The 57,671-nt window shown below is 64.8% G+C and carries 51 protein-coding genes and 1 pseudogene (2 of these 52 only partly in view); 31 read left to right on the forward strand and 21 right to left on the reverse strand.

The window, feature by feature from the left end; all coding sequences use genetic code 11:
- The 3 genes from rpoB to CH283_RS02635 form a co-directional block, all read left to right on the forward strand.
- Positions 1-1,400, forward strand: partial view of a DNA-directed RNA polymerase subunit beta gene (gene rpoB / locus CH283_RS02625; RefSeq protein ID WP_094641131.1) — the 3' portion only. Its footprint begins 2,107 nt before the window's first position; 1,400 of the gene's 3,507 nt are visible here — the last part of the coding sequence; its start codon lies beyond the left edge, outside the window; the stop codon is at positions 1,398-1,400.
- 131 nt (positions 1,401-1,531) lie between these two features.
- Positions 1,532-5,488 carry a DNA-directed RNA polymerase subunit beta' gene (locus tag CH283_RS02630; protein ID WP_094641132.1) on the forward strand — a complete coding sequence of 1,319 codons (3,957 nt, stop codon included), beginning with the start codon at positions 1,532-1,534 and terminating at the stop codon, positions 5,486-5,488.
- Between the two features lie 166 nt (positions 5,489-5,654).
- Positions 5,655-6,044: a VOC family protein gene (locus CH283_RS02635; protein WP_094641133.1), complete on the forward strand. Its 390-nt coding sequence runs from the start codon at positions 5,655-5,657 to the stop codon at positions 6,042-6,044.
- Between the two features lie 155 nt (positions 6,045-6,199).
- Here the strand turns inward: CH283_RS02635 and CH283_RS02640 are convergent, their stop codons facing one another.
- Complete coding sequence (locus CH283_RS02640) at positions 6,200-6,619, reverse strand: VOC family protein (RefSeq protein WP_094641502.1); 420 nt, start codon at positions 6,617-6,619, stop codon at positions 6,200-6,202.
- Positions 6,620-6,740: 121 nt separating this feature from the next.
- Here CH283_RS02640 and CH283_RS02645 point away from each other — a divergent pair.
- Positions 6,741-8,354 (forward strand): annotated as a pseudogene (locus CH283_RS02645) (alkaline phosphatase D family protein).
- A 9-nt stretch (positions 8,355-8,363) separates the two neighbouring features.
- Here CH283_RS02645 and CH283_RS02650 read toward each other — a convergent pair.
- Both CH283_RS02650 and CH283_RS02655 read right to left on the reverse strand, forming a co-directional pair.
- On the reverse strand, positions 8,364-8,705 hold the full coding sequence (locus CH283_RS02650) for a hypothetical protein (protein ID WP_094641134.1): 342 nt from the start codon (positions 8,703-8,705) through the stop codon (positions 8,364-8,366).
- A 45-nt stretch (positions 8,706-8,750) separates the two neighbouring features.
- Positions 8,751-10,391 carry a GMC oxidoreductase gene (locus tag CH283_RS02655; RefSeq protein WP_094641135.1) on the reverse strand — a complete coding sequence of 547 codons (1,641 nt, stop codon included), beginning with the start codon at positions 10,389-10,391 and terminating at the stop codon, positions 8,751-8,753.
- A 133-nt stretch (positions 10,392-10,524) separates the two neighbouring features.
- On the opposite strand from CH283_RS02655, the gene CH283_RS02660 reads away from it, so the two are divergent.
- Entirely contained in the window at positions 10,525-11,457 is a 933-nt protein-coding gene (locus CH283_RS02660; RefSeq protein ID WP_176460396.1) for an endonuclease/exonuclease/phosphatase family protein, read from the forward strand.
- 17 nt (positions 11,458-11,474) lie between these two features.
- Here the strand turns inward: CH283_RS02660 and CH283_RS02665 are convergent, their stop codons facing one another.
- Entirely contained in the window at positions 11,475-11,849 is a 375-nt protein-coding gene (locus CH283_RS02665; protein ID WP_094641137.1) for a VOC family protein, read from the reverse strand.
- Between the two features lie 63 nt (positions 11,850-11,912).
- Between CH283_RS02665 and CH283_RS02670 the strand changes: the two genes are divergently transcribed.
- On the forward strand, positions 11,913-12,905 hold the full coding sequence (locus tag CH283_RS02670; RefSeq protein WP_094641138.1) for an MsnO8 family LLM class oxidoreductase: 993 nt from the start codon (positions 11,913-11,915) through the stop codon (positions 12,903-12,905).
- Here the strand turns inward: CH283_RS02670 and CH283_RS02675 are convergent.
- A complete protein-coding gene (locus CH283_RS02675; RefSeq protein ID WP_094641139.1) occupies positions 12,881-13,780 on the reverse strand; it encodes a LysR family transcriptional regulator in 900 nt (299 codons plus the stop codon). The genes CH283_RS02670 and CH283_RS02675 overlap by 25 nt on opposite strands.
- 130 nt (positions 13,781-13,910) lie before the next feature.
- Between CH283_RS02675 and CH283_RS02680 the strand changes: the two genes are divergently transcribed.
- Positions 13,911-15,233: an NAD(P)/FAD-dependent oxidoreductase gene (locus CH283_RS02680; protein ID WP_094641140.1), complete on the forward strand. Its 1,323-nt coding sequence runs from the start codon at positions 13,911-13,913 to the stop codon at positions 15,231-15,233.
- On the opposite strand, the gene CH283_RS02685 is transcribed toward CH283_RS02680, so the two are convergent.
- The 3 genes from CH283_RS02685 to CH283_RS02695 form a co-directional block, all read right to left on the reverse strand.
- Positions 15,230-15,883, reverse strand: coding sequence for a response regulator transcription factor (locus tag CH283_RS02685; RefSeq protein WP_094641504.1), 654 nt, complete (start codon positions 15,881-15,883; stop codon positions 15,230-15,232). The genes CH283_RS02680 and CH283_RS02685 overlap by 4 nt on opposite strands.
- Positions 15,880-17,130 (reverse strand): sensor histidine kinase, encoded by a 1,251-nt coding sequence (locus CH283_RS02690; RefSeq protein ID WP_176460394.1) that lies wholly within the window; start codon positions 17,128-17,130, stop codon positions 15,880-15,882. The genes CH283_RS02685 and CH283_RS02690 overlap by 4 nt, the downstream gene beginning before the upstream one ends.
- 80 nt (positions 17,131-17,210) lie before the next feature.
- Positions 17,211-17,786, reverse strand: coding sequence for a hypothetical protein (locus CH283_RS02695; RefSeq protein ID WP_068053415.1), 576 nt, complete (start codon positions 17,784-17,786; stop codon positions 17,211-17,213).
- A gap of 281 nt (positions 17,787-18,067) precedes the next feature.
- Between CH283_RS02695 and CH283_RS02700 the strand changes: the two genes are divergently transcribed.
- From CH283_RS02700 to CH283_RS02710, 3 genes are all read left to right on the forward strand, one after another.
- Positions 18,068-19,300 carry a hypothetical protein gene (locus CH283_RS02700; protein WP_141215317.1) on the forward strand — a complete coding sequence of 411 codons (1,233 nt, stop codon included), beginning with the start codon at positions 18,068-18,070 and terminating at the stop codon, positions 19,298-19,300.
- Positions 19,297-20,700, forward strand: coding sequence for an outer membrane protein assembly factor BamB family protein (locus CH283_RS02705; protein WP_094641143.1), 1,404 nt, complete (start codon positions 19,297-19,299; stop codon positions 20,698-20,700). The genes CH283_RS02700 and CH283_RS02705 overlap by 4 nt, the downstream gene beginning before the upstream one ends.
- Positions 20,701-20,762: 62 nt before the next feature.
- Positions 20,763-20,963 (forward strand): hypothetical protein, encoded by a 201-nt coding sequence (locus CH283_RS02710; protein ID WP_068053408.1) that lies wholly within the window; start codon positions 20,763-20,765, stop codon positions 20,961-20,963.
- 34 nt (positions 20,964-20,997) lie between these two features.
- Here CH283_RS02710 and CH283_RS02715 read toward each other — a convergent pair whose 3' ends face one another.
- Together CH283_RS02715 and CH283_RS02720 are read right to left on the reverse strand one after the other, a co-directional pair.
- A complete protein-coding gene (locus CH283_RS02715) occupies positions 20,998-21,522 on the reverse strand; it encodes a SixA phosphatase family protein (RefSeq protein ID WP_094641506.1) in 525 nt (174 codons plus the stop codon).
- Positions 21,509-22,051, reverse strand: a complete 543-nt coding sequence (locus tag CH283_RS02720; protein ID WP_094641144.1) for a GtrA family protein — start codon at positions 22,049-22,051, stop codon at positions 21,509-21,511. The genes CH283_RS02715 and CH283_RS02720 overlap by 14 nt, the downstream gene beginning before the upstream one ends.
- Before the next feature lie 62 nt (positions 22,052-22,113).
- Between CH283_RS02720 and CH283_RS02725 the strand changes: the two genes are divergently transcribed.
- Positions 22,114-23,307 carry an MFS transporter gene (locus tag CH283_RS02725; protein WP_094641145.1) on the forward strand — a complete coding sequence of 398 codons (1,194 nt, stop codon included), beginning with the start codon at positions 22,114-22,116 and terminating at the stop codon, positions 23,305-23,307.
- On the opposite strand, the gene CH283_RS02730 is transcribed toward CH283_RS02725, so the two are convergent.
- Positions 23,286-23,891, reverse strand: coding sequence for a TetR/AcrR family transcriptional regulator (locus tag CH283_RS02730; RefSeq protein ID WP_094641146.1), 606 nt, complete (start codon positions 23,889-23,891; stop codon positions 23,286-23,288). The genes CH283_RS02725 and CH283_RS02730 overlap by 22 nt on opposite strands.
- Positions 23,892-23,957: 66 nt before the next feature.
- Between CH283_RS02730 and CH283_RS02735 the strand changes: the two genes are divergently transcribed.
- From CH283_RS02735 to CH283_RS02745, 3 genes are all read left to right on the forward strand, one after another.
- On the forward strand, positions 23,958-24,599 hold the full coding sequence (locus tag CH283_RS02735) for a GAP family protein (RefSeq protein WP_094641147.1): 642 nt from the start codon (positions 23,958-23,960) through the stop codon (positions 24,597-24,599).
- Between the two features lie 34 nt (positions 24,600-24,633).
- The gene (locus CH283_RS02740; protein WP_141215316.1) at positions 24,634-24,885 is read left to right on the forward strand and encodes a hypothetical protein; all 252 of its coding nucleotides are present in this window, start codon (positions 24,634-24,636) and stop codon (positions 24,883-24,885) included.
- Positions 24,886-24,989: 104 nt separating this feature from the next.
- A complete protein-coding gene (locus tag CH283_RS02745; protein ID WP_255183054.1) occupies positions 24,990-25,937 on the forward strand; it encodes a CPBP family intramembrane glutamic endopeptidase in 948 nt (315 codons plus the stop codon).
- Here CH283_RS02745 and CH283_RS02750 read toward each other — a convergent pair.
- Entirely contained in the window at positions 25,927-26,436 is a 510-nt protein-coding gene (locus CH283_RS02750) for a GNAT family N-acetyltransferase (protein WP_068053435.1), read from the reverse strand. The two genes, CH283_RS02745 and CH283_RS02750, sit on opposite strands and share 11 nt — an antisense overlap.
- A 74-nt stretch (positions 26,437-26,510) precedes the next feature.
- Between CH283_RS02750 and CH283_RS02755 the strand changes: the two genes are divergently transcribed.
- From CH283_RS02755 to CH283_RS02785, 7 genes are all read left to right on the forward strand, one after another.
- Complete coding sequence (locus CH283_RS02755) at positions 26,511-28,628, forward strand: HNH endonuclease signature motif containing protein (RefSeq protein WP_141215315.1); 2,118 nt, start codon at positions 26,511-26,513, stop codon at positions 28,626-28,628.
- Positions 28,629-28,779: 151 nt separating this feature from the next.
- Complete coding sequence (locus tag CH283_RS02760) at positions 28,780-29,331, forward strand: biotin transporter BioY (RefSeq protein WP_176460393.1); 552 nt, start codon at positions 28,780-28,782, stop codon at positions 29,329-29,331.
- Positions 29,328-30,470, forward strand: coding sequence for an AMP-binding protein (locus tag CH283_RS02765; protein WP_094641150.1), 1,143 nt, complete (start codon positions 29,328-29,330; stop codon positions 30,468-30,470). Before CH283_RS02760 ends, CH283_RS02765 begins: the two co-directional genes overlap by 4 nt.
- Positions 30,467-31,618, forward strand: coding sequence for a thiolase family protein (locus CH283_RS02770; protein ID WP_094641151.1), 1,152 nt, complete (start codon positions 30,467-30,469; stop codon positions 31,616-31,618). The genes CH283_RS02765 and CH283_RS02770 overlap by 4 nt, the downstream gene beginning before the upstream one ends.
- A gap of 10 nt (positions 31,619-31,628) precedes the next feature.
- Positions 31,629-32,309, forward strand: coding sequence for an energy-coupling factor ABC transporter ATP-binding protein (locus tag CH283_RS02775; RefSeq protein WP_094641152.1), 681 nt, complete (start codon positions 31,629-31,631; stop codon positions 32,307-32,309).
- Positions 32,306-32,932, forward strand: a complete 627-nt coding sequence (locus tag CH283_RS02780) for an energy-coupling factor transporter transmembrane component T family protein (RefSeq protein ID WP_094641153.1) — start codon at positions 32,306-32,308, stop codon at positions 32,930-32,932. The genes CH283_RS02775 and CH283_RS02780 overlap by 4 nt, the downstream gene beginning before the upstream one ends.
- Positions 32,913-34,370 (forward strand): AMP-binding protein, encoded by a 1,458-nt coding sequence (locus CH283_RS02785; RefSeq protein ID WP_255183055.1) that lies wholly within the window; start codon positions 32,913-32,915, stop codon positions 34,368-34,370. Before CH283_RS02780 ends, CH283_RS02785 begins: the two co-directional genes overlap by 20 nt.
- Here CH283_RS02785 and CH283_RS02790 read toward each other — a convergent pair.
- The 5 genes from CH283_RS02790 to aroQ form a co-directional block, all read right to left on the reverse strand.
- Positions 34,274-35,065 carry an acyl-[acyl-carrier-protein] thioesterase gene (locus CH283_RS02790; protein ID WP_373455133.1) on the reverse strand — a complete coding sequence of 264 codons (792 nt, stop codon included), beginning with the start codon at positions 35,063-35,065 and terminating at the stop codon, positions 34,274-34,276. The two genes, CH283_RS02785 and CH283_RS02790, sit on opposite strands and share 97 nt — an antisense overlap.
- 21 nt (positions 35,066-35,086) lie before the next feature.
- Complete coding sequence (locus CH283_RS02795; RefSeq protein WP_094641155.1) at positions 35,087-36,637, reverse strand: C40 family peptidase; 1,551 nt, start codon at positions 36,635-36,637, stop codon at positions 35,087-35,089.
- A gap of 145 nt (positions 36,638-36,782) precedes the next feature.
- A complete protein-coding gene (locus tag CH283_RS02800; RefSeq protein WP_068053468.1) occupies positions 36,783-37,355 on the reverse strand; it encodes a vitamin K epoxide reductase family protein in 573 nt (190 codons plus the stop codon).
- Between the two features lie 16 nt (positions 37,356-37,371).
- The gene (locus tag CH283_RS02805) at positions 37,372-38,124 is read right to left on the reverse strand and encodes a DsbA family protein (RefSeq protein WP_255183056.1); all 753 of its coding nucleotides are present in this window, start codon (positions 38,122-38,124) and stop codon (positions 37,372-37,374) included.
- A 63-nt stretch (positions 38,125-38,187) separates the two neighbouring features.
- On the reverse strand, positions 38,188-38,622 hold the full coding sequence (aroQ, locus tag CH283_RS02810; protein ID WP_082899543.1) for a type II 3-dehydroquinate dehydratase: 435 nt from the start codon (positions 38,620-38,622) through the stop codon (positions 38,188-38,190).
- A 92-nt stretch (positions 38,623-38,714) separates the two neighbouring features.
- On the opposite strand from aroQ, the gene CH283_RS02815 reads away from it, so the two are divergent.
- Positions 38,715-40,004, forward strand: coding sequence for an MFS transporter (locus CH283_RS02815; RefSeq protein ID WP_094641156.1), 1,290 nt, complete (start codon positions 38,715-38,717; stop codon positions 40,002-40,004).
- A 92-nt stretch (positions 40,005-40,096) separates the two neighbouring features.
- Positions 40,097-41,791 carry an MDR family MFS transporter gene (locus CH283_RS02820; protein WP_094641157.1) on the forward strand — a complete coding sequence of 565 codons (1,695 nt, stop codon included), beginning with the start codon at positions 40,097-40,099 and terminating at the stop codon, positions 41,789-41,791.
- Between the two features lie 77 nt (positions 41,792-41,868).
- Here CH283_RS02820 and CH283_RS02825 read toward each other — a convergent pair whose 3' ends face one another.
- Positions 41,869-42,549 (reverse strand): TetR/AcrR family transcriptional regulator C-terminal domain-containing protein, encoded by a 681-nt coding sequence (locus tag CH283_RS02825; protein WP_032393995.1) that lies wholly within the window; start codon positions 42,547-42,549, stop codon positions 41,869-41,871.
- A 390-nt stretch (positions 42,550-42,939) separates the two neighbouring features.
- On the opposite strand from CH283_RS02825, the gene CH283_RS02835 reads away from it, so the two are divergent.
- The 3 genes from CH283_RS02835 to CH283_RS02845 all read left to right on the forward strand — a co-directional run bounded on the left by CH283_RS02835 (position 42,940) and on the right by CH283_RS02845 (position 47,259).
- Complete coding sequence (locus CH283_RS02835; protein WP_255183057.1) at positions 42,940-44,370, forward strand: ice-binding family protein; 1,431 nt, start codon at positions 42,940-42,942, stop codon at positions 44,368-44,370.
- A 3-nt stretch (positions 44,371-44,373) separates the two neighbouring features.
- Complete coding sequence (locus tag CH283_RS02840; RefSeq protein WP_255183058.1) at positions 44,374-45,051, forward strand: class F sortase; 678 nt, start codon at positions 44,374-44,376, stop codon at positions 45,049-45,051.
- Between the two features lie 102 nt (positions 45,052-45,153).
- Positions 45,154-47,259, forward strand: a complete 2,106-nt coding sequence (locus CH283_RS02845) for an ArnT family glycosyltransferase (protein WP_176460392.1) — start codon at positions 45,154-45,156, stop codon at positions 47,257-47,259.
- A gap of 90 nt (positions 47,260-47,349) precedes the next feature.
- On the opposite strand, the gene CH283_RS02850 is transcribed toward CH283_RS02845, so the two are convergent.
- The 3 genes from CH283_RS02850 to CH283_RS02860 all read right to left on the reverse strand — a co-directional run bounded on the left by CH283_RS02850 (position 47,350) and on the right by CH283_RS02860 (position 51,079).
- A complete protein-coding gene (locus tag CH283_RS02850) occupies positions 47,350-49,203 on the reverse strand; it encodes an HNH endonuclease signature motif containing protein (RefSeq protein ID WP_094641160.1) in 1,854 nt (617 codons plus the stop codon).
- A 399-nt stretch (positions 49,204-49,602) separates the two neighbouring features.
- Positions 49,603-50,007, reverse strand: a complete 405-nt coding sequence (locus CH283_RS02855; RefSeq protein ID WP_217901084.1) for an ASCH domain-containing protein — start codon at positions 50,005-50,007, stop codon at positions 49,603-49,605.
- Between the two features lie 7 nt (positions 50,008-50,014).
- Positions 50,015-51,079 (reverse strand): endonuclease/exonuclease/phosphatase family protein, encoded by a 1,065-nt coding sequence (locus CH283_RS02860; protein WP_094641161.1) that lies wholly within the window; start codon positions 51,077-51,079, stop codon positions 50,015-50,017.
- Positions 51,080-51,179: 100 nt separating this feature from the next.
- Between CH283_RS02860 and CH283_RS02865 the strand changes: the two genes are divergently transcribed.
- The 5 genes in view from CH283_RS02865 to CH283_RS02885 are tightly spaced (at most 4 nt apart) and all read left to right on the forward strand, a layout consistent with a single transcriptional unit that may run on beyond the window.
- Positions 51,180-51,992 carry a TIGR03084 family metal-binding protein gene (locus CH283_RS02865; protein WP_068052745.1) on the forward strand — a complete coding sequence of 271 codons (813 nt, stop codon included), beginning with the start codon at positions 51,180-51,182 and terminating at the stop codon, positions 51,990-51,992.
- Positions 51,989-53,683 carry an acyclic terpene utilization AtuA family protein gene (locus tag CH283_RS02870; protein ID WP_094641162.1) on the forward strand — a complete coding sequence of 565 codons (1,695 nt, stop codon included), beginning with the start codon at positions 51,989-51,991 and terminating at the stop codon, positions 53,681-53,683. The genes CH283_RS02865 and CH283_RS02870 overlap by 4 nt, the downstream gene beginning before the upstream one ends.
- On the forward strand, positions 53,680-54,828 hold the full coding sequence (locus CH283_RS02875) for an acyl-CoA dehydrogenase family protein (RefSeq protein WP_094641163.1): 1,149 nt from the start codon (positions 53,680-53,682) through the stop codon (positions 54,826-54,828). The genes CH283_RS02870 and CH283_RS02875 overlap by 4 nt, the downstream gene beginning before the upstream one ends.
- On the forward strand, positions 54,825-56,423 hold the full coding sequence (locus tag CH283_RS02880) for an acyl-CoA carboxylase subunit beta (RefSeq protein ID WP_094641164.1): 1,599 nt from the start codon (positions 54,825-54,827) through the stop codon (positions 56,421-56,423). The genes CH283_RS02875 and CH283_RS02880 overlap by 4 nt, the downstream gene beginning before the upstream one ends.
- A 4-nt stretch (positions 56,424-56,427) precedes the next feature.
- Positions 56,428-57,671, forward strand: the 5' portion of a protein-coding gene (locus CH283_RS02885) for an ATP-binding protein (RefSeq protein WP_094641165.1). Its footprint extends 778 nt past the window's final position; the window shows 1,244 of its 2,022 coding nt (coding positions 1-1,244); the start codon lies at positions 56,428-56,430; its stop codon lies beyond the right edge, outside the window.

The following is a 57,671-nucleotide window of genomic DNA, read 5'->3' on the forward strand; positions in this document are numbered from 1 at the left end:
GCAAGAACCTGCTGCTGGCGATCATGCCGTGGGAGGGCCACAACTACGAGGACGCGATCATCCTGTCGCAGCGCCTCGTGGAAGAGGACGTTCTCACCTCGATCCACATCGAAGAGCACGAGATCGATGCCCGCGACACCAAGCTCGGTGCCGAGGAGATCACTCGCGACATCCCGAACGTCTCCGACGAGGTCCTCGCAGACCTCGACGAGCGCGGCATCATCCGTATCGGTGCCGAGGTTCGTGACGGCGACGTGTTGGTCGGAAAGGTCACGCCGAAGGGCGAGACCGAGCTGACCCCCGAAGAGCGCCTGCTGCGCGCCATCTTCGGTGAGAAGGCTCGTGAAGTTCGCGACACCTCGCTCAAGGTTCCGCACGGCGAGAACGGAAAGGTCATCGGCATCCGCGTCTTCTCGCGCGACGACGACGACGATCTGCCTCCCGGCGTCAACGAGCTGGTCCGCGTCTACGTGGCTCAGAAGCGCAAGATCCAGGACGGCGACAAGCTCGCCGGCCGTCACGGCAACAAGGGCGTCATCGGCAAGATCCTCCCGCAGGAGGACATGCCGTTCCTGCCCGACGGCACCCCGATCGACATCATCCTCAACACCCACGGTGTTCCGCGTCGTATGAACATCGGTCAGGTCCTCGAAACCCACCTGGGTTGGATCGGCAAGACCGGTTGGAACGTGCAGATCGCCGCGGACGGCACGAAGCCCGATTGGGCCGAGCGTCTGCCCGAGGAGATGTTGGCGGCTCCGGCCGACAGCAACATCGCCACCCCGGTGTTCGACGGTGCCAAGGAGAATCAGCTCGCCGGCCTGCTGGAGAGCACGATTCCCAACCGCGACGGCGAGCAGATGGTCGGATCCGACGGAAAGGCCACGTTGTTCGACGGCCGCTCCGGCGAGCCGTTCCCGTACCCGGTGTCGGTGGGCTACATGTACATCATCAAGCTGCACCACTTGGTCGACGACAAGATCCACGCTCGTTCGACCGGGCCGTACTCGATGATCACGCAGCAGCCCCTCGGTGGTAAGGCCCAGTTCGGTGGACAGCGCTTCGGTGAGATGGAGTGCTGGGCCATGCAGGCCTACGGTGCCGCGTACACGCTGCAGGAGCTTCTCACCATCAAGTCGGACGACGTTGTCGGCCGCGTGAAGGTGTACGAGGCGATCGTCAAGGGCGAGAACATCCCCGAGCCCGGTATCCCCGAGTCCTTCAAGGTGCTCCTCAAGGAGCTCCAGTCGCTGTGCCTCAACGTGGAGGTGCTGTCCTCGGACGGCGCAGCCATCACGATGGCCGACGGTGACGACGAAGACCTCGAGCGTGCCGCAGCCAACCTGGGAATCAATCTCTCCCGCAACGAAGCTGCCACGGTCGACGACCTCGCGCAGTGAACGCAGTGAACGCGGTCATGCAGCCAGCTCAGTAGTTCTGTGGTCTGCCGGATCCGCCCAGTGCGGATCCGGCAGGCGTTTCTCTCATTTGCTCTTCCAGCACAACACCCATAACGGGGAAAGGAAGTTACGTGCTCGACGTCAACTTCTTCGATGAACTTCGCATTGGCCTTGCCACTGCGGACGACATCCGTCAGTGGTCCTACGGCGAGGTCAAGAAGCCGGAGACCATCAACTACCGCACGCTCAAGCCCGAGAAGGACGGCCTCTTCTGCGAGAAGATCTTCGGCCCCACTCGGGACTGGGAGTGCTACTGCGGCAAGTACAAGCGCGTCCGCTTCAAGGGCATCATCTGTGAGCGTTGTGGCGTCGAGGTCACTCGCGCCAAGGTGCGTCGTGAGCGCATGGGCCACATCGAACTGGCTGCTCCGGTCACGCACATCTGGTACTTCAAGGGTGTGCCGTCGCGTCTGGGCTACCTGCTCGACCTGGCTCCGAAGGATCTCGAGAAGATCATCTACTTCGCTGCCTACGTCATCACCACGGTCGACGACGAGCTCCGTCACAACGAGCTCTCGACGCTCGAGGCCGAGATGGAGGTCGAGAAGAAGGCCGTCGCAGACCAGCGCGACGCCGACCTCGAGGCGCGTGCGCAGAAGCTCGAAGCCGACATCGCCGAGCTCGAAGCCGAGGGTGCCAAGTCCGACGTGCGCCGCAAGGTCAAGGACGGCGGCGAGCGCGAGATGCGTCAGCTCCGTGACCGCGCGCAGCGTGAGCTCGATCGTCTCGAAGAGATCTGGACCACGTTCACCAAGCTCGCTCCCAAGCAGCTCATCGTCGATGAGCTCATCTACCGCGAGCTCATCGACCGGTACGGCGAGTACTTCACCGGTGCCATGGGTGCCGAGTCGATCCAGAAGCTCATGCAGACCTTCGACATCGACGCCGAGGCGGAGTCTCTTCGCGAGACCATCCGCAGTGGCAAGGGTCAGAAGAAGCTGCGCGCGCTCAAGCGTCTGAAGGTCGTCGCTGCGTTCCAGGCCGGCCGTAACTCCCCGATGGGCATGGTCCTGGACGCTGTCCCGGTCATCCCGCCGGAGCTTCGTCCGATGGTGCAGCTCGACGGTGGACGTTTCGCGACGTCCGACCTCAACGATCTGTACCGCCGCGTCATCAACCGCAACAACCGCCTCAAGCGTCTGATCGATCTCGGTGCTCCCGAGATCATCGTCAACAACGAGAAGCGGATGCTGCAGGAGTCGGTCGACGCCCTGTTCGACAACGGCCGTCGTGGACGTCCGGTCACCGGACCGGGTAACCGTCCGCTCAAGTCGCTGTCCGACTTGCTCAAGGGCAAGCAGGGTCGTTTCCGTCAGAACCTCCTCGGCAAGCGCGTCGACTACTCGGGCCGTTCGGTCATCGTCGTCGGCCCGCAGCTCAAGCTGCACCAGTGTGGTCTGCCGAAGCTGATGGCTCTCGAGCTGTTCAAGCCGTTCGTGATGAAGCGTCTGGTGGATCTGAACCACGCGCAGAACATCAAGTCGGCCAAGCGCATGGTCGAGCGTCAGCGTCCGCAGGTGTGGGACGTTCTCGAAGAGGTCATCGCCGAGCACCCCGTGCTGCTGAACCGTGCACCCACCCTGCACCGGTTGGGCATCCAGGCGTTCGAGCCGCAGCTCGTCGAGGGCAAGGCCATCCAGCTGCACCCGCTCGTGTGTGAGGCGTTCAACGCCGACTTCGACGGTGACCAGATGGCTGTCCACCTCCCGCTGTCCGCCGAGGCTCAGGCCGAGGCGCGCGTGCTGATGCTGTCGTCGAACAACATCCTTTCGCCGGCATCGGGCCGTCCGCTCGCCATGCCGCGTCTGGACATGGTGACGGGTCTGTACCACCTGACGCGTCTGGATGCCGGCGCTGTCGGCGAGCGCGCCGACGCCAAGACCGACACGGCCGAGTTCGGGGCGTACTCCTCCCCGGCCGAGGCTCAGATGGCCGTCGATCGTGGATCGCTCACGGTGCAGTCGCAGATTCGGGTTCGTCTCACCACGCAGCGCCCGCCGCGTGACATCGAGAACGAGCTGTTCCCGAACGGCTGGAACCGCGGCGATGCATGGACCGCGCAGACCACTCTGGGACGCGTGCTCTTCAACGAGCTGCTTCCGGCGGACTACCCGTTCGTCAACGAGCAGATGCCGAAGAAGCGTCAGTCGACCATCATCAACGATCTCGCCGAGCGTTACCCGATGATCGTCGTCGCGCAGACCGTCGACAAGCTCAAGGACGCCGGCTTCTACTGGGCCACGCGTTCGGGTGTCACCATCTCGATCTCCGACGTCCTCGTGCCGCCGGAGAAGCCGCAGATCATGGAGACCTTCGAGGCTCAGGCCGATCAGATCGAGAAGAAGTACCAGCGCGGCGCACTCGACAAGGTCGAGCGCAACTCCGCACTGGTCAAGATCTGGCAGGACGCGACCGAGCAGGTCGGTAAGGCCATGGAGGCGCACTTCCCTGACGACAACCCGATCCCGATGATCGTGAAGTCCGGCGCAGCCGGAAACATGACTCAGGTTCGCTCGCTCGCCGGCATGAAGGGCTTGGTGACGAACCCGAAGGGTGAGTTCATCCCGCGTCCGATCAAGTCTTCCTTCAAGGAAGGCCTGACGGTTCTCGAGTACTTCATCAACACGCACGGCGCTCGTAAGGGTCTGGCCGACACGGCGCTTCGTACCGCCGACTCGGGCTACTTGACGCGTCGTCTGGTCGACGTCTCGCAGGATGTCATCGTTCGGGAAACCGACTGTGGCACCGAGCGCGGCATCGTCACGACGATCGCCGAGAAGACCGCCGACGGCAAGATGATCCGCGACGCTCACGTCGAGACCAGCACGTACGCCCGCACCTTGGCGAACGACGCTGTCGACGAGAACGGCACGGTCATCGTCGCTCGCGGACACGATCTCGGTGACCCGGCCATCGACGCGCTGCTCGCCGCGGGCATCACGTCGGTCAAGGTTCGCTCGGTGCTCACCTGCACCACCGGAACCGGCGTCTGCGCCACCTGCTACGGCCGCTCGATGGCCACCGGCAAGCTGGTCGACATCGGTGAGGCCGTCGGTATCGTTGCCGCACAGTCCATCGGTGAGCCCGGAACCCAGCTGACCATGCGTACCTTCCACCAGGGTGGTGTCGCCGGAGATGACATCACCGGTGGTCTGCCTCGCGTGCAGGAGTTGTTCGAGGCACGTGTGCCGAAGGGCAAGGCTCCGATCGCGGACGTGTCGGGACGCATCCAGCTCGAGGACGGCGATCGTTTCTACAAGATCACCATCGTCCCGGACGACGGCGGCGAAGAGGTTGTCTACGACAAGCTCTCCAAGCGTCAGCGTCTGCGCGTCTTCAAGCACGACGACGGCACCGAGCGCCTTCTGGCGGACGGTGACCACGTCGAGGTCGGCCAGCAGCTCATGGAAGGTGCTGCCGATCCGCACGAGGTCCTGCGCGTGATGGGTCCCCGTCAGGTGCAGATCCACCTCGTCAACGAGGTCCAGGAGGTGTACCGGTCGCAGGGTGTGTCGATTCACGACAAGCACATCGAGACGATCGTGCGCCAGATGCTCCGTCGCGTGACGATCATCGACAGCGGCTCCACCGAATTCCTGCCCGGTTCACTCACCGAGCGCAGCGAATTCGAGTCGAGCAACCGTCGCGTCGTCTCCGAGGGTGGCGAGCCCGCAGCCGGACGTCCGGTCCTGATGGGTATCACCAAGGCGTCGCTGGCCACCGATTCGTGGCTGTCGGCAGCGTCCTTCCAGGAGACCACTCGTGTGCTCACCGATGCGGCGATCAACTGCCGTAGCGACAAGCTCATAGGTCTCAAGGAGAACGTCATCATCGGTAAGCTCATCCCGGCTGGTACCGGCATCAACCGGTACCGGAACATCACGGTGCAGCCGACCGAAGAGGCGCGTGCCGCGGCATACGCGGTGCCGTCGTACGACGATCAGTACTACAGCCCGGACGGCTTCGGCCAGGGAACCGGCGCTGCAGTGCCGCTCGACGACTACGGTTTCTCCAACGAATACCGCTAGAGCGACTTCGTCGCACGTGAGCAGAAACTCGTAGCCCACTACGAGTTTCCGTGCACGACGACAGAGCCAGCAGACAAAGCCCCGCATCGACTTCGGTCGGTGCGGGGCTTTGTTGTATATCTGGGGTGCGCGGTGAGTTTTCGATGCGCCTCGAGTCGGTACCGGCATGACCAACCAAACCCCCAGCACCATCGTGAACATCGGCGTGGCCATGTTCACTGTCGCAGACCAGGACGCCGCTCTCGAGTTCTATTCACGCGTGCTCGGTTTCGAGCTGCGCGACGATACGCGTTTCGGACCCGAGGGCGAGTATCGGTGGGTCGAGGTGGCACCGCCCGGTTCGACGGCACGCCTGGCCCTGAATCCGCCGATGGGTGACTCGCCCGGCGGGTCCTCCATCGGTGTCGAAACTCCCGACGTCGAGGCGGAACATGCGCGACTGGCCGCGATCGGCGGTGTCGACATGGACGCAATGTCCGGGACGGAGGACGGTGCGCCGCCCATGTTCGTGCTGCGTGATCCCGACGGCAACATGGTGTGGGTGGTTCAGGCCTGAATCGCACACCGGGCGTGTGGACCACCACGATCTACGGCGGCTACTGCGACGGCACTGTTGTCATGGATGTTGCTGCATATCCTGTCTCACCGCTGCCCGTCCTGCCGCCGATGTTCGGCAGTAGCTGACCGACTGAGAACGCGTTCGTCGAATCATCAGTGATGGCAGACGGCTTCGAGGTCGATGCCGTTGAGATCGCGGACGAATGATCCGTAGTACGTGGCGTGGTATTCCGGCTGCAGCCCTGGAGGCCTGAGCTCGATCGCTCCTGCCGAGAGTGCCGCGGCGTGGAAGGCATCGACGGTGGCGCGATCCGGGGCGCTGAAGGCGAGATGGGTGTGCGGTCCGATGGCCGAACCCGGTGCGTCGACGATCCAGAAGAAGGGCTTCACCTGCGCCCAGCCGAACGCGATCATGGCGAGTTGGTTCGCCTCGGGGGTGTGCGGTACCCGCATGACCTCGCTGATCCCCAGTGGTTTCAATACAGCGCCGTAGAACTCGGCGCTGGCGGCAAGATCGGCGACGCCGATGTTGAGGTGGTCGATTTGGGAGCCTGTGCGGTCGGTGTTCGTCATGCGTTCGAGTTTTGCCGTGATTGCGGACGACTCAGGTCCTGAATCGAATGGAAATTTCGTGTTCATGTGCCCTTTCGATCGACGACGCGCACAGTTCGTTCGGGCGCGACAGCCTCGAAGGATGGTGAGACGGGGTAACGAGATACGGTTCGGTTCGGACATCTCCATGCGAGCGGGGGCCACACGTCGACAGTTTCTGACGTGGAGTGCGCTGGTGGGGGCGTTGGCGTTCACTCCGGGACTCGCGGGAACCACGGCGCAAGCCCAGTCCGTGGTGACGCCCGATTACCCGTTCCGCCTCGGCGTGGCATCCGGCGATCCACTGCCCGATTCGGTGGTGCTGTGGACCAGACTCGCTACCGATCCCTTTGCGCCACTGGGCGGAATGACGCCTGGCGTCGTGCCGGTGCGGTGGCAGATCGCCGCGGACGAACGATTCGTGAACATCACCCGCGAGGGCGTCGAGCTTGCCACCGAGTTCGACGGCTGGTCGATTCACGTCGACGTCCGAGGGCTGGAGCCTGCTCGCGAATACTTCTATCGGTTCCTTGTCGGACCGCACTCCAGCTCGGTCGGCCGCACCAAAACCGCACCGGCGCTGGGCCAACCGTTGAGCAGGCTCGATTTCGCGTGGGCGTCGTGCCAGAAATGGGAGGACGGCTACTTCGGCGCGTACCAGGACCTGGCGGCGTCGAATCTCGATGTGGTGTTCTTTCTGGGCGACTACATCTACGAGTACGCGATCAAGGACGAGGGTGCTCGCAAGGGTGAGCCGCGTACCGAGTCGGCTGCCCGAGAGACCATGGTACTCAACGACTATCGAGACCGGTATGCGTTGTACAAGGCGGACGAGAACCTCGCCGCGGCCCATGCGTCGGCACCGTTCGTCTCGACGTTCGACGATCACGAGGTGGACAACAACTGGGCCTCGCAGATCAGTCAGGACGACGACGATCCGCGAGAGTTCCTGTTGCGCAGAGCCGATGCGTTCAAGGCGTGGTAGGAGAACACTCCGGTTCGGTCGAACCTGAAGCCCGTCGGCCCGGACATGACGGTCTATCGCCGGTTCTCGTTCGGCGATCTGGTGGACTTCTCGGTACTGGACACGCGGCAGTACCGCAGCGATCAGGCGCACGGGGACGGCGAGCATGCGCAGGACGCGGAGACGGCCGATCCGTCGCGCACCATAACCGGTGCAGCGCAGGAGAAGTGGATTCTCGACGGGTTCGCATCGCCGTCGACGTGGAACTTCCTGGCGCATCAGACGGTCATCTCGGACTTGGCTCGTGGGCTCGGTAGCGACCGCAAGGTCGGGATGGATCCGTGGAGCGGATACGAGGCGTCTCGGCACCGAATTCTGGACGGAGCCAGGGATCGTGGCGCGAAGAACGTCGCGTCGATCGTCGGCGACATTCATCGCACGATCGTCTCCGAACTGCGACGCGACTACCAGGATCAGGTGTCGCCGATCCAAGGTGTGGAGATCGCGGCCACGTCGATCGCGTCGGGCAAGGACGGTGCCGATGTCGACGCCGCCGGGGCGGCCATCGCCGAGGCCTCACCGCACGTCAAGTACGGCAATGCTCGCCGCGGCTATCTCCGCAGCACGCTGACGAACACCGAATGGCATTCGGAAGTGAGGGTTCTCGATGCGGTGTCGACGCCGGGCAGGCCGGTTCGCACCGCCGCAACCGTCACCGTCCCCGAAGGCCGCCCCGAGATTCAGTTGGGTTGACGCCGACGGTCACTGACGAATGGCGAACATCGGCATCGCGAGTCCGAGCAGCATCACGGTGAACAGGAACCATGCCGCGCCCTGCCAGATCGGCCACGTGCCACCGGCTCGGTAGGACTTGTATCCCAACGTCAGAGCTCCGATCCCGCCGAGAAAGCACACCGCAGGCACCGACGCGGCCAACACAGGACTGGTGCGGTCGACGATCAGGAACACCGCGGTCAGGGCAGCCGCCACCGCCACGACGCCGGAGCAGTATCCCGCAGCCTTACGAAGGGCACCGGGGTCGTTCCAGCGCTTTTCGACGTCGCGGTCGGCCATGGTGCGTTCGGTCGGGTCGTTGACGGGCATACTTGTGGGCTACCCGTTCGGCGCGGGTCTACCCACTTCGGACGGTCAGCGACCGTCGGCGATGATCTGCGCGACGTTGCGTTCGGCCAACGCGGTGATGGTGAGCGACGGGTTGGCGGCTCCGGTGCTACCGGGGATCAGGGCACCGTCTACGACGTAGAGCCCGGGGTGACCCTTCACCCGCCCGTAGTTGTCGGTGGCGTCGCCCAGTACCGCGCCGCCGAGTGGGTGGGCGGTGAAGGTGTCGTCGACATCGCGGGTGAACGGTTCGGCTGCGACGACGGTACCGCCGGCCTGAGCCATCCGATTCTGCACTGCGCGCAGGGCTTCCACGGTGTCGCGGCTGCCCCCCTTCGGCCAGTTGAGGGTCAATGTGTCTGTGGCGGAATCGAATCCGAAGTTTCCACGCAGGGGGTCGATGGTCATGCCGAGGGAGCCGATGAAACCGAGATTCACCGGAACGCCCGGCACGTACCAGTTCTCGACGGTCAGTGGCAGTCCTGAGTCGTCGACGATGCGGGATGCGCACGGCGCACCCTGCGGCCCGGCCGACATCGGCCCCAGTGACCGCGTCATCGACGCGTCGCCGTTGGTGCCCCATCCGGTGCCGACGAATTCGTTGAGGTTCGCCAGCGCACCGGTGGTGCGGGCGCGCATCAGCAGCTCGGTGGTGCCGATGGACCCGGCTCCGAGGACGAGGGTGTCGCAGGTGAGTGTGCGTGTCTCGAGTACGGTGCCGAACGGGTCGAGGCGTTCGATCTCGACGCGGTAGCGCCCGCCGGATTCTGTGCCGATCGCCGCGACGCGATGGCTGTGACATACCGTCGCGTTGCCGGTGGCCTCGGCCTGGGGGATGTAGTTCTGGGTCAGGTCGTGCTTGGCACCGTTGGAGTTGCCGAAGGTGCTCGCGCCGACGGTCGCGGACGGCCTCGAGCGGCCGCCGATCTCGTCGCGGACGACGTTCCAGTTCCAGTTGCCGTCCACTGCCTGCGGGGTGAAGCCGGCCCGCCTGGCGTGGTCGTCCCAGGTGCGTGAGTGTGCGAAGTTCGGGCTGTTGTAGACGTCCTCGGGCATCGCCGACGGCCGGAGCATCGAGCGCGCCTTGGGGTACCAGGTGGCGGCCATCTCGTCGTAGTTCAGTCGTCGGCCGAAGGAGAGGTCGAAGAACTTCTTGTCGGGGGCGATGGTGACGCCGGTGTAGACGATCGAGCCGCCGCCGACGGCAGCGCCGCGCCAGACGGAGAGGTTCTCGTAGCGGGTGGTGTCGAGGACGCCGCCGAACAGGTCGACCGGCCCGACGGGCATGCCGGTGATGTTGGTGAACGAGCTCTGCTGCCACAGTCCGCGTCCGTCGGCGGTCATATCGGCGGTGAAGATCTCGCGCCACGGATCACGTGGCCAGCGCAGTCCGCGTTCGAGGACGGTGACCTGGGTGCCGGCCTGCGCCATGCGGAGGGCGGCGGCGCTGGCACCGAAGCCGGAGCCGATGACGATCACGGGTGAGTGGTCCGGTGGGCGCGGGGGGTCGGCGAACAGCTCGGGAACCAGTGCTCGGATGCCTTCGGCACCGATCGGCAGCGCGCCTGCTGTGGCGGAGCCCGGCATTGCGGCCGAGTTCAGGACCGGAGCGGCGGCAGCGCCGAGCATTCCGGCAGCGGCCAACCGCAGCAGTTGCCTTCGGTTCACGGAAAGTCCCCCTACTTGACTCACGGACAGCGTTGTCGATTCTGTCGTGTTTGCGGCGAGAAAGCGAACAGTTCGGTCGGTCTCGAGGATGCTTCCCAGCTCGGCCTCAGGTTTGCCTGTAAGACTTCCGCTCATGGTTTCGGCATCGTTGGCCCTGTTACTGCTCTTCGCAGCGGTACTCGGCATCGTGGCGCACCTCGTCGACGCGCGGGGGCAGGCGATGCTCGTTGCCGCGTCTTTGGCACATGTCCTCATGCTCGCCGCGGTGCCCGGCACTGCACTCGCGGCCGTGGCGTTCGGGTGGTGGGGGCTGGCTGCGGGGGCGGCTGTACTGACGGGTGCCATCGCAACGCAGCTGCCGCTGCAGAGGCGCAGATTCACAACGAACTCCGAGGCGCCGACTCTGACGGTCCTGCACGCCAACATCTGGCTGGGACAGGCCGATCTCGACGCGTTGGTTGCGCTGGTCGAGCAACACCGCCCGGACGTGCTCACCCTCGTAGAACTGACGCCCGAGGCCGAGGCCCGTCTTCGCCCGAGACTGTCCGGCTCGTTGCCGCACGCGTACGTCAGCGCCGCCCCCGGCGGCGAAGGTACCGGCATCTACAGCCGCTTCCCGCTCGTCGACGAGCAGCGGCACGACGGTTTTGTCACCGAATTGCTCTCTGCACGGGTGGAGATGCCGGGTCGGCCGCTGGTGTTCGCGGTTCACCCGGTGCCGCCGTGGCCGCGGGAGCCGTCCGAGTGGGTTCGCGAGCTCGCGCTGCTGCGTCAACTACTGGCCAAGATCCCCGTCGACGACGGTCCCGTGGTGGTGGCCGGCGACTTCAACGCGACGCAGGATCATCGGCGGTACCGAGATCTACAGGACGGCCGGTTCGTCGATGCCGCGGTGGCCACCGGGGCCGGGATGCTCAGGACGTATCCGGCGCACACCTGGTACCCACCCGTCATCGCCATCGACCATGTTCTGGTGGCGGACATGGCGGTTCGATCGGTCGAGCCGGTGACGATCACCGGTTCCGACCACCGCGGCATCCTGGCTCGGCTGCAGTTTCGGCACTAGGTTCAGGGCTGCGCGGTTCAAGGCTGTGCGGGCAACTGCTGCACCGACCACTTGTTTCCGTCGGGGTCGGCGAAGTAGACGAACGTGCCCCAGCCCTCGTCCTTGGGTGGATCGATGGTCAGACCCGCCGACGTGAGGTGCTCGTAGGCCTCCTGGACGTCGTTCACGACCATCAGAATCCCCGCTCCCTTGCCCGGTTCGGCGTCGGTGATGCCCTCACCGATCGCGATGGAGCACGCCGATCCCGGGGGAGTGAGCTGGACGTACCGGATCCCGTCCCAGGGGCGCGCATCGTGGTCGGCATTGAAGCCGATCGAGACGTAGAAGTCCTTGGCGCGATCGACGTCGGTGACTGCCAGGGTGACAAGTTCGAGCTTCATGGTGAGGTTCATGAACCGATGATGAGCGCTATTGCGGACATCATCGGTCCGCTATGAACGAACACTTCGAGAAATATGCCCGACGCCTCGTCGGTTGACATATCCGTGTTCCTCTCACTGCTCGACAGATCCCGCACTCGGTCCGGAATGGACGACGCCTCGGCGCTGCGGCATACCGTCGAACGAGCGGTGCATGCGGAGAAGATCGGGCTGCACCGGTTCTGGGTGGCCGAGCATCACGGCGTTCCCGGTATCGCGTCGGGCGCGCCCGCGGTACTTGCTGCGGGGGTGGCGTCGCGCACCTCGCGCATTCGCGTCGAATCCGGGGGAGTGATGCTGCCCAACCACCAGCCCATGATCGTGGCCGAGCAATTCCTGATGTTGGAGTCCCTCTTTCCCTGCCGGATCGATCTGGGTGTCGGCCGTTCCCTCGGTTTCACCGAACCGGTCCGGGCAGCATTGCGCAGTGAGCACGCCGACACCTTCGAGTCCGACATCGCCGAATTGCGTTCGTATCTGGACGGTTCGGCACCGGTGACGGCGCGCCCTGTCACCGCTGCTCCACCGGTGTTCGTCCTCGCCACCGGAGCCGGTCTCGAGGTGGCCGCTCGCGCCGGGCTTCCGGTGGTGGTCGGTGGACCGGTGCTGCAGAAGGACGATCCGTTGGCGTTGTATCGCAAGCACTTTAGGCCCACGCCCTCGAATCCCGAACCGTACGTGATCATCTCGCTAGACGTGACGATCGCAGCGGACGCCGAGGATGCACGTAGGTTGGCCGTCCCGGAGGCATGGGCGATGGCCAGGTCCAGGCGCGAGGGCGAGTTCCCAGCTCTGGAACGAGCGTCTGCGATCGACGAATCGCAGTGGACGCCGCAGACACGGAACCGAATCGAGGCGTCGTTGGCGTCGAGCATCCTCGGCACGATCGGGCAGGTCCGTTCTCGGTTGGAGGAGGTTGTCGAGCGCACCGGCGCGAACGAGATCATGGCCTCGACGTCGACGTACGATCGCGCCGAATTGTTCGACGCCGATGCCGCGTTCGCTCAGCTCGCAGGGGTGGCGGGCTGAACCGGTGCTGTCGCAGCCAGGGCCGCCACGAGGTCGCGCTGGATATCGGTGGCGGGCACGGTCGCGTCGACGACGGCCGAGACCGGGAGCCGCAGCCTGCGGTCGGCTTCGGTGCGGAAGACCAGGCCGGTCTTGGGGGTGCTGTCGGCGGTGCTGGCGTACAGGATGGACCAGCATTGCGGGTTCTTGAGGAGCTCGGCGCTGGCGGTGTGATCGGACGCCACGGGTGGGCCGAAGCTCAATGGCAGCCCGCTGCGCTTCATCTCGCGTTCGATCACCCGGTGCAACAGGATCTGCTCGCTCCGTTTGGGAAGTAGCAGGGGGTAGCCGGCGAGCTGGCTCAGGCTCGGGTTGTCCTCCCCCGCCAGAGGATGACCCTCGGGGAGTACGACGACGAGGTCCTCGGTCCACAGTTCGGTCACATGGAGACCGGAGCGTTCGACGCTGCCGCGGATCAGCGCCACCTGGCAGTCGCCGGATGTCACCGCTTCGATCTGTTCTGCGAATCGTTTCAGCACGAAGTCGATCTCGGCGTCGGGATGGCGCTCGCGGACCGCGACGATGGCGGAGATGGCGTTCGCTGCGAACGTCATGTTTCCGGTCAGGCGCAGCTGGTTCCGCTTGCGCGTCGTCAGTGCCAGGGCGGCCTGCTCGAGCTCCACCATGCGCCGGGCAATGGAGACCAATTGTGCTCCGACAACGGTCAATCGAACGGTACGAGAGGTCCGCTCGAACAGCGGCTCACCGATTTCTCGTTCGAGCTTGGAGATCTGCAGACTGATCGCCGATTGCGAGACGTAGCAGCGTTCGGCAGCGCGTGAGAAGTTCAGTTCCTCGCCGACCGCGAGGAAGTACTTCAGCTGCCGCAGTTCCATGTAGACATCCAATCATGAGTTCTGCTCATAGATGCTATTTCAACTTCCGCGTTGATAGTGCATCGCGGTCGGAGTTTCATGGAGGTAGTTCTTCGTAGAGGAAAAGACTCGAGCCGAAAAGGAAAGTGCTGTGCAAACGTACGACGTCGTCATCGTGGGATCGGGATTCGGAGCATTGGCTGCCGCCAAGTCTCTGGGCAAGGCCGGTGTGACGTTCTCGCTGATCTCCAGCACCACCGAACACCTCTTTCAGCCGCTGCTCTACCAGGCCGCCACCGGAATGCTCTCGACGGGTGAGATCGCCCCTCCGGTCAGGCGCATCCTCGCGCAGTACGACTCGGCCGACGTGCGTCTCGGACGCGTCGTCGATGTCGATCCAGATGCTCACCAGGTCACCTATATCGGTGCCGGGCAGAGCCACACCATCGGCTTCGGTCGTCTCATCGTCGCAACCGGTGCCACACAGGCGTACTTCGGCCGCGACGAGTTCAAGGACCGCACGTTCGCGCTCAAGACCGTGGACGACGCGATCGCTCTGCGTGAGCAGATTCTCAGCTGCTACGAGACTGCGCACCTGACAACCGATTCGGCTGCTCGCAAGGAATTGCTGAGCTTCGTCGTTGTCGGTGCAGGCGCGACGGGTGTCGAGCTGGCCGGTCAGATCAGGGATCTCGCGCACCGCTATTTCGCCGGATCGTTCCCGGATATCGAACCCGACGACGTCACGGTGACCCTCGTCGACGGAGTCAAGGAAGTTCTGCCCGCATTCGGCGGCAAGCTCAGCGCGTACGCCCGTACGAAGCTCGAGAAGTCCGGCGTCGACGTCGTCACCGGGGCCATGGTCACCGACATCGCCGACGACGTCGTCACGGTGCAGGATGTCGACACCAAGACCTCGCGTACCTACCCGGCCAAGACTGTCATCTGGTCGGCAGGCGTTCAGGCCAGCGACCTCGCGGCCACGATCGCCGAGCGCACCGGGTGCGAGACCGACCGTGCCGGACGCCTTCTCGTGCACGACGATCTGACGGTCGGCTCGGCGGAGGACATCTACGCGATCGGCGACGTGACGTCGCTGCACAAGCTCCCCGGACAGTCGCCGGTGGCGATGCAGCAGGGCAGGCACGTGGCGAAGATGATCATCGGAAAGGTCGACGCGGGAACACCGTTCGAGTACACCGACAAGGGCAGTATGTCGATCGTCGGCCGGTTCAGTGCGGTGGCGCGGCTGTTCGGCAAGGTCGACATGTCGGGCCCGATCGCCTGGCTCATGTGGCTCGCGGTGCACCTGATGTACCTGGTCGGCTTCCGGAACCGCTACGTCGCGGTGGTGTCGTGGATGACCTCGTACATCGGCGACAAGCGCCCGCACTTCCAGTACACCGACCACTCTGCCTCGCTGGTGGAGCGCGCCGATGAGACCGCGGATGACGAGGAGCAAAAGGCAGCCTAGCTGCTCACCAAACCGTTGCGGTAGGCCCAGATCACCACGTGCACTCGGGTTTTCACGTCGAGTTTGCGGCAGATGTTACCGATGTGGGTCTTCACCGTGCTCTGTTCGAGTTGCAGTTCCCGCGCGATCTCGTTGTTGCCCAGGCCCTGCGCCAGTAGTTGCACCACTTCCATTTCTCGCAGGCTCAGGTCGTGTTGCGGGGCAACGGGAGTGGTTCGACTCGGCGCGCCGCGGCGGGCGAACTCGGTCATCAGGCGCGGGGTCAGTCGAGGAGAGAGCACCGCTCCGCCGCAGGCGACGGTGACCACCGCGTCGGCGAGTTCGTCGGGATCGGTGTCCTTGAGCAGGAAGCCCGACGCCCCGGCATCGAGGGCAGCGAACACGTACTCGTCGAGGTCGAACGTGGTGACGACGATGACGCGAACGTTGTCGAACTGCGCCAGTATCTCGCGCGTTGCGGTCAGTCCGTCACCGTTCGGCATTCTGATGTCCATCAGTACGACGTCCGGTTTCAGGGTCGATACCTGTTGCACGGCATGCTTTCCCGAGCTCGCGTGGCCGACCACTTCGATGTCGGGATGGCCCGCCAGGAACAGCTCGAACCCCTGTCGAACCACGGGCTGATCGTCCGCGATCAGAACGGTGATCATGCCGGCACCTCCTGCGGCCGAGAGATCTTTCCGCCGACGGGCAGTCGAGCGTGCACGGTCCACGTCGTTCGGTCGTCGGAAAATCCGGCGTCGAGGGTCCCGCCGAGTAGAGCGGCCCGCTCCCGCATACCCGGAATGCCGAATCCCTGTCCTTTGGACTCGCGCTGCTCTGTCCCATCCGACGTCATCGTGTTGGTAACGGTCACCTCGACGGTCGACGAACCCGCGGTCACCTGCACGCACACAACGCAGTTCGGCGCATGGACTCGGGCATTGGACAACGCCTCCTGAACGACGCGGTAGCACGTCAGTTGCACGGCGCTGTCGGTATCAACGCTGTCTGCCACAATGCTCGTCTCGATGGACGCGAACGAGATTCGAGACTGTTCGATCAGCTCGGCGATGTCGGAGATCATCGGTTGCGGTGCAGTGTCGGTGTCGAAGCTGAGGTCGGTGTCGAAGCTGTAGGCCGCGTCGCTCGGTCGCAGGATGCCGACGATCTGGCGCAGGCTGTCGAGGGTGCGCTGGCCGTGTCCGATTGCGCCGGTGAGTAGTTCGCGTGCCTGCTGGGGGTTGCTCGGGATGAGGGTCTTCGATGCTTTGGCTTGGATGAGCATTCCGGTCAGGTGGTGAGCCGCGACGTCGTGGAGTTCGCGCGCCATGGCTTTTCTCTCGTTGTCCAGCGCGGCGTCGAGCTGCTGTCGGTGTTCGATCTCGGCTCGGCGGAGGGCAGCCTCGCTCTCGAGCTCCTGGGCTCTGTTCCGTGCGATGTACTTACCCAGAGCGATGAGCACCGTGTAGTTGACGGCGAGGTTCACGACCTGCTCGGCCACCACCCCGATCGTGCCACCGGGTCCGGCTGCGGCATCTGGAAAGGAAAGCCGTGTGTCGACGCTGACGACGATCTCGAGGATGAGGCCGACCGCAAGGGGAGCGAACAGGCGTGGCCCGGTCACTCGAATTGCCAACGCGGCGATCGCAAACCAGTACAGCGGGGTGAATCCGAGGGTGCGGTCCGGCAGAACCAGAATCAGCGCGACGCTGATCGCAACCACCGACAGGTACGACACGACGGGAAACGATCGGCGCACACACGTCGCGGCGGTCATCGCCAGCAGGGCAGCGATACCCACTGCGATCAGGGTCGGGCTGCGGACGAGTTCGTCTCTGGTGTCACCGACCATGCCGGTGGAGAGTTGGAATCCGGCGTAGACGAGCGTGGCCAGGAGCATTTCGAGCGGCAGCACCGCGGGATTTCGCGGTCGCCATGCCGGTCGAAACCTGCGCAGTGTCCTGGAACCAGCCAGTGTCCTGGAACCTCCCACCATCAGAGTCGACTCCGTTCTCCTGCCGCATCTTTCGAGCTCGAGTTGTGCTTGCCGGCCACCCACAGCGGTCCGGTGACGAACCAGAAGAACGTGATGACTCCGAGTGGCTGGATCACGGTCTTCAGTGCCGCTGCCTGCTCCGAGTCTGCCACGGTGTACGCCAGGCCGTAGGTGATCACCAGTGCGATGGTGGCGGCGACCAACCACTTCACGAACCCGCGGATCTCGTTGCGGTAGGCCTGCGGACCGGTCTTCGGGGCCTTGACCGGTGCGGGTCCACCGGCAAATCGGTGTGCGAAGCGTACGTCGAGCCAGGCGACAGTGGAGTGCGCAAACACGACGGTCCATCCGAGGTAGATGCCGGCGAGGCGGTGTGCGAATTCGACGTCTCCGCCGCGGTGCAGATCGAGCGCCACCGCCCCAATCAACACGAGGTCGAGGGCCGGGAGCAGGGCGAGCGTGATGGTGCTGGCGCGTCGCATGCGTGCCAGGTAGCGCAGGCACAGGCCGCCGATCACCAGAGCCCAGAAGCCGATCTCGCAGATCGCGATGGTGAGCAGAATCGGATTGTCCATGGACCCGATCTCACCGCAGCCGACGTGCACGCGATACCCCCGCGGAGGCGTCGTCGCTGGTGGTTCGGCCGAAGGTACGACGCTGCGCTCCACCGAAAGTCGTAGCTCGACCGAAGGCCGATAGCTCCACCTGAAGTCGTGGAGCGTCGAGTCTTGTGAACGGCAGGCTAGGCTTCTCGCCGTGATAGACCTCGACGCGTTGCATCTCGGAGCGCTCGGGCGTCAAACCGAAGATTTTCTGGGTCTTCGTCGCTGTCGCTGTGGTCGCGGCAGGAGTCATCGTGGTGGATTCACGCGCGTCCGGTCCTGCGGACGTCGCGTTGCCGGATACGCCTGCGTCGAGCGGGTTCAGCGCGTCGAACTACGACCAGGGTGAGTCGTCGACCACGATTCCGGGGTGTGATGCCGTCGTCGTTCCCGAGTCCGGGGAATTCTCAGGGGCGTACTTCCGCCTCGAGGGAGGACGCTACGACGACCCCCGTTATCCATGGTTCTCCGGGCGCAAAGCTACTGCGCTGTCCGATGCGCTTGTTTCTGCGTTGCCGGCCGAGACCGCCGTCGAGTTCGCAACACCCGGTACGTTCGCGTTCGGTGCCGAATCCGCGTTTCGATTCGGTCCTGTCCAAGGTCCCACGTCCGATAGCTCTGTCGGCGATGGTCCGACGGATGATCTGTCGATGTTCGCGAGCGCCACTGCCGCCGGGTTGCTGATTCGCAACGGCAGGGGTGCCGACGTGACGGTGACGATCTCGAAGTCGACTGCCGGTGTACCGCCCTGTGTCGGTGGCAGTCTCGATCGCAGGCAGGTCGCAGCCGACGGTACGGTCGTGGACACGAAAGAGTCCACCGGCGAAGACGGTGGTAGAACAGCGGTGGTCAGGACGGCGACTGCATACGCAACTGATGGAACGACGTTGCAGGCCAACGCAAGCCAGTTCGTGTCTTCGGACGAAGCAGTGTCCATGAACGACCTGATCTCCCTGGTGTCGTCGAGCGAGCTGCGAATCGGTGCAGCGGTGCCGGACGGAACCCGACCCCCTCCTCTGCCGTGTGACACGCGAGTTGGGTCGCAGGATGGACCAGCGGTGACTCGCGCCGACGCAGACCGTATCGGTCGCGCTCTGGACCAGGCTCGAATCCGCGCGCTTCGGGCCGTGATCGTGCTCGAGCAGCCGCTGGCACCGATGCAACGGAGTTCGTTGTCCCACGACTCGTTGTGTGCAGCCGGAACAATTCTGACGCCAGGAGCGGAAGGCGTTGTGACCGTGGCGATCACGGGTGGACAGCCGCTCCCGGAAATTCCCGACGCATATGACCCGACGGCTGATCGCTCGGTCGACACCGTGCGCCTGCCCGACGGATCGATGTCCGAGAGATCGAAGCGCGGCGTCAGGACCGTGACTGTGACCCGGCCGTCGGGCACTCGTGTCCGTATCTCGTCGACATCGGCGGGCGAGCTCGTCACGGTCGGCAATCTCGAGTCCATCGCGACGGCACCGGGCCTGGACCTGTGAGCACCCGATGGCCGGTGTGGACAGCGGGAGCCGTGGCGTTGGCGACTGTCGTTGCTGCGGTGATCGTTGTCGCGCAGGACGACGACCCAGCAATCGCGACTGCCCCCTCATGGACGACCACAGCTCCGCCGACGGTTCCGCGTGCGCCGGAAGTCCAGTGGTCCAGATCTGCAGAGGCCGTCTACGGCCGCGAATTCGCGCAGTTTCGTGATCCTGGTGCAGGCGGACGGCTCAATCCCAGCGCAGCGAGATTCATCGATGCGGGCGGGGTGTATGTCGCGTCGGTGGGTCTGCCGGATCCTGCTACCGGGAATTTCGACGCTCCCGCGATGGTGGGCCTCGACGCAACGGATGGATCCACACTATGGCGGCGAGACGATCTCCGGGTGGACTCCTGTGCCGACCGGCCGTTGTCGGGATACCTCGTCTGCCTCTCCAGCACCGAGTCGGAGAATCCGGAATCGACGATCGTCACGGTGGACACCACGACCGGTGCTGGTCGTTCTGTTCGTGTGCCGCAACGTGTGTTCGCTGTGGGAACCGACGGGGTCTCGCTCTACTCGATCAGTTCCACTGTCACGCAAGCAGGTTACGAGGGAACGCCGCAGCTCGCCAAGGGTTCTGTGGACGATGTCGGGCGCGATTGGGTCACCGAATTTCCCGGCGAGGCCATTTACGCGGGTATGCCGGGGCCGGTCATCACCATCGACGGAAACTACGGCCTGGGCCGGTTCGGTTCGACGGCAATAGGATTCGACTCGGTCACTGGAACGATCACGTGGTACCGGGGTTATCCCGACAGTTGCGTGTCGCAACCTTTTCGGGTGCAACCGGCACTGGTGATCATGACCGAGGCGGTGTGTACGCAGTCCCAGACGTACGCCGGTACCGTCGCGCTCGCCTCGGATGGTCGAACTGTCGCCAGAGCTCCGCTGCCGGTGTATCCCTTTCTCGAGATCGACGATCCAACGGACCTGTCGCTGCCGATGGTCGTCGGTGACAGTGCGTTCGATCGGACGACCGGAGAGTTTCTGTGGTCGAGCCCGCTGTTGGCGTCGACCAATGGCGTAGCTGTCGTCGGGGATGTGGTGATCGCACGTGCTCCCGGAACAGCTCATGTGACGGCATTGGATCTGAGAACCGGTTCGGTTCGGTGGGAGAACGATCCCGATGACTACTACCCGATCACGGCGTACGCCGACGGTCTCGCGTACTCCACCGTCGGCGGGACCGTGGAATCGATCGCGTTGGATGACGGTACGACACGTCGGCGGTTGGAGATCGAGCCGACGCCGTTCCCCTATGCAACGAATCGGTACCTGGCATCGTGGGTGATCGAATCCGGCGACCGTCTGGTGTATTCGTCCACAGACACGATTGCCGTCGTCGACCGCGGATAGCTGCTGTCGGTGCGCCTACAGTGGAAGTACGCAAACGGGACATACGAAACAGGGAGTCCGCCATGGCAGGCAAGAAGATCGACAGAGTGCATGCACAGTCCGCGCTGGAGACGGTTCGAGAGAATCCCGGCATCGCGTTGATCGCCGCGGCACCGGCGTTGGTGGTGCTGGCGCTGGTGTGGTGGCTGCTCGGGTTTCCCGCAGCGCTGATCCTGTTGATCGCAGCAGGCGGTGCCGGCTACCTGTACCTCAGGAACCGCTGATTACCGACAAGCACTGACTATCGGGAGGCACTGACTACTGATCGGCGCGGGGGATGCAGAACTCGGTGATCGTGGCCGAGCTTGCTGCGAGCTCTGCCCACGACTTCTCGGTGGTGAGCACGGCGATTGCCGAGGTGGGGAAGCGGTGACGAACCTCGCGGGCCACGTCGGTGTCGTCGTCTGCCGCCAATTCGAGTGCGGTCCAGGGAATTCCGGGTTCGTGTCCGACGACCAGCAGCGTCGAGACGGTCACGTCGTCGAAGTACGTGTCCGCAAGGCGGATTTCGTCGATGATCTCGTCCGCGGATCCGCCGTAGATGTCTCGCTCGAATCGGGTGGGAGCGCCGCCCATGCCGGTAGCGGCCAGCGTTTCGCGGGTTCGCAGGGCAGTCGAGCACAGCACTGCATCGACGCGGCCGACGTGTTCGGTGATCCAGGCTCCGGCGAGTGCCGCCTCGCGTTGGCCGCGCGGCGCCAAGGGTCGTTCGTGATCCGGTACTCCGTCGGGGTAGCCGGATTTTCCGTGCCGCATGAGCACGAGGGTCCTAGTGGTCGCCATGCCGTCCACCGTAAACGGTCAGGGCGGCGGGATCGGCCAGAACGTTCACCGGTTCCGGGAAGACGAACTTGCGCATCGCCCACCATCGGAATGCGGTTGCCAGCAACGTGCCGATGATGGAGCCGCTGACGAAGTCGGCGATGTTCTCGGTGAGGAAGGACACGTTCGGCGACCGCAGATCCAGCACGTAACTCGACACCCAGAGCGGTAGCTGGTTGATTGCCAGGCCGGTTCCGGCGACGGCGAAGAACAGCGCTGCCTCGTGGTGACGACGTCGTCCGCCACGCGCTGTGAACGACCATTCCCGGTTGAGGATGTACGACACGATCGTCGCGATCAGCACGGCCAGAACGTTCGCTGTCACCGGCTTGTCCTGCAGGATCGTCCACTTCAGGCCGAAGAACAGTACGACGGTGACGGCGAAGGTGATCGCTCCGACGATGAGGAACTTGAGGGCCTCGGCGTGCTTGACGAGGGGCTCGAGCCAGCGTTCGGGAACGCGGTCGGTGAGGCGGTCGGACACATGCATCCCATCGACGTTACCTCGAGTAACGGATCCGGCCCGACGACGAACGATAGGCTCGCATCGATATGACTGGTGCCAGGCTGTCCGTTCTCGTCGTCTTCTTCGTCAACGGCGCGGTGTTCGCGAACTGGGCTCCCCGCATTCCGGAGATTCAGAACTCACTGTCGATCGACGTCGCAACGCTCGGCCTCGCCTTGACCGGTGTCGGGCTCGGCGGGCTGGCGGCAGCCCCCGTCGCCGCTGCCTCGGTCCGACGGTTCGGCAGTCGATGGACCATTCTCGCCTCGGGGTTGCTGTTGTGCGCGGCCTTCGTCCTGCCCGCGGTCGCAGTGTCGTGGTGGACGCTGCTGGCGGCGCTCGTACTGCTCGGCGGGGCCGATGCTGTGATGGACATTTCGATGAACGCGCAGGGTGTCCTCGTGGAGGAACGAGCGGGGAAGTCGCTGCTGAGCGGCTTCCATGCCGCCTGGAGCGTCGGTGCCGTCGTCGGGGGAGTGACCGGCGCGGCCGCGGCCGGCATCCGGATGCCGGTGGCAGCGCACTTCGGTCTGATCGCGGTGGTGCTGATGCTCGTTCTCGTTGCCGTCGGACGGGGTCTGGTGGGTCCGGAATCGGTGGCACTCGACGATCGCGAGGACCCAGCATCCGGCCCCGTTCTCGTACGCCCGACCGCAGCACTGGCCCTGCTGGGGGCCGTGGTGCTGCTCGCCGGGCTGATGGAGGACTTTCCGCAGTCGTGGAGCGCGGTGTACATGACGACCGAAGAGGGCGCGGGCCCAGGTTCGGCCGGTATGGCGTTCGTTGCGTTCTCGGCCGCGATGCTGATCGGTCGGTTGGTAGGAGACCGGGTCGTGGACCGGTTCGGCCCGTCGACGGTGCTGAGCGGAGGCGCGTCACTGGTGGCCGTGGCGTTTCTCGTCATCCTGGGCCTGTCGGTTCTGGCTGCGGATCTACCGGTCCTGGTCATCGGGGCGTTCGCGGTTGCGGGCCTGGGCGCGAGCCCACTGTTTCCCATCGTCTTCAGCCTGGCCGGGCGGCTTCCCGGTGTGTCCTCGGCGGCGGCCATCTCGATCGTGTCGCTGGTGTCCCGGATCGGATTTCTCGTGGCGCCCTTGGCCGTCGGTCGCGTCGTGGATGCGTCGGGCTTCGGATCGGTGTTGGGTGCCATTGCCGCGGCGGGCGTCGTCGTCGCGGTGATCGGGTGGTACTACGGCCGCAGATTCCCTGTCGACTCGACTCAGGACCGCGGCTCCAGATAAGTGCGCAGCAACCGACGTACCTCCTCGGTCGCGAGTTGCTCGGGGTACGTCACCGCCTGCAGCGTCAGGCCGTCGATGTAGGTATGCAGTTCGGCCGCTGCGTGTTCGTCCGCTGCGCGGTCGAATGTGAATGCGGGAGAGTTCGGGCGGTCGAGATCGTGCAGGTGCGCCCACGCGAGCCGGCACAGGTACCGGCTGCCGAACCACCCGGCCGTCTTGAGGGCGGCAAGTCGCTCGTCGAATCTGGCACGCACGATCGCTTCCAGCCATACCGACGCCTCGGCGTGGCGGTCCTCGTCGAGGGGCAGCATCTCCTCGAGGACGCGGATCGCTCGCGTCGGTCCGTCCCCGTCGGTGGGGTGCGCCTCCAACCGCTGCACGACGCGTTGCGTCATGGCCTCGGCCGCGAAGAGGACGAGTTCTCCCTGATCGGAGAAGTAGTACCGAAGTGATCCGGGGGAGACGCCGGCTTCGGCGGCGACGCTACGTACCGTCGCCCCGTCCATTCCTGCTCGTTCGATGACGCGCCACACGGCGGCGACGATCTCCGCCCGGCGTGCGTCGTGGTCGACGATCTTCGGCATCGGTCTGTTCTAGCACGCAGGAATCTTTTTGACACAACTGTGTCGTAACCCTGTTACCGTACAGCTGTGTTAATTCAGCTGATCGGGCTCGCGCTGGTGGACAGCATCGGCGTCGGGACTCTTGCGGTTCCGCTGTGGATGATGCTGCGGCCGTCGTTTCGGGTGCGTGTCGTTCTGCTGCATCTGGGCGTGTTGGGGCTGGTCTACTTCGGGGTCGGTGTCGCCTTGTGGGCGGCCACCGATGGCCTGAGCGTCGCGATTCCTGGTGACGCGTGGACTCGATTGGCGGTGGGTCTTGTGGTTCTGGTCATGGGCCTGGTCTGTGACCGTCGGCGGCGAGTCCCGAGCAGTGCGTGGTGGGCGCGGCCCCCGAGAAGCGTCCGAGGGGTGGTCGTGCTCGCCGTCGCTGTGGCCGCGGTGGAGGTGACGACGATGCTGCCCTACTTCGCGGCGATCGACGCGGTCGTCGAGTCCGGTCTGGGGTGGGAGTTCTCGGTGTTACTGCTCGCGGGGTACGTGCTCGTGACGCTCTCACCCGCTCTCATTCTGCTCATCGCCAGAGTGTTTGCGCAGGAACGTGTTTCGTCACTCACGCCAACTCTGCTCCGGCGCGTGGATCGCTGGAGTGGGGACGTGTCGGCGACGGTGTTGCTCGTGGTGGGCGCGCTACTGGCCGCGGATGCGGCGATCGAACTGAATCTGGTCTGACCGGATTGTGGTCCGAAGCGATGAAAGGGAAGCGATGAACGCAAGAGATGTGCGCAGCATCGTCATGATTGTCGTCGGAGCTGTGCTGGCGCTGTTCTTCTGGGACCTGCAGTTCTTCTGGTTCCAGGGCGGGCCGATCGGCTGCCTTCTGGTGGTACTCGCGATGGTCGACGTATGGGAATTGCGCCGCGGCACCCCGAAGAAGGGATTGCTTGCAGAACTGCGAGACGACATCATCCGCGGTGCGGATTCAGGCGACACACCCGAGCGTGACCCTCGGCCGTGAGTGCTTCGCCGGCTCGTATCGCCAGGACGGTACTGAATTCTCGGCCCGGGCGTGATAGACAAGCTGTTCGGCGGTGCTGTATCGAGCGGAATGGTGGTGGCCTGGTGACGACCGGTGTCGACGCGGGGCTTGCTGAACGCCCGTCTCGGCGTGGTCTGACCGCTGCCGGTACCGCCGTGATCGTCCTGGGTTTGGTGGCCGGTTGGGTCGTCGTCTACTTGGTCGGCCTGATGGGTGCGCTGTGGCGTTTCCGTGAGCCCGACGCGCCGGCCCCGATTCTGTCGATAGGGGATCAGTGGGCCGATCTCGCTGTCGGCGCGGCGCAGGTGGTGGTGGGTGCCGTCGCGATCGCCATCGTCTGGTTCGTTCGGCGTCGGAAGCTGCCTGCGGTGTGGCCGGCCCGCAGTGGGACCGCGTTCGAAGCTGCGCTCACGTGGTGTGCCGCGATCGGTGCCGCTTCTGCTTCGCTGCTCGTGTTGTCGCGGCTGGACATCGTCCGATTCAGCTTCTCGATCCCGGCCTCGGTCGAGTCCGATTGGCTCGCAGTGGTTTCCGCTCTCGTCGTGGGTCTGCGGGAGGAACCGATCCTGGTCGCGTTGCCGGTGTTGTTGCTCATCGGCCGAGTCCCGATCTGGGCGATCATGGCGTTGTCGGGCACGATGCGGGGCCTCCTCTACATGTACTTCGGTGGAGGGGGTTTTCTGTGGGCACTGTGCTGGGGTGCCGCGGCGGTATGGGTGTTCTACCGCTACCGGCGACTGTGGGTGTTGATCGCCATCCACGGATTGGTGATGAACATCCAGGTGTTCGATCGCGTGATTCCGTCCGAGAATGCGGCGACGGTTCTGCAGTGGGTCAACATTCTGATTCTGTTCTCGGCGCTGCTGTGGTGGATCACTCCGCGTGCGCTGGAAGCTTTCCTGCCGAACACGGTGGCCGTTCGGTACGGCGATTCGACCGTCGAGACGACTCCGATGGTGGCCGAGGTGGTACTGAACCCCGAGAAGCTCGATCCCGACGAGTCCAGACGAGAACCGCCGGTCAAGCCCTGACCATGCGGGCTTCGAGGCACTCCCAGAGCGGGTCGAACTTCTCGGTGCCGTCCAGCTCGAACCGATGCTTGCGGTAGAACGCCACCGCACGATGGTTGGCCGCTGCCACCCACAGATAGGTGGATGCCTCCCGGTCGATCACGGTCGTCATGAGTTCTGTTGCGACGCCGGTGCCGTGGAGCTCGGGCACAACGTTCAGTGACCACAGTTCGGTCGGTGCCGGCGGATTGTCGTCGCGTGGTGGGCCGCCGGTGGCGAAACCGACGATGCGTGAATCACTGGTGTCGACGGCGCATCGGGTGCGCACACCGCGGCTCGACTGCTCGTCGAGGCGGGCGATGATCTGCTCCCAGCGTTCGATGCGATCGCGAGGGCGTAGAGCATCGAGCTTGGCGCTGTTCATCATTCCCGCGTACGTCGCCTTCCAGATTGCCACGTGCGCTGCGCCCAGTTGTTCCTCGTCGCCCGGGCGGATGTCGCGGATCGTGTAGCTGGCCACTGTTGCAGTTATACCGATACGACTCGAATTGTTCTCGGATTTTCTTGTCGTACCCCTCTCGTATCATCGAATTCATGTTCGATACCGGGGGGTGGGGAGCGGCGGAGACGCCGCCGGTCGATGACTGCGTCGCGGGGTTTCTCGACGTCATCGCGCTCAACCGTGTCAACGAGAATCTCGCTCGGGCAGCGACTGTGCTCGCGTACTGCGACGTGCTCGAGATGCGCCTCGAGGCAGCCGAAGCTGCCGGCGGAGATCCGGGTGAGACGGTCCGCGGTGCCCTGTGCGATCTGGCCGTGACGATGACGGGAACGCGCCGCGATGCGTCCGTGGTGCACGACGTCGCGGAGCGTTTGCATCGGATGCCGTTGACTGCCTTGCGTTTCGTCACCGGCAGCTTCGACTGGTCGACGGTGGTGACGATCACCTCGGTGCTGCATCGTGCCAGTGACGAGACGATCGCGAAGATCGAATACGAGGTGTGTGCGGCGGGTGGCCGGATGCGTCCGCAGGCGCTACGCAATCGGATCTGGCGGCTGTGGATGAAGGCCGATCCGGTCGGTGCCGCAGCTGCCCGCGAGACGGCGAAGTCCGAGGAGCTCGGCGTGCGGATCGACCGCACCGGTCCGGGCGGGATCGCGTCGCTCATTGCGAAGATCACCGATCTCGAAGCGGCAGAGGCGGATGCGCTCATCACCGAGATCGTCGGGACGGTCTGTAAGCGCGACCCACGATCGACGGGGACGCTGCGGGCCGCGGGTCTGATGGCGTTGCTGCACGGCGAGCATTCACTGGCGTGTCAGTGCGATCGCGGCGACGACTGCCCGGTGGCAGGTGCTGTCGACGACATTCCTCCTCGGCGCGGGCATCTCCTCCAGATCGTGGTGGCTGTGGAGACATTGCTGGGACTGTCCTCGGAGCCTGCGAGCCTCCCCGACGGGACGCCCATCGACCCCGAAGTGGCGCGCATCGTCGCCACGGATGCGAAGTGGCAGGCGCTGCTGACCGAGCTGGTCGAGATGCTGAAGCCCGAACAGGGAAACACGGGCGACGGCGGATCGAACGGTGACGGCCGGGACGTTGACGGCCCTGACAGTGGTGGGTTGGACGGTGGCCCCGAAGGCGGCCCTGACGACGGCGGTGCTGACGGTGGCGGTCCGGATGGCGATGGCCCTGACGACGGTGGTCCGGATAGCGGTGGTCCAGACGACAGCGGCCCCGATGGCGGTGGTCCGCACGACGGTGGTTCAGTCGGTGGCGGTCCTTCGCACTCCGGCCGCGGGCAGTCGCCCCGTGACTCCGGCCCAAGTTCCGGGCACTCCGACCCCGGCCAAACCGGCTCCCACAGCGGCGGTGGGTCGGGTATGCAGTCGAGTTCGTTCGGACCGTTCTCTACGGCGGTGCCGTCGTTGTTGCGTCGGGTGGTCGGCATGGGTCGGGTACGAGGTGCCGCCCAGCTTCCGTCTGTGCGCCTCGAGGGTGCCCACTGCCTCCCACCTGCACTCCCGCTACCGGGGGAGGAGTCTGTCCGCGATGGGCTCGTCGCACGGTGGCTTGCATGGATTACCGAACGGCCCGAGCGTGCTCGCGGAATCTTTCCCGACGGTCATGGCGGCGAGTCCGCTCCGTCGCGGTCTGCGGTGACGTATCGGCCCGGTGCCCGCGTCGCGGCATTCGTTCGGGCTGCCTATCGCACGTGCACTTTCCCGAACTGCGACGTGCCGGCGGCCCGGTGTCAGATCGATCATCTGGTTCCGTTCGACCACGACGATCCCGGTCGGGGCGGCTGGACGATCGTGACCAATCTTCAGCCGGTGTGCGTGTTTCATCATCAGGCCAAGACCTCGGGGGCGTGGTCGGCGGTGATGCTCGCAGGCGGCGCGATTCTGTGGTCGAACTCGCTCGGTCTGCGCAGAGTCACGTTGCCGGAGTTGTCGATCGCGACTCCCCGCGCATCCCGCCGACGGCGAAGGTCCTCGTCCAGGCCGGGAGCGAGCCCTATCGAACCCACCCGCTGGGAGCTCGAATACAGCGGAAGTGCACCGCCGACTCTCGACGACTGTCGCTCTGCAACAACGGATATCGACCGAAGAAAGTTGGCGAAGAAGCGGCGGGCCTACCTGGAACACTGTCGCGTCGTCCATGCACGCGTCCGATACGACCGCACCCGATACGACCCTCCGCCCTTCTGAACCACACCCGTGCCGGTGTGGCACAGGCCGCTGGCCTGCTACCTTGAACGCCGTTCAAGTTTCTGGGGCAGGTCACCGCCCCACTCCACGAGGAGCCACCGTGTCAGATGTCGACAGCAGTACCCGCCAGCCGAGCCGTAAGGTCAGCCGAATGAACGTCTCCGCCCGCGACATGGCGCAGATCGCAGTGTTCGCAGCACTCATCGCCGCGCTCGGCCTGCCGGGATCGATCACGGTCGGGTTCTCGGGCGTCCCCATCACCCTGCAGACCCTCGGCATCATCCTGTCGGGCGCGATCCTCGGACCCCGCAAGGGCACGGCCGCGGTCCTGGTGTTCCTCGCCCTGACGATGATCGGCCTGCCGCTGCTGGCGGGCGGGCGCACCGGTCTCGCCGCCATGGCCGGGCCTACCGTCGGCTACCTCATCGGCTGGATACCGGCAGCGTTGCTGATCGGCTGGCTCACCGCCCGCATTCTCCCCAAGTACTCGATCGCGCTCGGCCTGGCGATCAACGCGGTCGGTGGCATCCTCGTCGTCTATGTATTCGGCATCGCCGGTCTGATCCTGCGCACCGACGTCGGAGTCTGGGCCGCGATCACCTCCAACGGACCGTTCCTGCCCGGCGACATCGCGAAGGTCGTCGTCGCCACCGTCGTCGCCAAGAGCGTCCACCGCGCGTACCCGGGCCTGATCAAGGCGTGACTCTCACGCTGGGAGGTCGAGGCCGCGACAACGACACCGCCATCTCCTGGGCGGGTCGCACACTCACCTACGCCGAACTCGACGGAGCCGTCGAGCAGTGGCCTCACCGCCCGGTGCACGACGCTCGATTTCACAGCGCTCGATTTCACGACGCATCAGCACTGGAGCTGCCGGACGCGTTGATCTGTGTTTTCGCGGCAGCCAGGCAGGGCAGTGCGGTCCGAGTGGAGGATCCGGCCGCCCGTCCCGAGCGCCCTGCGCACATCGATCCCGACGCGTTCCTGCTGGTGGCAACCTCGGGCTCCACCGGCCGGCCGAAACCGCTCGCTCGCACGGCCGCGTCGTGGGTAGACAGCTTCCCCGAGTTCACCGACATATCCGGTATCCGCCCGACCGACACCGTGCTCATCACCGGACCGCTGCACGCCACGATGCACCTGTTCGCCGCGGTGCACGCACTGTGGTTGGGGGCGTGCGTCACCGACGATCCCGCGCATGCCACGGCTGTCCATGCGGTGCCTGCGGTACTCCGTGACGTCCTCCGCCGGATGCCTCGTGCGCGGATTGCCGTCGCTGCCGGCGCCGGCCTCGATGACGGTGCCGCGAAAGCGATCTCGGCGCAGGGCGTCAGGCTGGTCGAGTACTACGGCTCGGCGGAGTTGTCGCTGGTGGCGGCGAGAGTGGTGGGCGAACAATCGTCTCTGAGGCTGCTCCGGGATGTCGACGCACGCACCGAGGACGGGTACCTGTTCGTTCGATCGCCGTACGCCGCGCTGGGTGCGCGCGATTGGTTCGGCGTCGGCGATCTGGCAGAACTGAACGGCTTCGAAGTCCTCGTCCACGGCCGCGGAGATGCAGCGATCAACGTGGGCGGAACCACCGTGATCGCCGAGGACGTGGAAAGCATCCTGACCGGGCTCGACGGCGTCCGAGCTGCGGCAGCGATCGGCACACCGCACGCGGTTCTCGGCGAAACGGTCTCAGCCGTCATCGAACTCGACGGAACCCGCGACCTCGACCTGGTGCGCGCCGACGCTCGCGCAATCATGGCGAAGGAGGCGATGCCGCGACGCTGGACGGTGGTGCAGCAGTTGCCCCGCACCGCGAGCGGCAAGATCGCCCGAAGGGCCCTGCTGTGAATGTGTCTGCTTCGTACAGCCCAGTCATCGTTGCGGCCAAACGTTCTGCGATCGGTATCGCCGGGCACGGCTTCGCCGATGTCACCGCCCCGAACCTCGCCGCGCCGGTGCTGAAAGCTGTTGCAGCAGAGATCAGTCCGCTCGATACCCCGATCGACGACGTGATTCTCGGCAACTGCCTCGGTCCCGGCGGTGATGTTGCACGAGTCTCGGCGCTGCTCGCGGGCCTCGGTGTCGGCGTTCCCGGAGTCACCGTCGATCGGCAGTGCGGATCCGGGCTCGACGCCGTGGCGCAGGCCGCGTCGCGCATCCGCAGCGGCGACGAGACGCTGATACTGGCCGGTGGCGTCGAATCTGCCAGCACCAGCCCGTGGAGGTTCTGGCCACCGGTCGACGGCGAAGAACCCGTCCGCTACACCCGAGCGCCGTTCGCTCCGCCTGGCTTCGAGGACCCGGACATGGGTGTGGCAGCGGACGACCTCGCGCGAATCCGCGGTATCGGGCGCGAACGCCAAGATGCCTACGCTGCACGGTCGTTCGCACGCGCGGCGGCCTGCGACTTCTCAGCCGAGATCGTCACCGTGAGCGATGTCGCAACCGACGAGCGCATCCGCCCCAACATGACCGCCCAGCGGCTCGGCAGACTGCGCCCCACGTTCACCCCAGCCGGCACGTTCACCCCAGCCGGCACGGTGACCGCGGGCAATTCGTGCGGAATATCCGACGGCGCAGCGGTTCTGGCCATCACCACCGCCGAGCGAGCAGCCGGGATGCCGGCGTTGCGCGTCCTCGGCAGTGCCGTCGCCGGGTCCGACCCGGCTCTTCCCGGGCTGGGTCCGGTGCCGGCGATCGAGAAGCTGCTCGCCCGCACCGGGGTGGGCCTCTCCGACATCGAAACCATCGAAATCACCGAGGCTTTTGCGTCGGTCGTGCTCGCGGTCTCGGATGAATTGGGTCTCGACGAGGACCGCATCTGCCCACAAGGTGGAGCCATCGCGATGGGCCATCCGTGGGGAGCTTCGGGCGCAATTCTGCTGGTACGGTTGGCCTCTCGAATGTTGCAACCCGGGGGTCCGGCGCTGGGACTGGCGGCCTGCGCCATCGGCGGCGGGCAGGGAATAGCGATGCTGGTGGAACGAGCGACATGAGCAGGGTCATATGAGCACAATCAAGTTCGAGGACATTTCGCACTCGTTCGGAGAACGGAAGGTGCTGCACGGCATCGACCTCGAGTTCGACGAGCGCCGTATCGGCATCATCGGCTCCAACGGTTCCGGCAAGTCGACGCTCGCGCGGATGATCAACGGTCTGATCAAACCCGATACGGGCCGCGTCACGGTCGACGGTATCGACGCCGCCAAGAAGGGTGCGCAGGTACGCAAGAAGGTCGGGTTCGTGTTCACCGATCCCGATTCGCAGATCGTGATGCCCACTGTCGCCGAGGATCTCGCGTTCTCGCTGCGCAGGTCCGGGCTGACCAAACAGCAGGTGGCCGAGCGGGTGGAGGAGATTCTCGTCCGCTTCCGTCTCGATCAGCACCGCGACCATCCGGCGCATCTGCTCTCCGGTGGACAGAAGCAACTGCTGGCGATCGGTGCCGTCCTCATCCGACGACCGGAGGTGGTCGTTGCGGACGAACCGACCACGCTGCTGGATCTGCGCAACGGACGCGTCGTCGCGCAGGCTCTGGATTCGATGGATCAGCAGGTCATCGTCGTGACCCACCAACTGGCCCTGCTGGACAGCTTCGAGCGCGTCATCGTCATCGACGACGGCCGCATCGCGTTCGACGGAACCCCCGCCGCCGCGGTCCCGGCCTATCGGGAGCTGATCGGATGATCGGTCTCTACCGCCCCGGCACCTCGCTGCTGCACCGGATGAGCCCGGGATCGAAGCTGCTGGCGTTGATCTTCGCGATCCTGGGAACGGTGATCTTCGCGCGCACTCCGCTCGAGGTCGCAGCGGTGGCGCTGCTGGTCGCGGCGTTGTTCGCGGTGGCTCGCATTCCAGCGAAAGTCGCACTGGCGCAACTGCGTCCGGTGCTGTGGATGCTGCTGATCATCGGTGTCTTCCAGGTGATCATCACCACCTGGCAGCGCGCCGTCGTGGTGTGTGGGGTACTGGTGATCTCCGTTGCTCTGGCAGCTCTCGTCACCCTCACCACCCGCGTGACCGACATGCTCGATACCGTCACCCGAGCGCTCGGCCCCGTCCGCCGCTTCGGCGTCGACCCGGATCGCATCGGACTGCTCCTGGCTCTGGCCATCCGCTGCATCCCGCTGCTCGCCTCCATCGTCCAAGAGGTGTCGCAGGCCCGTAAGGCACGCGGACTGCAGTGGTCGATGACGGCGCTGGCGACGCCGGTCCTGGTGCGGGCCCTGCGCACCGCCGACGCCATGGGAGACGCCCTCGTCGCGCGCGGTGTAGATGACGATGGTGTCGATGACGATGACCACGAGTGAACTCCTCGCCGCCCGGATAGCGCGGCATTCCGACCGCCCCGAGGCAGCCGTGGTCGATGCGACCGGGGAGGTCACCTACCGCGAATTCTGGGACCGGGTGACACGCACGGCGACCGCAGTGGCAGGGATGCGTCGCATCGCGGTACTGCCGACGTCGGACATCGGGTCGTTGGTGGTCGTCGTCGCGGCGATGCATGCCGGCGTGAGTGTCGTTCTGCTGCATCGGCATTTGTTGGCTCAGGAATTCGCCGATGTCGTGGCGGTCTGCGAGCCCTCGCTGATTGTCGCGCACCCGCGTCAGCACGCGAGAGTGCACGGTTGGGGTGCAGTCGACGTGTTCGCACCCGAGGACATACCAGCCAGCCCGCCCGCCGCCGTCCCCACCCCCACACCGAATTCCGAGTTGCTCGTGGGCGTCACCTCGGGAACCACCGGTCCGCCCAAGCTGTTCGTGCGCAATCAAGCGTCGTGGGCGGCGACGCTGGATCGCTCCGATGCCTTGTTCGATCTCGGTCCGGGAGATCGGGTGTCCGCACCGGGCACTCTCGATCACACGCACTTTCTCTACGGCGCACTGCACGGGCTCACCCGCGGGGCGACGGTCGACCTACGGGAGCCCACGGTGGCCCTCGAAGATGCTGCAACACATCTGTATTCGGTCCCGACCATTGCTTGGGACATCGCTCGCTCGGGAGTGCGATCGGACAGTGTCCGTGAAGTGCTCTCGTCCGCGGCGCGATGGGCGGAACCGGGGAGGGCCGCTCTGGCGGCGGTACTTCCGAACGCGGCGCTGACGCATTTCTACGGGGCGTCGGAGCTGAGTTTCGTTTCCTACGACCGAAGCGAAATCGAAGGCACCGAGGTCAGCGGGCAGCTGTTCGACGGAGTCGAGGTCGAGATCCGGGACGAGCTGCTTCATGTCCGCAGCGACATGCTGTTCGACGGCTACCTGAGCCGATTGGGAGGCCACACCACTCTGACGAACGGGCCGGTCGACGGGTGGATGACCGTCGGCGATCGCGGCAGTGTCGAAGACGGCCGACTGACCTTGTACGGCCGCGGCAGCGAGACGATCGTCCGGGCCGGTCTCACGGTGGAGTTGACCCCGATCGAGGCGGCCCTGCTCGCAGTTCCCGGTGTGCTCGAGGCCGGGGTGGTCGGGTTGCCCAACGACAGAACCGGTGAGGAACCTGCTGCCGGAGTTGTTGTGGGGCAGACCGATTCGATATCCGTGGCTCGGATTCGCCGCCACCTGCGCACCGTGCTGCCGGGGCCGAGCCTGCCCGTGGTGATCGCCGTCGTGGACGCTCTTCCGCGTACGCCGCGCGGCAAGCTCGACCGTCAGGCTCTGGCGGCAACCTTGGCCACAGTGCGGACCGTGGGCTCGCCCGATGCTCCGGTGACGACGAACCAGACGGTCAACGCGCCGCCGTCGTAGCGATGGCGCAGAGTGACGCGTTCACCCGCCAGTACCGGGCTCAGGTATTCGATGACGGCGCGGTGCGGCGACGCGGCCAGCTCGGGCACGTCGACCAGCAACTCCTCGATCGCGTGCCAGTAGACCGCATTGTTGAGGTGGTCGAACGGATCGATATCGGTTGCGCGCAAGGGGAACTGCACATCCGTGGGCGATTCGGCCGGCACCGGCTCGGTCAGCCATGCCTTCCATCGCAACCGGTGTTGATCGGTGGTTCGCGCCAGCATTTCCAGGGCACCGTCGCTGATGCGGGTCGGCATTCCGGTGTCCTTGCTGATGTTGATCCAGAAGCCCTCGGTCTCGATGCGTCCACCCTTCGGTGTCGTCAGTGCCACGCGCATGTTCGACCACCGCGTCGACATCGACGAACACCAGCGCCGCATGTGCACTCGGTCCGGGAAATGGATCGGCTCGAAGACGTCGATGACGGTGCGCCGCACGATCCACATGGGATCCGTCTTGCCCAGGGGAGTGGCGTCGAGGTTGTCGGTACCGATGTCCTGCAGGTAGCGGGCAACGCCGTCGAACCGTAGTCGGTTGTTCGGATCGATGTCGCCGGTTCGCACCGGCCAGTCGGTCTCGAAGCCCTCACCGGGCGGCGGCTCCGGTGCCAGTTCGTCGTCGAATCCTGCCGGTTCCACACGTGCATTGGTCACGTCCGCACTGTACGCGCGCACCTACACGATGTGACGGGCGCGCATACCGTCGAACACCGGTGCCACGCGCACCACGTCGCCGGTGGTGGGAGCGTGGACCATCTGGCCGTTGCCCATGTAGATCGCCACGTGGCCCGGCCCGGCCGGCCCGAAGTTACCGAACAGCAGATCGCCCGGTTGCGCCATTGCCATCGGAATCTCGGTGCCCACGTTCCACTGAGTCTCCGAGGTTCGGGGCAGCGTCACCTTTCCGCCCGAGGCCTTGTAGAGGGCATACGACGTCAGGCCCGAGCAGTCGAATCCGCCGCCGGACGGTCCGTTGATGTTGCCGCCGCCCCACACGTACGGCAGCCCCAGGTAGTCCATCGCCAACTGCACCGATCGTCCGCCGATTCCGGTGAGGTCGAGTCCGGCGAACGGGGTCAGGATGGCGGCGAACTGCGTTTCGGTCGCCCGGATACGAGAGACGTACGGCTTGGTCTGCGTCTCGTAATCGAATGTGCCAGAGGGCATACCGCCCGATCGCAGCACCGCTCCCGCGCCGGCGTTGTATCCGGCCAGGGTCAGATCCAAGGTGTCACCGGACACCTTGCCCTCGCGCTTCCACCCGTCGACCTGCCCGTAGATATCGCACAGCAGTGTGCCCGACGCCATCACCGAATCACCGATGCTGTTGACGTCGGTGACACCGTTGCCGTCGTAGTCCTTGCCGTACGTCGCCCAGGTTCCTGGCATGAACTGCCCTGGCCCCTGCGCGCCGGTGCTCGAGACCGGAGCAGTGGGGCCGTGCCGAAAACCGTTCTCGGCGGCATACAGTGCCGCGATGGTCGTCGCTTTGACGCCGCCGCAGATGTTGCCCGCCTTCTGCAGCCACGGCACGAAGGCGGTGATGGCTCCCACGGCACCCAAACCGATCGCGCCCACATTGATGCCGGTGAACGTAGCGGGTTGACCGGGAAACAGTGCACGTCTGATGGCCTCGGCCGACGCCATGAACGCGGTCTGGGTGGCGATGTCGGCGGCGGTGTACGTACGGCCGGCGAATTGAACGGCACCGGCTCCGAGCGCCGCTGCAGTGGTGGCCACCGCATTCGACGACCCAGCACCCGAGGAGAACACACTGAACGGCAGTGGCGCGCTGGGTACTGCCGCAGCGAGAGCGGCAGGAGCGGCGCTAACAACATCTGTCGCCGCCGCAGCAGGATCGGTGGCAGTGGCAGGATCGGTAGCACTGGCAGGGTCAGCGATATCGGCTGCTTCTGTGTCCACTGCTTCGATGTCTTCGACCGTCGGCAGGTCGGGGAGCATCGGTTCGGCGGCGGTGTGCAGGCCCTCGGCGGCGTCGGAGAGGGTGCGGTCGGCGATGTCGGCGGCCGGTTCGGGCATGGTGCCCAGGAGTTCGGTCCACTGATCGCTCATCGTCTTCGCCTGATCTTCGGCGTTGGCGGCAATGTCTGCCGCCTGGTCCTGCACCGCCTGATCGGGAATCGGAGCCGGGGCGTCGGTTCCGGCGACTACACCGGCGGCGGACACGATGACGGCAACGATGACTGCGAATGGATCGCCTGCCATGTATCGACTCCTGCTACTCGAACGATCTTCCCCGAGCCAGGAGCTGTGATCAGTCTCACTCGGGTGCTGCACCCATCATGCACGGTGCAGACGTTCGACTCATGAGATTCGCAAAAGGAAATGCAGGGTTGTCAGAGCAGTATTTTCAAACCAAAGTTGCCCAGTAGTCCGAGAACTGGATTCCGATGAGCGCGACGACGATTGCGTACCACACCGCGAGCAGCGTCCAGCGCCATTCGAGGAAGAGGCGTCCGACGGTGCCGCCGCTGTTCGGGCCGGAGCCGACCAATCGGCTCAGAGCCAGCAAGAACAACGGCATCGTCACCGCCCACACCACCATGCAGTAGGGGCACAGGGCGTTGATCTCGTACAGACTCTCGAAGATCAGCCAGTGCACGAAGACCTCGCCGAGCAGCAGGCCTGCACTCAGTCCGAGCCAGAACCAGTGCGGTAGTTCGACGCGGCCGAGCCAGAGCACTCCGGCGACGAGGGCAATGGAGAAGGCGACGATGCCGAGGATGGGGTTCGGAAAACCGAACAGCGCAGCCTGTTTCGTCACCATCACCGAGCCGCACGAGAGCACCGGGTTCAGGCTGCACGACGGGACGTACGACGCGTCCTCGAGCAGTTTGAATCGCTCGATCGTCAGCGTCATCGCGGCGAGTAACCCGAGCGCGCTGAAGACGGTGAATACAGCAGCGCCTGCGCGTGTCCTCATGGCGACCGGTTGCCGCTCAGTTACCGGCAGCGGCGGCGAGGATGTTCTCCGGCGTCGGGTTGGAGATGTCGGTGCCGTTGACGCGCACGTTCGGCGTTCCGTTGATGCCTTCGCCGAGGACCGACTGTGTCTGGGTGGTGACCCAATCGGTGTAGCTGCCGTCGGTGATGCACGACGCGACGGCGGGGGAGTCGGCCCCTGCAGAGGCGGCGATCGCGACGAGCTCGTCGTTGGTCAGTCCGGTTCCGCCCTCGGCCGGCTGCTGCTCGAACATTGCGGTGTGCCAGTTCATCCAGTTGTCGCGGTCGTTCTCGGCGACGCAGATCGCGGCGCTTGCCGCGCGGGTGGAGTACATGGTTCCGTTCGAGAACCGGTCGAGAATGGAGATGGGGCGGTAGTCGACGGCGACATTTCCCGCGTCGGCCAGCTGCTGCAACGTCGATCCGCTGATGGACTCGAAGTTCTTGCACGCCGGGCACTGGAAGTCCTCGACGACGCTGACGACGGTGGTGGCATCGGGGTTGCCGAAGCGGATGGCACCGTCGTCCGTCACCGACGTGGGAGTGAGCTGGGCCCCGGTCGATTCGCCGGAGCCTGCGGCGGAAGATGCATCCCCCGACGTCGAATCCTTGTTGACGATGAAGAGGGCAATCGCCGCCACGAGCGCGATCAGAACGACTGCGACGACGATCTGGATCAGAGTCCGACGATTCTTGTCGCCGTTCTGCATGGCCTTGATGTCTTTCGAGACGTTCTTGCTCGTGTTCACGGCGACCAGTTTATGCAGTACAACCTGAGTGTCAGATGAGAGCTGGGTTGAACGAGTGCTGTGTCAGATAAGCGCAGCCAGTCGTTCGATGGCGAAGCGGTATCCGTCGATCCCGAGTCCGGCGATGACGCCACTGGCGATGGGGGAGACGAAGGAGTGGTGCCGGAACTCCTCACGGGCGTGCACGTTGGAGATGTGCACCTCGATGATCGGCACCTCGGGGATGACGAGGGCGTCGCGCAGCGCCACCGAGGTGTGCGTCAGTCCGCCCGGGTTGATGACGATGCCCGACGCCACCCCGCGGGCCTCGTGGATCCAGTCGATGAGTTGGCCCTCGTGGTTGGACTGCTCCGCCTTGACGGTGAGTCCGTGCTCGGCGGCGGTCTTCTCGCACAGGGCGACGACGTCGGCGAGAGTGGCGTGGCCGTACACCTCCGGCTGCCTGGTGCCGAGCATGTTCAGATTCGGACCGTTGAGCACCAACAGCTGCTTGGCCACGACGTCGCTCCATTTCTTGCTTCGGGTACTACTGCCCGCTCCGAGTACTACCGGCTACGACTATTCCACAGCGTGGTTGACACAATCGTCCGGTGAGTACTGGCAAGGCAGTCTGGGTGGTGTGGGGCGTCGGCGTCTTCGCCTACATCGTCGGAGTGCTGCATCGAACGTCGTTCGGCGTCGCCGGGCTGAGTGCGGCGGATCGATTCTCGGTGTCGCCGTCGCTGCTGTCGTCGTTCGTGGTGCTGCAGGTGATCGTCTACGCGGGGATGCAGATCCCGGCCGGGGTGCTGTTGGATCGCATCGGTTCGCGCAAGATGATCGCCGCAGGCGCGCTGATCATGGCGTCGGCACAGATCACGTTGGCGCTCACGGAGTCGCTTCCGGTCGCGGTGGTCGCGCGCGCGTTCGTCGGCGTGGGCGACGCTCTCACCTTCATCTCGGTGCTGCGGTTGGTGCCGGTGTGGTTCACGCCGCGGCGAGTGCCGATCGTCTCGCAGCTGACCGGTCTGCTCGGCCAGCTCGGCCAGGTGCTCTCGGCGGTCCCGTTCCTGATTCTGTTGAACGGACCCGGTTGGACGTTCGCATTCGGTAGCGCAGCGGCACTCGGTCTCCTTGCGCTCGTACTGGTTCTCGCGCTCGTCAGGGATCGCCCCGACGACGGAGCTGCCCCCGTGTTCGAGCCGACGACGCTGAAACAGACCCTCGCTTCCATCGCCGAGGTGTGGCGACGGCCCGGCACCCGGCTCGGCTTCTTCTCGCACATGGGTACTCAGTTCTCCATCACGGTGTTCGCGTTGCTGTGGGGTGTTCCGTATCTGACGTCGGCACAGGGCCTGTCGGCGTCGACGGCCGGAGCGTTGTTGACGGTGTCGGTGGCATCGGCGGTGGCGTCGGGCATCGTGGTGGGTGTTCTCACCGGGCGCTATCCGATGCGACGGTCGTGGCTGGTGCTGGCGATCATGATCAGCAACGCGACCATGTGGGCCATCGTGTTGGCGTTGCCCGGGCCCGCTCCGGTGTGGTTGCTGGTGTTGCTCGTGGTGGTGATCTCTGTGGGTGGCCCCGGTTCGGTGATCGGGTTCGACCTCGCGCGAACGTTCAATCCGAGCGCCAATCTGGGCACAGCGCAGGGGATGGTGAACATCGGTGGTTTCCTGGCGTCGCTGTTGGTGATCGCGGCGATCGGCTGGATTCTCGACGCGATGGGCGGCTACACCTTCGACGGATTCCGGGTGGCGTTGCTCGCGCAGTTCCCGGTGTGGATCGTCGCGATCATCGGTGTCCTGTCGACGCGTCGCAAGACCCGTCGAGTGCTCGCTGCCGAAGGTATTCACCCGCACACGATGCGTGAGGTGCGGGACCGGATTCGCCGCAAATAAACCTTTGCGCAGACGGCCTTCTGCGCGCATGCTGGTGTCCCGAATATCGTTGTAAGACACAAGTAAATGCTACGTAAAGGTGAATCCAAGAGATGGTTACCGAGCCTGAAGTGAAGCCCGCGACCGGCGAGTATTCGCATCGCGAGATCATGACGATTCTGTCGGGCCTGATGATGGGCATGTTCCTCGCCGCCCTCGACCAGACCATCGTCTCGACGTCCGTTCGGACCATCGCCGACGACCTCAACGGGTTCTCGGTTCTGGCCTGGGTGACGACGGCCTACCTCATCACCTCGACGGTCTCGACCCCGTTGTACGGCAAGCTGTCCGACCTGTACGGGCGCAAGCCGTTCTTCATGACGGCCATCTCGATCTTCGTCGTCGGGTCCATGCTGTGCGGTATCGCGACGTCGATGTACGAACTCGCCGCCTTCCGTGCCATTCAAGGTCTCGGTGCGGGCGGTCTGATGTCGATGGCGTTGGCCATCATCGGCGATATCGTCCCGCCGCGTGAACGGGCCAAGTACCAGGGTTACTTTCTGGCCGTGTTCGGTACCTCCAGCGTGCTCGGGCCGGTCATCGGTGGACTGCTCGCCGGGCAGTCGTCGATCCTCGGAATCACCGGCTGGCGTTGGGTTTTCTACATCAACGTCCCGCTGGGAATCATCGCGCTCGTCGTCGTGTGGCGGGTGCTGAACCTGCCGGTCTATCGCCGCGAGGCGCGCGTCGACTGGTGGGGCGCAGTGCTTCTCAGCGTCGGCCTCGTGCCGCTGCTCATCATCGCCGAGCAGGGGCGCGTGTGGGGATGGAGTTCGCCGCGGGCCCTGCTGTGCTTCGGAATCGGCATCGTCGGCGTCATCGCGTTCGTGCTCGCCGAGATCAAGATGGGCGACGACGCCCTGATCCCCATGCGGTTCTTCCGAAACCCGTTGTTCTCGTTGTGTATTGCTGTCAGCGTCATCGCCGGCGCAGCGATGTTCGGTGGCATCTCGCTACTGCCGCAGTACCTGCAGGTGGTCAAGGGATCCTCGCCGACGCTGGCCGGTTACCAGACTCTGCCCCTCGTCGGTGCCTTGATGGTCGCGTCGATCGTCTCGGGTCGCATGATCTCGAAGACGGGGCGGTACAAGATCTTTCCGATCGTCGGCACTGCACTGATGGCCATCGCGATGTTCGTCTTCCATTACGTGCACGCCGATACCCCGCTGTGGCAGACGATGGTCGTCATGGGGGTCTTCGGTCTCGGTCTCGGTTCGATGATGCAGCCGTTGACCCTGGCCATCCAGAATGCGATGCCGCCCAAGGACATGGGTGTATCCACCTCTGCCGCAACGTTCTTCCGGCAGATCGGTGCGACGGTCGGTGTGGCGGTGTTTCTGTCGATGCTGTTCACACAGCTGACCCCCAAGACGGGTGACGCGCTGATTGCCGCGAGTTCGACGCCGGCATTCCAGCAGGCAGTACAGAGCGCCGCCACCAGTTCCGATCCGCTCGAATCGGGTTTCGCTCGAGCCATCGCCTCGGGTGACGCCTCCGTCGCAGGCAGTGCACTGCAGGACAGCTCGTTCATTCAGAAGCTCGAACCGGCTCTGGCCGAGCCGTTCCGCATCGGGTTCTCCGACGCCATGGATTACGTGTTCCTGGCCGTGTCGATTCTGATGGTCCTCGGATTCGTACTGGTGCTCTTCCTCAAGGAGGTTCCGCTGCGCACGATGTCCGGCCTGGCCGCTGCGCAGCAGGAACGAGACGAAGAACGAGCGAACGAGGCAGGCACCGGACTGCTCTGATGGCGTGAAGGCCGATGCCGTGATCCTGGGACAAGGTACGGCTCGGTCCGGTGCGGGCCCCGGGAGCGTCGATCCGCTCAGGTCGAAGGTGCGGTGATGCCTCGGAACAGCACGTCGAGACCCAACTCGAGTTCGAGGGCACCGTCGTACTCGGTGATCAGAGGTGGCAGCGTCGACAGCAGGGGAAATGTGTCGATGGGGAGTCGGCGCAGAGCGAGGCTGAGGCGGTCGCCGGTCTCGTCCGGGTTGGCGGTCGTTTCCTGGGTCTCGCTCAGTAGATGGCCGCGTAGGAAGGAGATCATCAGCCGATAGCTCGTCAGGGCCTCGGGCAGCGTGAATCCCGCGGTGGTCAGCAGAATCAGAATGTTCTCGAGTGAGGCCAGTGACCGGGGCGTGCCCAATCCCAGTGGAGTCGCCTGAGGGCAGGTGGTCAGCAGCACCGCCGCGTGTGGGTGTTGGAGGGCGAGCTCACGGTAGTGCCGCGCAAAAATTCTGAGCTGACGCTGCCAATCGGGGTCTGCGCCGTCGACGCAGACGAGTGTGCCCAGTACCGAATCTGCGATGGCGTCGAGCAACGCCTGTTTGGTGGGCAGGTATCGGTAGACGGTCATCGGATCGCGATCGATCGATGCCGCGAGGCTCCGGATCGTCAGGCTGTCGAGGCCGGTTCGATCGACGATGCTCAGGGCGGCGGACACCACGTACTCGCGGTCGATCTTGATATTGGAGTGTGGGCCCGGTCGGTTCGTCGTGGACATCGGTAGGCAACCTCTCGAAAGCAGTGAACCGACCGGTAAGTAGGGGGCAAACAAACTTGTTGTTCGACAACACTTTTCGCTTGACTCATTATCCTACACATGGTGTGCTGTAGCTCTACACCGTAGAGATACGGGGAAACTCTTAGTTGCGGAGTGGGCACGAGCCTCCGCTGATCGCATAGTTGTGTCACCTTGCCGAACTCCGTCGGCCGGTGACGTCATCGAATACGGAACCGCGATACCTCCACGCACTCGGATCGGTCCGGGGCGGCCGTTGAGCGTCGCGACATCAATTGCTGCGCAATCGAACTCGTCGGGGGATCGATTGCGCGGTTCACGAAGTCCGGCAACAAGTCCGATTCGCCCAACCAGCAGAACGGTATGCAATCCATGCCCGCTTCACAGCACACGTGCACGTCGACCCCCATCAGGCGCAGGGGCAGAACCCTCGTTCCGCTTGCCGGTTCGGTCGCTTTGGCCACCAGCGCACTCATGCTGATCAACGTCCCCGCAGCCGAGGCTCAACCCACCACCGTCGAACTCGGCACCGCGGAGAGTTATGCCGTTCTGGCCGGCTCCAAGATCACGAACACCGGCCCGTCGAGGATCGGCGGCAACGTCGGAGTGAGCCCAGGCGTCGGTGTCGAACCGTTCATCACCGGATTCCCACCGGGAGAGCTCACCAGTGGAGTTATCAACGACCGCAATTCGGTTGCAGCGCAGGCGAAAGCGGATCTGAGTACCGGATACGACGACGCCGCCGGTCGACCGGGAGCAACCTCGACCGGAGTCGAACTCGGCGGACAGACATTGTTGGCCGGGTTGTACGGTTCGGGCACGTTCGGCCTGACCGGAACCCTCACACTCGACGCGCAGGGCAACTCCAACGCCGTGTTCATCTTCCAGGCGGCATCGACGCTGATCACGGCATCCGACAGCAGTGTCTCGCTGATCAACGGGGCCAACCCGTGCAACGTGTTCTGGCAGGTCGGAAGCTCGGCCACACTCGGCACCGGTACCGATTTCGTGGGCACGATCATGGCACGGGCGTCGATCACGGCGACCACGAATGCCGATGTGCAGGGACGGCTACTGGCTCTGGACGGAGCTGTCACCCTCGACTCGAACACGATCACCAACCCGGGTTGCGGAACCACCGAGCCGCCCGTGACCACCACACCTCCGATAACGACCACGCCTCCGGTGACCACAACGCCTCCGGTGACCACGACATCTCCGGAGACCACCACGCCGCCCGTGACCACGACATCTCCGGAGACCACCACGCCGCCCGTGACCACGACATCTCCGGGTGATGGTGGCGGTACGCCGGGTGATGGTGGCGGTACGCCGCCGATCGTCATCGAGGTGCCCCCGATTCCGGGTGTGCCGCCGGTGATCACCATCCCGCCGATCCCGGGTGTCCCGAACGTGCCGAACCAGCCGAACGTGCCGAACCAGCCGAACGTGCCGAACCAGCCGAACGTGCCGAATCAGCCGAACGTCCCCAATCAGCCGAACGTGCCGAACCAGCCGAACGTGCCCAATCAGCCGAACGTGCCGAACACGCCTGATCAGCCGACCACCCCCAACACACCCGGTGTTCCGAATCAGCCGAACACGCCGAGTGGCCCGAATCAGCCGGGCACGTACAACCCGGGTGGGCAGATCACACAGATCCCGAACGGTGGCGTCGACACCGGTGACGGCAGCACTGTGTCATCCTCTGACGCAACGCCGTTCGCCGTGATCTGGAGTCTGCTGGCCGCGCTCGCGGTCGGCGCAGTCTCTGCCTTGACTCTGACTCATCGTCGGCACTGATCGGTGAACCCCACCGTCGAGGTATCGGTACCTCTCGCTGAATCCGCCCGCACCACGATCCGTCATCGGGTCGTGGTGCGGGCGGTGGCAGCGGCGTTCCTCATGCTGCTGTTCCTGGTTACCGGGTGTGCAACGCCGTCGGATACCGTTCCCCTGCAGACTGATTCGACGTCCTCGGCTTCTTCTGCTCCTGCAGCCGTCGCCCCGACAGACGAGGTTGTCGCCGAATCGTCGGTCGCCGGGTCACCGCCTGCGCGCCTCGAGATAGGTGCGATCGGCGTCGACTCCGATGTGATGGGTCTGGGTCTGCGTCCGGACGGCACGATGGAAGTTCCCCCGGGCGGTTTCCCGGCCGGTTGGTACACCGGGTCGCCGGTTCCGGGGCAACTGGGACCGTCGATCGTTGCGGGGCATGTGGATTGGGACGGCAGCCCCGGCGTTTTCTACCGGCTCCGCGATCTCCGACAGGGCGACGATGTCACCGTCGTCAGCCAGGACGGAAACACTGTCCGGTTCGTCGTCAGCGCGGTGGAGCAGTACCCGAAGGATGCGTTCCCCACCGACAAGGTGTACGGAGACATCGATCACTCAGGCCTGCGTTTGATCACCTGTGGTGGCCAATTCGATTCGGACATATCGAGTTACGACGACAACATCGTCGTGTACGCAGATCGCGTCTGAACCAGCTCTTTCGCTCACAGCAAGTTCGCAGGCTGCTCCCAGCCGGGCCGACGGTCCATCGCACACTCTCGTAGTCGACAACTTCGACGAACAGGATGTGCGATGACTGCCCAACTCGACCGACCGGCCGCGATGCCTCCGTCGCACGCCCGCCAGCCGTCCTGGCAGACCACGTGGTGGTATCGCCGCCGGCACCTGCTCGGTCTGCTGATACTGCTCGCGGCCACGGCAACGCTGTACCTGTGGAACCTGACGGCAAGTGGATACGCGAACACGTTCTACGCCGCCGCGGTGCAGGCCGGTACCAAGGACTGGACGGCGTGGTTCTTCGGATCCCTCGACTCCGAGAACTTCATCACCGTGGACAAGCCGCCGGCCTCGCTGTGGGTCATGGGTCTGTCGGCTCGACTGTTCGGGTTCTCGAGCTTCAGTTTGCTTCTGCCGCAGGCATTGATGGGTGTCGCCTCGGTGGCGACGGTGTATGCCGCGGTCAAGCGTGTCGCGAACCCCACGGCCGGGTTGCTCGCCGGCTTCACCCTGGCATCGGTGCCGGCGGCGGCCTTGATGTTCAACTTCGACAATCCCGACGCGCTGCTGGTGTTGCTCATGACACTCGGCGGCTACTTCGTCGTGCGGTCTCTGCAGACTTCGGCCGGGCGCCGGGCTGCGATGTGGCTCGCGTTGGCCGGTGTGGCGCTCGGGTTCGCGTTCCTCACCAAGATGTTGCAGGGATTGTTGGTGCTGCCCGCGTTCGGATTCACGTATCTCGTTGCGGGACAGGCGCAGTTGCGGGCCCGGTTGCTGCATCTCGTCGGCGCGTTCGCAGCGCTGATCGTCGCTGCGGGGTGGTGGGTGTTGACGGTTCAGTTGTGGCCGGAGAGTGCCCGACCGTACATCGGTGGATCCACCGACAACACCGTGATGGATCTGGTGCTCGGGTACAACGGGCTGGGCCGAATTTTCGGTAACACCGGTGGTGGTGGGATGGAGGCTCCGGCCGGAATGAGTGCCGGGGCAGCCGGGTCCAGCTTCGGAGGCTCGACCGGTCTGGACCGACTGTTCGGCAGCGAGATGGGAATCCAGATCTCCTGGCTCATCCCGGCGGCCCTGGTGGCGCTGGTCTTCGGGTTGATCGCTCGTGGCCGAGCGCCACGTACCGACCTTCTCCGTTCCTCGCTGATTCTGTGGGGCGGCTGGTTCCTGGTGACAGCGCTGATCTTCAGCTACATGTCCGGAACGATCCACCCGTACTACACCGTCGCGCTCGCCCCTGCACTCGCGGGCATGATCGGAACCGGAGGCTACGCGCTGTGGCTTCGACGCGAATCGATGTGGGGCAGAGCCGGTATGGCCACCATGATGGTTGCGGCCGGTGCTTGGAGCTGGGTGTTGTTGCACCGCAACGCGGACTGGCTGCCGGCACTGAAATGGATCCTGTTGGTGGGAACAATCGTCGCTGCTGTGATGATTCTGTTCGCGGGGCGGTACCGAAAGCTCACCGCCGCTGCGTTGATCCTCGGAGCCGTAGCAGGTCTCGGCGGCGGCGCGTCGTATGCCATCGCTACGACGACGAACGCGCACAGTGGTTCCATCCCCACTGCAGGTCCGACCGGTGCAGTCAGCGACGGCGGTCCCGGCGGAATGCCCAGCGGTGGAATGCCGAGTGGTGGAATGCCGAGTGGTGGAATGCCGACGGGCGCGATGCCAAGCGATGCTGTGTCGGGTGGTGCCGTGCCGGGCGATGCTGTGCCGGGCGGTGACGCGGGCATGCCTGCTGATGCTGCCGATCTTCCGGCCGGTTTTGCCGGCGGCAACGTGGGCGGCGGGATGGCCATGGGCGGAATGGGCGGTGAGTCCAACGAGGAGTTGGCTGCGCTGCTCGAGTCGACGACCACGAAATGGTCCGCTGCTGTGAACGGTTCGATGTCTGCAGCCGGATACGAGTTGGCGTCGGATACGGCAGTGATGGCGATCGGCGGATGGAGCGGCGATCCCACCCCGACTCTCGACGAGTTCATCGAGTACGTCTCCAACCACGAGGTGACGTACTACGTCTCGGGCGGAATGGGCGGGGGCATGGCGCGCGGGGGCATGGGTGGCGACTCTGCGAGTACGTCCTCACAGATCCAGGAATGGGTCGAGGCCAACTTCACCGCCACGACGGTCGGCAGTGCGACGGTGTACGACCTCAGCACTTACACAGGCTGACACCGAACACATCGACACCCAGAAGTCACAGTTGTTCCACCGCAGACACTTCGACTGCGGTGGGACTTCTCTGTACTGACCCAAGATTCGTCAGAAGGGCGGAGGGTCATCGTCCGGTGCTGACGTAGGTACCGGCGCGGGCAGCGGCTGGATGATCTCCAGGCTCGACGTATCCGACTGTGTCGCGTGACCTTTTGGCCTGCGATAGACGGCGGGCAGGTGGCTCAGGTCGGCGAGTTGCGTGGTGCCGGGAACCGTAACCGCTGAAGTGCCGGCATTCGAGACCCAGAACTCGACGCCGTCGGCGAGCATCACCGGAGTCCACAGACCCATGGTCTTGAGGCTGTGGTGGTAGCGGCACAGGCAGTGCAGGTTGGTGTCGATGGTCCAGCCACCGGACTCGGGATCGCGATGGAAGTACGGGACGATGTGGTCGATCTCGCACTGCTGGGCCGGGACATCGCAACCCGGATGTCGGCAGGTGCGATCGCGATGCCGAATACGTTCCGCCAGTGCGACAGTCGGGCGATAGATGAGGGCTCCGGGTGGCGGCAGCTCGAGACCGCCGTGCCCGTCCGGGTACCGTGCGATCCCGAGAGCTGGATCCGATGCGATCGCTGCTTCGAGTTCGGCAACGAAAGTGTATGTACCGCGATATGGAGTGGCGACACAACTGTTCCGTGGTGGTTGTGTGGACTTCGGCGCCCGCAGGTGCCGAGGAACAATGCCGCCGACACGGCGACGACCACGCCCCAGCGGATGAAACACCAGATGTGAGGTGCTGCCCTTGGACCTGCTGTTTCTCGACTTGCCTACCTTGGATCCTCTGGGCTTCTTCTGGCTGTTTTTCGATCTGCTGTTGTTCGTCCTGCTGCCGCCGCTGTCGGCTCTGCTCTCGGCACCCTTGTCACCAGTGCCTGCGCCACTGTCGGTATCGGTATCGAGGTCGATGAGTGACTCCAGGTCTTCGCCGTAACCGAGTTTCTCCGCCAGATCGCGGGCTTCGGTGAGCAGGATCTGCCAGTGTGCGTTGTCGGCGAGTTCACGGGCGTACTCGGCATCGATGGGGCCGTGGCCGGCCAGGTGAGCGGGATTGGACAGCAAACCGGCGAGCGTGGCGAGGTCGACGGTGATCACCGTCAGTGGGGCGCGTCGATCAGGACGCACAGTATCGGCCGTGCACGGATTGTCGTCATCGGGCTCGCACATGCAGACCATCGACGACTCCTGCTGCAGCAGAGCAACATACGCTGCGGCACGCTTCTGCCCCTTGTTTCGCGGATCTCGACGGCAGACGGTAGCGGCCATCTCGTTGATCAACTGCCAGGCAGCTGCGGCGTCGGCGGCGGTGAGGTCGGCCTTCAGCGTCGACAGCACATCTTTGTCGGTGTACGTGACGTTCGTGTGCCGTTCCAAGTCCTTACGCAGAGCGGCGGCCTGCTCGGGCGCGATGCGATACATGATGGACCAGATTTCCGTCGCCAGGGGACCAGGTGACAGACGTCGGGCAGCGTGCAGAACCTCTCCTTGGACGGCCGTCGCCGCGTCCTGCGTCAGGTTGTGGGTACAGCGGTAGATCGCGCGGACGCGAGCAAGATCGAGTTCGCCGGCCTCGAACGCGGCCGCGACGGTAGGAAGCCGAAGCCGAAGGTCCATTCCTACCTCGGCATACGTGTTCGCGACAGTCTTCGAGCAACCGAGAACGCGTGCGACTTCGGACGCCGCATAGTTGCCCGCGTCCTGAATGACATCACCGACGAGGACGTTCTGATGGATGCACGAGTCCCAGATAGCCGCGGCGAGAGCGACCTTGCGAGCGCACGCCTGATTCTCCAGAATCGCAACGTCGCGAATTTCGCCCAGCACTGTGCCGTCGATGTACGGCTTCGATCGCGGCCCGAGATAGGCCGCGAATCGACTGCGCGTCGAACTGGATGTATTCACTGTGTAGTCGCCCCCCCGGCACGTGTTCCGACTAGAAGTAGAACGTACGTTCGATGGTACGTCGGAATGCGAAGTTCGTCAACACCAATTCTGTTGCGCGGAAGAAGGATTGATGGAAGCGGCCTATACACCCAGACACCGACAAGAATATTCGACTCCGACGCCGCGTAAGGCTCCAGGATGATCACGAGCCAGAACTACCCCGCCTTCGAGGTGAGCCCGGTATCGATTCCCCGGACTGATGCCGTCGCACCCGAGCCCCTGTGCGGCCTGTAGGGCATGCCGATGTTCGTCACCGTCCCCACCGCGAATCTCGCTGAATCGACCGAAATTCTGAACCGGAGCTCTCGGTTTCTTCGACCTCTTCGCGCTGGCCAGTGGCATCGATCCCCACCCAACTCACCATGGAACGAGTATGAATCGCTCCAGTACCACCTGAGTGTCGTCGTCGACGGTGAAATCGGGATCGCCCAGTTCCGCGCGAACCTCGGGCGAGTGCCAGAATCTTTCGTGCCCGGCGCGCCAGTGCGCCACATCGATGTATCCCTCACCCTCGTCGAGGGCATGTTGGAGCGAAACATCCTTCAGCGCAACGATATCGACACCAGTGGTTTCGACGACTCCCACCACGACTCCGGCTGAATCCACCACCGCGCCGCGTTCACCGACCCTCGGTAGCTCCTCTTCGGTGTACTGAATCAACAGGCTCGCTGTGCTGGTCTTCTCGCCGGAAAGCACAGCCGCAACAAGTCTGTCCCGCATTGGTCCGGGGTACGCGAATTCCACAATCGGTAGATCGGTCACTCGCCCATCATATTTCGAGGTCTACCCACACCAGCCGGTGGTCCGACGGGTGCTCGGTGCCCGAGGTCCAGTGGACGGCGGAGTCGATCACCGTCAGACCGTCCGACGGTAGCACGTAGTCGACGCGCAGGTCACCGGGCGTAGGGTCGGCGAAATCTGCTGTGTCCGTGCCGTGATCGGCCGAGGCGGGTGCCGGATCCTGCACCCGCGGAAGGTCGAGAACCTGCGCGATGGCACCGGCCACCGAATCTCCGTCGACCGGGTCGCTGTTCTGATCGCCCAACATGACGAACGACGCTCCGTCCTCCAGCCCGCCGCGCACACCGTTGTCGTCGTACAGGTAGTCCGCACCCGAGATGTAATCGGCACTGAGCCTGATCTCGTCGTGATTGCGCTTGCCGTTACGGTCTTCGGGCCCGTCGAAGGACGGGGGAGTGGGGTGGGACGCCAACACATGTAGCGTCTTTCCGTTCACGTCGATCGGCACGTCCCAATGAGACTTGCTGGACAGCCGAAGCGCGTCGGACACCTCTCCGTAGTAGTCGCGCGGCAGCAGCGAATCCGGCATGTCCTTCCACAGGAAGTTCTGGAACGTACGAACCGAATCGGTGGCGATCGGGAACTTCGAGTACACGACCATCCCGTACTGGCCCGGGAACTGACCGAATCCCCACGCATCACCCGGGCCGCCGAGTGTGCCGTCCCGGTCCAGGTCGAGTCCCGAATCGACGCCCGTGTTCACCGGCGCAGTGAAGGAGTGCGGATACTGTCCGTCGAGATAGTTGTCGTTGAACAGCCTCACCGCATCGTCACCCGAGTAGTCGAACTCGTTGACCAGCAACACATCCGGTGAGTTCGCGGAGATCACATCGGCAACCGCGCGAGCCTGTGCGTCCTCGCCCTGCAGATCGGTCACCAGCTGCCCGGCCACCGGCCGATTGAGGCTGGCATTGAACGTTGCCACGCGTACCGGCGTCGTAACGGCTTCGCGTCGGTCTGCATCAGGGTCGGACGAGGAGCAACCAGAGGCCATGACGGCGAGGGTAACGGTGACGGCCACAAGTCTCGACATTCTCACGCTCGCCACCGTAGGGATAGCAAGCGAACACGAGGTTACAAATTAACAAGCAGGCGTGCTTGCTTTTTTCAGGACCTCCTGTGAAGCTGGGCTCATGGCAGACCTCGACTCTCTCGTCGACGACCTACGCGCCGAGGGCAACGACCTCGATGCACTCGTGGCCGAGCTGACCCCGGAGCAGTGGGCAGCACCGACACCGGCCGCGGGGTGGACCGTCGCGCACCAGATAGCGCACCTCTCCTGGACCGATCACGTCGCGGAGCGGACCACGTCGGGAGCATCCGGCGATGTCGAGGCCAAGGAGGAGTTCGCTCTCACTCTGAAGAAGGCATGGGAGAACCCCACCGGCTTCGTCGACGAGGCGGCCGAGGAGGAGTCGCGTGATCCCGAACTACTGAGCACCTGGCGTACTCGACGCCGTGCCATGAACGAAGCGCTCACACAGGTTCCGACGGGGACCAAGATCGACTGGTTCGGACCCCCGATGAGTGCGGCGTCCATGGCCACGGCGCGTCTGATGGAGACCTGGGCGCACGGTCAGGATGTCGCCGACGCGGTGGGCGTCACCCGCGTCGCCACCGACCGAATCCGCGGCGTCGCACACATAGGCGTTCGCACAAGGGATTTCGCCTACGCGATCAACCAGCAAACGCCTCCCGCCGAACCGTTCCGCATCGAGCTCACCGCGCCCTCGGGAGAGCTCTGGACCTGGGGACCCGAGGATGCCGCCCAACGGGTGAGCGGTCCGGCACTCGACTTCTGCCTTCTCGTCACCCAGCGCGCTCACCGCGACGACCTCGGTATTGCGGCCGAGGGAGCCGACGCCGCGCACTGGCTCACCATCGCCCAAGCCTTCGCAGGCCCTCCGGGGGTCGGACGGACACAGTCAGGACGAGAGCAAGCATGACCGTACGAATCGGCAACTGTTCGGGCTTCTATGGAGACCGCCTCTCGGCCATGCGAGAGATGCTCGAGGGCGGCGAACTCGATTACCTCACGGGTGATTACCTGGCCGAGCTGACGATGCTCATTCTCGGTCGCGATCGAATGAAGGACGCGACCCGTGGCTACGCCAAGACCTTTCTGCGGCAGGCCGAGGATTGCCTGGGGTTGGCACTGGACAAAGGTGTCAAGATCGTCGCCAACGCAGGCGGACTCAACCCCCGGGGCCTGGCCGAGGCACTGGAGAAGCTGGACTCCGGCGCGAAGATCGCGTACGTCGACGGTGACGACCTCCTCGGCCGAGCCACCGAACTCGGCCTCGGCAACCCGCTGACCGCAAATGCCTACCTCGGCGCATGGGGCATCGTCGAATGCCTGAACTCCGGTGCCGACGTCGTGGTCACCGGGCGCGTCACCGACGCCAGCGTGATCGTCGGACCGGCCGCAGCCCACTTCGGTTGGGCACCGACCGATTACGACGCGTTGGCCGGGGCCGTGATCGCCGGACATGTCATCGAATGCGGAACGCAGGCGACGGGTGGCAACTACTCGTTCTTCACCGAAATCGCAGACATGTCCCGTCCCGGATTCCCCATCGCCGAGATCGAGTCCGACGGTTCGTCCGTCATCACCAAGCACGAGGGCACCGGCGGTGCCGTCAGCGTCGGCACCGTGACCGCTCAGCTGCTGTACGAGATCACCGGCGGGCGGTACGCGAACCCCGACGTCACCGCGCGGATCGATTCGGCGATCCTGGCGCAGGAGTCCAGCGATCGGGTGTCCATCACCGGCGTGACCGGCGAAGCACCGCCGCCCACCTACAAGGTCTCGCTCAACGCACTCGGCGGGTTCCGCAACGAATTCACGATGGTGCTCACCGGCCTCGATATCGAAGCCAAAGCAGCACTGGCACAACGGCAATTCGAGTCCTGGCTCCCGGCTCGCCCCACCGAGCTCGACTGGACGCTGGTGCGCACCGACAAGCCCGACGCCGAGACCGAGGAGACGGCCAGCGCCCTGCTGCGCTGCGTCGCGCGCGACAGCAACCCCGACGTCGTCGGACGTCAGTTCTCCGCCGTAGCAGTCGAACTGGCACTGGCCAGCTATCCCGGATTCTCGGTCACCGCCCCACCCGGAAACGGTGCGCCCTACGGAGTGTTCACCGCAGGCTTCGTCGACGCAGCCGAGGTGCCGCACGTCGCGCACCTGGCCGATGGCACCGAGTCCACCATCGCTCCGTCGACCGAGACGCAGGTACTGGAGCCCGTAGAAGAACCGGAGCTGCCTGCACCCAGAGCAGCCGAGGCGACCATTCGCCTTCCACTCGGAACCATCGCAGCGGCTCGAAGCGGCGACAAGGGCGGCAACGCCAACGTCGGGGTCTGGGTCCGCACCGACGACGAATTCTCCTGGCTGGTCCACGCATTGACGGTCGAGACTCTGAAGCAGATGCTGCCCGAGGCCGAGCCGCTCACCGTCACGCGTCACGTACTGCCCAATCTGCGGGCCGTGAACTTCGTCATCGAGGGCATCCTCGGCCAAGGCGTCGCCTCTCAGGCCAGGTTCGATCCACAGGCCAAGGGACTCGGTGAATGGCTGCGGTCGCGGCACATCGACATCCCCGAAACGCTTGCCTACAAGGGAGAACTCCTATGAACATCTGGACGACGCCGGAACGTCAGCAGCTGCGCAAGACCGTCCGCAGTTTCGTGGAGCAGGACATCGCCCCGCACATGAATCAGTGGGAGACCGACGGCGAGATTCCGCGTGAGCTGCACAAGAAGGCAGCCGCTCTGGGACTGATCGGAGCAGGCTTTCCCGAGGAGGTCGGCGGCGACGGCGGGGATCTGGCCGACGCCGTCGTGATCTGCGAGGAGATGCACCAGGCCGGTGCGTCGGGTGGACTGTTCGCATCGCTGTTCACCAGTGGAATTGCGTTGCCGCACTTGGTGGCTGCGGGCGACGCCGACCAGATCGAGAAGTGGGTGCGGCCCACGCTGGCGGGGGAGAAGATCGGCTCGCTCGCCATCACCGAACCGGGTGGCGGTTCCGACGTCGGGCACCTCAGGACGAAGGCCGTCAAGGATGGCGATCACTACGTCGTCAACGGCTCGAAGACGTACATTACCTCGGGGTGCCGAGCAGATTTCATCGTCACCGCGGTGCGGACCGGAGGCGAGGGCGCAGCGGGCGTCTCGCTGCTCGTCATCGAGAAGGGCACGCCAGGGTTCGAGGTCACCAGCAAGCTCGACAAGATGGGCTGGCGCGCATCCGATACCGCCGAGCTGTCGTTCGTCGACGCCCGCGTCCCGGTCGCCAATCTCGTCGGTGCCGAGAACAGCGGCTTCGCGCAGATCGCGCAGGCGTTTCTCACCGAGCGAATCGCCCTCGCTGCGCAGGCCTACGCCAGCGCGCAGCGGTGCCTGGATCTGACGCTGCAGTGGGTCCGCGATCGGGAGACCTTCGGAAAGCCGCTCATCGCACGGCAATCCGTACAGAACACCGTCACCGAGATGGCGCGCAAGATCGACATCGCCCGCGTCTACACCCGCTCCCTCGTCGAGCGGTCCCTGCAGGAGAACCAAGACTTCATCGCCGAAGTCTGCTTCGCGAAGAACACCGCCGTCGAGTCCGGGGAGTGGGTCGCCAATCAAGCGGTGCAGCTCTTCGGCGGGCTCGGCTACATGCGCGAGAGCGAAGTCGAGCGGCAGTACCGCGACATGCGCATCCTCGGCATCGGCGGCGGGACCACCGAGATCCTCACCGGGCTGGCTGCAAAACGATTGGGGTACCAGGCATGAGCGTGCTCAAGTCCACCCTCGACACCGCATCGGAGCAGTACGCGGGGAGCGTCGAGGCCATGAACACCAAACTCGGCGAGATCGAAGCCGAGCACTCGAAGGCTCTGCTCGGTGGCGGTCAGAAATACGTGGAGCGACACAAGAAGCGCGGCAAGCTTCTCGCCCGTGAACGCATCGAACTGCTGATCGACGAGGACTCGGCCTTCCTCGAACTGTGCCCACTCGCGGCCTGGGGCAGCGACTTTCCCGTCGGAGCCAGCACCGTCATGGGTATCGGCGTGGTGTGCGGCGTCGAATGCCTCATCGTCGCCAACGACCCGACGGTCCGCGGCGGGGCGAGCAACCCGTGGACGCTGAAGAAGGGGTTCCGCGGCAACGACATCGCCACGCAGAACCGGCTTCCGGTCATCTCCTTGGTCGAGTCCGGTGGAGCCGATCTTCCGACTCAGAAGGAGGTGTTCATCCCCGGCGGTCGCATGTTCCGTGATCTGACGCAGCTCTCGGCGGCGGGCATCCCCACGATCGCGCTGGTGTTCGGTAACTCCACCGCAGGCGGCGCGTACATCCCCGGCATGTCCGATCACGTCGTCATGGTCAAGGAACGCTCCAAGGTCTTCCTCGCCGGACCACCGTTGGTCAAGATGGCGACCGGCGAGGACTCGGACGACGAGTCGCTCGGCGGTGCCGAGATGCACGCCCGAAAGTCCGGTCTCGCAGACTACTTCGCCGTCGACGAGCAGGACGCCATCCGCATCGGGCGCAGCATCGTTTCTCGTTTGAACTGGAAGAAGAAGGGCCCCGAGCCGCGCGCCGAGGTCATCGAGCCGTTGGCCGACCCCGAGGACCTGCTCGGCATCGTCCCCACGGATCTGAAGATCCCGTTCGACCCACGCGAGGTCATCGCCCGCATCGTCGACGGTTCGGATTTCGACGAGTTCAAGCCCATGTACGGCGGTTCGCTCGTCACCGGCTGGGCCGAGCTGCACGGATATCCGATCGGCATTCTGGCCAATGCCCGCGGTGTGTTGTTCAGCGAGGAATCACAGAAGGCGACGCAGTTCATTCAGCTCGCCAATCGCTCGAACACCCCACTTCTGTTCCTGCACAACACCACCGGATACATGGTCGGCAAGGAATACGAGGAGGGCGGGATGATCAAACACGGATCGATGATGATCAACGCCGTGTCCAACTCCACGGTGCCGCACATCTCCATTCTGCTCGGCGCGTCCTACGGAGCCGGTCACTACGGCATGTGCGGACGCGCATTCGATCCGCGATTCCTCTTCGCCTGGCCGTCCAGCAAATCCGCCGTCATGGGCGGCGCGCAGCTCGCCGGTGTCATCTCCATCGTCGGACGCGCCGCTGCAGAAGCTCGCGGACAAGCCTTCGACGCCGAAGCCGATTCCGGAATGCGCGCGATGATCGAAGGCCAGATCGAGGCCGAGTCGATGCCGATGTTCCTCTCCGGACGCCTCTACGACGACGGCGTCATCGACCCCCGTGATACCCGCACGGTGGTGGGAATGTGCCTGTCGGCCATCGCCACCGCCCCGATCGAAGGCACCGCCAACTTCGGTGTCTTCCGGATGTGACGCCATGACCGTGTTATCTGGTTACTACGCAGGCTCCGCTCCTGTCACCTCCGTCCTCGTAGCCAACCGCGGCGAAATCGCCCGACGCGTGTTCACCACCTGTCGCGCCGAGGGCATCGACACTGTCGCGGTGTTCTCCGACGCCGACGCGAACTCCCCGCACGTGCGCGAGGCCGACTCGGCAGTGCGGCTACCCGGAAACAGTTCGGCCGAGACGTACCTGCGCGGCGAGCTCGTCATCGCGGCAGCCGCGGCCGCCGGAGCCGACGCCGTGCATCCGGGATACGGATTCCTCTCCGAGAACGCCGATTTCGCGCAGCAGGTGCAGAACGCCGGCCTGACATGGATCGGGCCGCCCGTCAAGGCCATCGAATTGATGGGCTCGAAGGTCGAGTCCAAGAAGATGATGGCCGACGCCGGAGTGCCGGTGCTGACCCAGCTCGATCCCGAGTCGGTCACCGAGAACGAGCTTCCGGTGCTGATCAAGGCGTCCGCGGGCGGCGGCGGGCGCGGCATGCGCATCGTGCGCGATCTCGAAAACCTGGATTCGGAGCTCGAAGCCGCCGGGCGCGAGGCACTCTCGGCATTCGGTGACGGAACGGTGTTCGTCGAGCGGTACATCGAGACCGGCCGGCACATCGAAGTGCAGGTCATGGCCGACAGATTCGGCACGGTGTGGACGGTGGGGGAGCGCGAATGCTCGATCCAACGCAGACATCAGAAGGTCGTCGAGGAGGCACCGTCGCCGCTCGTCGAACGCATCGACGGCATGCGCGAGAAGCTCTTCCATGCGGCGACGCTGGCCACCGAGGCCATCGGCTACGAGGGTGCGGGTACCGTCGAATTCCTCGCCGACGAGAAGGGCAATTTCTTCTTCCTCGAGATGAACACCCGTCTGCAGGTGGAGCACCCGGTCACCGAATGCACGACGGGACTCGACCTGGTGGCGCTGCAGATCAGGGTCGCCGCGGGGGAGCGGTTGCCCGCCGAGCAGCCCGAGACACGTGGACACTCCATCGAAGTTCGCCTCTACGCGGAGGATCCGGCCCAGGACTGGCAGCCGCAGAGCGGTGCCGTGCACCGATTCGAGATCCCCGGTGCGCAGTTCGAGGTTCTCGCGAAGGCCGGCATCAGGGTCGATTCCGGCGTCGAGACCGGCAGTGTGGTGGGAACTCATTACGACCCGATGCTCGCGAAGGTCATCTCGTTCGCGCCGACGCGGGATCAGGCTGCGAATCTACTGGCGAA

It is taken from the genome of Rhodococcus sp. 05-2254-2 (genome assembly GCF_002259095.1).
GTDB lineage: Bacteria > Actinomycetota > Actinomycetes > Mycobacteriales > Mycobacteriaceae > Rhodococcoides.

What these genes read in the sequence shown, in the direction of transcription:
- CH283_RS02845 (WP_176460392.1), top strand. Translation starts at nt 45,154, where the DNA reads ATGACTGCCCAACTCGACCGACCGGCCGCGATGCCTCCGTCGCACGCC.
- CH283_RS02825 (WP_032393995.1), bottom strand. Translation starts at nt 42,549, where the DNA reads ATGTCCACGACGAACCGACCGGGCCCACACTCCAATATCAAGATCGAC.
- CH283_RS02780 (WP_094641153.1), top strand. Translation starts at nt 32,306, where the DNA reads ATGATCGGTCTCTACCGCCCCGGCACCTCGCTGCTGCACCGGATGAGC.
- CH283_RS02710 (WP_068053408.1), top strand. Translation starts at nt 20,763, where the DNA reads ATGGCAGGCAAGAAGATCGACAGAGTGCATGCACAGTCCGCGCTGGAG.
- CH283_RS02795 (WP_094641155.1), bottom strand. Translation starts at nt 36,637, where the DNA reads ATGGCAGGCGATCCATTCGCAGTCATCGTTGCCGTCATCGTGTCCGCC.
- CH283_RS02755 (WP_141215315.1), top strand. Translation starts at nt 26,511, where the DNA reads ATGTTCGATACCGGGGGGTGGGGAGCGGCGGAGACGCCGCCGGTCGAT.
- CH283_RS02650 (WP_094641134.1), bottom strand. Translation starts at nt 8,705, where the DNA reads ATGCCCGTCAACGACCCGACCGAACGCACCATGGCCGACCGCGACGTC.
- CH283_RS02665 (WP_094641137.1), bottom strand. Translation starts at nt 11,849, where the DNA reads ATGAACCTCACCATGAAGCTCGAACTTGTCACCCTGGCAGTCACCGAC.
- CH283_RS02835 (WP_255183057.1), top strand. Translation starts at nt 42,940, where the DNA reads ATGCCCGCTTCACAGCACACGTGCACGTCGACCCCCATCAGGCGCAGG.
- CH283_RS02865 (WP_068052745.1), top strand. Translation starts at nt 51,180, where the DNA reads ATGGCAGACCTCGACTCTCTCGTCGACGACCTACGCGCCGAGGGCAAC.
- CH283_RS02820 (WP_094641157.1), top strand. Translation starts at nt 40,097, where the DNA reads ATGGTTACCGAGCCTGAAGTGAAGCCCGCGACCGGCGAGTATTCGCAT.
- CH283_RS02695 (WP_068053415.1), bottom strand. Translation starts at nt 17,786, where the DNA reads ATGGACAATCCGATTCTGCTCACCATCGCGATCTGCGAGATCGGCTTC.
- CH283_RS02860 (WP_094641161.1), bottom strand. Translation starts at nt 51,079, where the DNA reads ATGTCGAGACTTGTGGCCGTCACCGTTACCCTCGCCGTCATGGCCTCT.
- CH283_RS02725 (WP_094641145.1), top strand. Translation starts at nt 22,114, where the DNA reads ATGACTGGTGCCAGGCTGTCCGTTCTCGTCGTCTTCTTCGTCAACGGC.
- CH283_RS02775 (WP_094641152.1), top strand. Translation starts at nt 31,629, where the DNA reads ATGAGCACAATCAAGTTCGAGGACATTTCGCACTCGTTCGGAGAACGG.
- CH283_RS02660 (WP_176460396.1), top strand. Translation starts at nt 10,525, where the DNA reads ATGGTTTCGGCATCGTTGGCCCTGTTACTGCTCTTCGCAGCGGTACTC.
- CH283_RS02670 (WP_094641138.1), top strand. Translation starts at nt 11,913, where the DNA reads ATGCCCGACGCCTCGTCGGTTGACATATCCGTGTTCCTCTCACTGCTC.
- CH283_RS02635 (WP_094641133.1), top strand. Translation starts at nt 5,655, where the DNA reads ATGACCAACCAAACCCCCAGCACCATCGTGAACATCGGCGTGGCCATG.
- CH283_RS02785 (WP_255183055.1), top strand. Translation starts at nt 32,913, where the DNA reads ATGACGATGACCACGAGTGAACTCCTCGCCGCCCGGATAGCGCGGCAT.
- CH283_RS02640 (WP_094641502.1), bottom strand. Translation starts at nt 6,619, where the DNA reads ATGACGAACACCGACCGCACAGGCTCCCAAATCGACCACCTCAACATC.
- CH283_RS02685 (WP_094641504.1), bottom strand. Translation starts at nt 15,883, where the DNA reads ATGATCACCGTTCTGATCGCGGACGATCAGCCCGTGGTTCGACAGGGG.
- CH283_RS02740 (WP_141215316.1), top strand. Translation starts at nt 24,634, where the DNA reads ATGAACGCAAGAGATGTGCGCAGCATCGTCATGATTGTCGTCGGAGCT.
- CH283_RS02730 (WP_094641146.1), bottom strand. Translation starts at nt 23,891, where the DNA reads ATGCCGAAGATCGTCGACCACGACGCACGCCGGGCGGAGATCGTCGCC.
- CH283_RS02800 (WP_068053468.1), bottom strand. Translation starts at nt 37,355, where the DNA reads ATGAGGACACGCGCAGGCGCTGCTGTATTCACCGTCTTCAGCGCGCTC.
- CH283_RS02675 (WP_094641139.1), bottom strand. Translation starts at nt 13,780, where the DNA reads ATGGAACTGCGGCAGCTGAAGTACTTCCTCGCGGTCGGCGAGGAACTG.
- CH283_RS02880 (WP_094641164.1), top strand. Translation starts at nt 54,825, where the DNA reads ATGAGCGTGCTCAAGTCCACCCTCGACACCGCATCGGAGCAGTACGCG.
- CH283_RS02715 (WP_094641506.1), bottom strand. Translation starts at nt 21,522, where the DNA reads ATGGCGACCACTAGGACCCTCGTGCTCATGCGGCACGGAAAATCCGGC.
- CH283_RS02875 (WP_094641163.1), top strand. Translation starts at nt 53,680, where the DNA reads ATGAACATCTGGACGACGCCGGAACGTCAGCAGCTGCGCAAGACCGTC.
- CH283_RS02760 (WP_176460393.1), top strand. Translation starts at nt 28,780, where the DNA reads ATGAACGTCTCCGCCCGCGACATGGCGCAGATCGCAGTGTTCGCAGCA.
- CH283_RS02720 (WP_094641144.1), bottom strand. Translation starts at nt 22,051, where the DNA reads ATGCATGTGTCCGACCGCCTCACCGACCGCGTTCCCGAACGCTGGCTC.
- CH283_RS02870 (WP_094641162.1), top strand. Translation starts at nt 51,989, where the DNA reads ATGACCGTACGAATCGGCAACTGTTCGGGCTTCTATGGAGACCGCCTC.